Raw genomic sequence first — 55085 nt, forward strand, 5'->3', positions numbered from 1 at the left:
GTGACTCCAGTGGATGATGCTTTTAGTGATGCGGATGAAGTTCTAAGTGTTGCTGAAGACAGCACCTTAACCGGTACCGTGCTCAGTGGCACGAGCAGTGTCGATGGTCCGGTAACGGTAACGGGCTTTAATGTAGCGGGCGATACCACCAACTACAGCGCTGGCCAAACGGCTGCGATTGCGGGTGTGGGCAGCTTGCAGATTAATGGCGATGGCACGTTTAGTTTTATCCCAGTAGCTGATTATAATGGTCCTGTTCCGGTTGTTAGCTACACAATGACTGACGGCAGCAGTGGCGATAACTCGACTTTAACTATCAATGTGACCCCCGTGGCTGATATTGTCAATGACGCAGTGACCCTGAATGAAGACACTGTGGCTAATATTGATGTGAATGCCAACGATACTTTTGAAAACACAGAACATACCATCACCGCGGTTAATGGAACCGCAATTGAAGTGGGCGGAAGCGTTGCTGTAGCCAATGGTACCGTGCTCTTGAATGCTAACGGTACCTTAAGTTTTACTCCAGCCCTTAATTACAACGGCACTACCAATTTTACCTACACGGTGACTTCTGGTGGAGTTACGGAAACCGCTACAGTGAATCTGACAGTGAATCCGATCAATGACGCTCCAGCCAACAGCGTCCCGGGTGCGCAAACGACAAATGAAGATATGGCTCAGGTCTTTAGCAGCGCGAATGGCAATGCGATTAGTTTGATCGATATTGATAGTGCTTCTGTGACTACCGCAGTTTCAGTGCTTCACGGTACATTAACCGTATCCGCTGTGGTTGCGGCTGCGGCAGGAGTTACTGTTAGTAATAACGGCACGGCTAATGTAACTTTGGTGGGTGCTCCAAATAACGTTAATGCTGTATTAAACGGCTTAATTTATAATCCAATTGCTGATTACAATGGAGCTGATAGTTTAACCGTAGTCACCAGTGACGGGACTTTAAGCGATACAGACAGTATTGCTATTACAGTGACCCCGGTGGCTGATATTACCAATGACGCAGTGACCTTGAATGAAGACACTGTGGCTAATATTGATGTGAATGCCAACGACACCTTTGAAAACACAGGTCATACCATCACCGCGATTAATGGAACCGCAATCGCAGTTGGGGGAAGTGTTGCTGTAGTCAACGGTACCGTGCTCTTGAATGCTAATGGTACTTTGAGTTTTACTCCTGCCGCTAATTACAATGGCACTACCAGCTTTACCTACACGGTGACTTCTGGTGGGGTTACGGAAACCGCGACAGTCAACCTGACGGTGAATCCGGTCAATGACGCCCCGATTAACAGCGTACCGGGCGCTCAAACAACGACTGAAGACACTGCTCAGGTCTTTAGCAGCGCCAATGGCAATGCAATTAATTTGACTGATATTGACAGTGCTACGGTAACTACGACGGTTTCAGTGCTTTATGGCAACTTAACAGCCCTGGCAACGGCCGGAGTTACCATCACGAATAATGGTTCGGGCACTGTGACTTTGACTGGTTCTCCTGCTGACATTACCTCCGCATTGAATGGTTTAACTTACACGCCTGTTGCCGATTACAACGGAGTGGACAGCTTAACTGTAGTCACCACTGATGGCACTTTAAGCGACACGGACAGTATTGTCATTACGGTGACCCCGGTGGCTGATATTGCCAATGACGCAGTGACCCTGGATGAAGATACGGTGGCTAATATTGATGTTAATGCCAATGACACCTTTGAAAACACAGGTCATACCATCACTGCCATTAATGGAACTGCAATCGCAGTGGGTGGAAGTGTTGCAGTAGCTAATGGTTCAGTAATTTTGAATCCCAACGGCACCTTAAGCTTTACGCCAAATGCGGATTACAACGGCAGTACCAGCTTTACCTACACAGTGACTTCCGGTGGGGTTACAGAAACCGCTACAGTCAACCTGACGGTAAATCCGGTTAATGAGGCTCCAGTCAATAGTGTGGCCGGTGCGCAAACCATCAATGAAGATGCTACTCGAGTCTTTAGCAGTGCTAATGGCAATGCGATTAGTCTCATCGATATTGACAGTGCTACGGTGACTACCACGGTTTCAGTGCTTCATGGCAGCTTAACGGCCTTGGCAACGGCTGGAGTTACCATCACGAATAATGGCACGGGCACTGTGATTTTGACTGGTTCTCCTACTAACATTACCACCGCTTTGAATGGTCTAACTTATACGCCTGTTGCTGATTACAACGGAGCGGACAGCTTAACCATAGTCACTAATGACGGCACCTTAAGCGATACAGACAGTATTGCCATTACGGTGACCCCTGTAGTTGATATTGCAAATGATTCAGTAACGACTAATGAAGATACTGTGGTTACTATCAATGTCAATGCTAATGATACCTTTGAAAACCCAGGTCATACCATTACTGCAATTAATGGAACCGCAATCGCAGTGGGTGGAAGTGTTGCAGTAGCGAATGGAACAGTACTTTTGAATGCCAACGGTACTTTGAGTTTTACTCCAGCCGCCAATTACAACGGTACTACCAGCTTTACCTACACGGTTACTTCCGGTGGGGTTACCGAAACTGCTACTGCCAATGTTACGGTGAACCCGGTCAACGATGCTCCTTCTGGAACGAATACTACCGTAACTACTTTGGAGGATACTGCCAAAGTGTTCACTACTGACAATTTTGGATTTTCAGACTTGAATGATAGTCCAGCAAATACCCTGCAAGCAGTTAGAATCACTACCTTGCCATCTACCGGCTCATTGACTTTAAATGGTATTGCCGTAACAACAGGTCAACTCATCTCCGCAACGGATATTGCTGCTGGTCTTTTAGTGTTTACTCCAGCCATTGATCTTAATGGCCCAGTAACATTTACTTTTCAGGTTCAAGACAGTGGGGGCACAGCCAATGGTGGTGTTAATTTGGACCCAACTCCTAACATTATGACTGTCGACGTAACCGCTGTTGCCGATACGCCTGTAATTTATGCTCATTTAAGCCTGCCTACAGTGATAGCAGGTACAGAAATCATCGCAGGAAATTTTTCAAGCAATAATAATGAAAATAATTTTAGCAATTGGAGTAAAGTTGCTTTGTTCAGTAGTACTTTTGCTGAAATACAAGGAGGAAATAACAAAACATCCAGTGAAGCTGATTTGTTCAATAATATTGCTTGGGCCGGTGAGACAGGTAGTAATAGTACAGAGGTTAGTAATTTTAACAGTAGATGGAGCAAAACAGGTGGAGCTATTGTTTATAACACTAATGACCTTGCCGATGATGCCCAGGGAATTTTGTTATTAAATAGTAATCAGCTTACTTCTGCTGAACGAAATTTGACGAACTATGTTATTTCTCTTGATATGTTTGCTGATGCAGATTCGCCACGAGTAAATGGAATTGGTATTGTTTTTGGGTATCAAAATTCTTCTAATTATTTTTTGGTTCGTTGGGAAAACCCAAGTATTGAATATTCTCCAGGTGGAATTTTCTATAATCTACATCCAGGTCAATATCATGAATTTACTTTGGTTCAAATTGTAAATAATGTTCCTATCGATTTGGCAAGAACTACTTTTAATGCCGACGATTGGTTTCATGTAGACATTAATGTCAGTAACCTTGGTATCTCTGTTTCCGCAGTAGATACAAGCGATCCCAGCGTTGTCGCAAATTTTAATTATATTTTCGGCAGTGTCAGTGGTGCAGCTACTGCTGCGCCAGCCTTAAATACTATTGGACTGTATTCCTTTGATAATGATTCGGAGGTCAGATGGGATAATATTAATGTCAATCAGCCTTTACGATATGAATATACCTTGCAGACAGAGGCTTATCTCAAGGATGTTGATGGCAGCGAAACTCTGGGCAACATCACTTTGGCTGGTATACCATCAGGGGTTACTCTGTTCGATACAGTGACTAATACTTCAATTCCTGTTAACGCCGGTTCTGCAACGATTATTCCAGGAAATGACATCAGGCTGGTATCTACAACTGCGCTGACCGCAGCTCAGATCAATGCTATAAGTGCGAGCGTCAGTTCTGTTGAATCCAGTAACGGTAGTACTGCCTCACAAACTACTACAGTTCAACTCGATTTAAGTGGTGCTTATGCTCCAGAGACTTTTACTGGAACCAACGCTGCTGAATGGTTGGAAGGTGGTGACAGTAATGACGTCCTCGATGCGCGTGGCGGTAATGATGTGATCATAGGCGGATTAGGAAATGATACCATTACTACCGGAGCAGGCGCTGATCAGGTTGTTTTGCTTAAAGGTCAAGGTGGAGCCAGTGCAGCAGCAGCACCAATCGATACTATTACTGATTTTACTGTTAATGTAGATACGATTGTTATCAAGGGCACAAATATTATTGGAGTGGCTGTTTCTACTCCGGTATCCAATACCTATACTATTACCGTAAACTATTCAGGAGGCGCACCTACCGAATACTTTAAAGTGACATTGTCTAATGGCGCGACTTTGAATGATTCCGGAGATAATCAGCTGACAGGTGTTGTTGTTAGCGGTGGAACGGCGACTATTGATGGAACTATAGTGGGTGCCATCCTTTATCTTGATATTAATGGAAACAATCAGGAAGATGCGGGAGAGCGTCTGGGTATTACTGATCAATACGGTCATGTTGAATGGGTATTGGATTTGACCAAACTGGATGTAAATGGTGATGGCCAATACACTTTGGGTGAAGCTCGAGCTGTGCAAACAGGTGGTTTTGATATCGATACCGGTCTGAGTTATGCCATTAATCTGTTTGGACCTGTAGGATCATCCGTTATTTCACCTCTTACCAGTTTGTTGCAGGCTCAGTTGGAATCTGGTTTTGATTATAAAACAGCGAATGCACACATTGTAGCTCATTTGGGATTACCGGAAGGTACTGAATTAATCAGCCTTAATCCAATTACGGGTTCTAATGAAATTCTTGCTCAAAATGCCTCAGTGATGACAGCCGCTGTTCAGTTTGCAGAAATTGCAGCCATTCGTTATTCAACTGATGAAGGTCATGTTTCATTCTCTGTATTTGATGCAATCAGTAAGGCTCTTCTGGAACTTCCTGATGGTGTGGTTGCTGATTTCACTGATAAGGCCTTTTTACAAAATATTGCCTCGCATCTTGATTTAGGTGATTTTGTCAATCAGGATGTCATTGATTTCATGGCGGCCAGCCAAAGGGCATTACAAACCAGTATAGAGACACTGGCTCCTGGTGAAAATGCACTTGCCGCAATCAGTGAAGTACAGCATCTCACTCAAGGTAGTTATGCTCAAACTCTTGAATCCTATATGAACGGCTATTTACCTTCACATTTATTGAGTGACATCAGCGTCATCATTCTCGCGTTTAGTAGTTCAATCATCACCTATGAAGAGCTGAAAGACTTTAATAATCAATTTACTGATGTAGTTAATCAATGGATGAACAGCTCTACAGGAATTCCATTAGTTGACGCAGAGTATAAAGACACCAATCAATTCGTTCATGAAATAGATTCTGTTGTGAATCATTTTATCTCCGCTCATAATCTTTATGTAGCTAATCCTGTGGATTACCAACAGCCTGCCGCTGAGCAACACGTTAATTCATTAACTGAGCTGGGTTCAGGAGAAGAGGGTGTGATTGCTCATGAGGTTAATACCAATGAAATTACCAACGATTTGTCCTCATCAATGGGTGGTCTCGAACTTCATGGCAGCACTGGAAATGATTTCATTTATGGTGGCGATGGTAATGATTTGATCTTTGGCGGTGAGGGTGATGATCATCTGTATGGCGGTAAAGGTAATGATACCATCATTGGTGGCTCCGGAAATGACATCATTCAAGGAGGCATTGGTAATGATACGATGACAGGCGGAGGTGGAAACGATATCTTTGTTTTTGAAAAAGCTGATATTGGCAATGAGCCTGCCATTGATACGATTACGGACTTTAAATTAAGTAAGGAAGGGGATGCTTCCGGTGATAAAAGTACTTTGGACTTAACGGATTTGTTTAAAGACTCCACTCTAAGCTCCAACTCCTTGGATAGCCTGTTGCAAATTAGCACGGTCCATAATGAATCTACGAATCAAACGGATACAGTGATCAAAACTGATCCAACTGGAGGCGCTCATTTTAATGCATCACCTGAAACAATAGTATTAAGTGGTGTTGATGTGGTCTCTGTGTATGGAACGTCAGATTCTGCTGAGCTAGTTCAGCAAATGCTTGCTGCTAATGTATTGGTAATGGGACATTAATTCGTTTATGGCTCTGCAGGTTAATCAACGTGCAGAGTCTTTTTGTATTCACTGATTGGTAAATCCTCTCGCGTAGCTTTTCTACCTGCTATATACTTCCTGAACGAAAATCCTGCGGAGTTATTCAATGTCAGAACCCTACATCCTGGTTTTATATTATTCCCGAACAGGTTCTACTGCTCAATTAGCCCAATACATTGCCCGAGGTGTCGAGAGTGTCGCCGGGATTGAAGCCAGATTGCGTACTGTTCCCCCTGTTTCTAGTACCTGTGAAGCTACAGAGAAGCCGATCCCTGACCATGGAGCTCCCTATGCTACTTTGGATGATTTACAGCATTGTCATGGTTTGGCTTTGGGGAGTCCTACACGTTTTGGTAATATGGCTGCTCCTTTAAAATATTTTCTGGATGGAACATCTGCCTTATGGTTGGCTGGTGATTTGGTAGACAAACCCGCTTGTGTTTTTTCTTCTTCTGCCAGCATGCATGGAGGACAGGAGAGTACTCTGATATCCATGATGCTGCCTTTGTTGCATCATGGCATGTTCATTTTGGGGGTTCCCTATACTGAATCGGCACTGAACACTACAGTTACCGGTGGAACACCTTATGGGGTAACTCATGTTTCTGGTGTTGCCAATGATCATCCACTGAGTCAGGATGAAATTACTCTGGCGCGTCATTTGGGTGAGCGATTGGGGCGAGTTGCTTTAACGATTGGGAAGAAATAAATTGATTCATTGGCTCACTATTTTAATTAAGAATCAATGATGATCGCTAGTGAGTTGGGTCTAAATTTATTGTCCGTGAAGTAAACCACAGTATTAGGGTGAGGAGTGAACGACAGTATGAAGGTAATCAGTTTTAATGCTAATGGTATTCGTGCTTCTGCACGTAATGGCTTTTATGAGTGGCTTGCTGGGCAAGATGCAGATTTTGTATGTATTCAGGAAACAAAAGCTCAAGTTGATCAATTAGTACCCGAAGAACTCTATTATCCCAGAGATTATTTTTGTGATTATTTTGATGCCCAAAAGAAAGGGTATAGCGGTGTGGCCATCTATGCCAGGAAGAAACCAAATCACATCATTAAAGGCATGGGGTTTGATTATTGTGATAATGAAGGACGATACATCCAGTTTGACTACCCTAATTTAAGCGTCATTTCTCTTTATTTGCCTTCGGGGACAAGCGGGGACGGACGTCAGGAAGTTAAGTACGATTTTCTGAAGCAATTCGCCAATCATTTAATGAATTTAAAAAATGAGGGACGTGAATTGATTATTTGTGGGGATTATAATATTGCTCACAAGAAAATTGATTTAAAAAACTGGCGGGGAAATCAGAAAAACTCTGGATTTTTGCCTGAAGAACGTGCCTGGATGGATGAACTGTTTGGAACCATGGGATTTGTTGATGCCTTTCGAGTACATAATCAGGAAGAAGAGCAATATACCTGGTGGTCATACCGAAGCCGGGCTTGGGAAAAGAATGTAGGGTGGCGGATTGATTATCAGGTGATCACTCCTGGACTCACAGAGCATGTGATAGACAGCCGAATATTTCGGGAAGCCCGTTTATCGGATCATGCTCCTCTAATGATTGAATACAAGGGAGATTGGTGTGTTTAAACTGGCCAGTTGGAATGTGAATTCATTGAAAGTAAGGCTGGAGCAGGTTTTGGAGTGGCTTGAGTCAACCGGGACCGATGTTCTTGCCATGCAGGAAACTAAACTGGTTGATGAGAAGTTTCCAGCAGCAGCCTTTATGGAAAAGGGCTATCATGTCGTATTTTCAGGGCAGAAAACGTATAATGGCGTTGCTGTTGTTAGCCGTCAACCCATAACCGAAGTAGTGACTGATATACCTAATCTGGAGGATCCTCAGAGAAGAATTTTGGCCGTGACGATTAGCGGCATGAGATTAATTAATCTTTATGTTCCCAATGGCGCAGAACTGACCTCCGATAAATATCAATACAAACTGGACTGGTTGAAGAAAGTCACTTCTTTTATTCAACAACAATTGTTGGCCTATCCAAAATTGGCGGTAGTTGGAGATTTTAATATTGCACCAGAAGATCGAGATGTCCATGATCCCGCAGAATGGGAAGGATGTGTGTTGGTAAGTGCCCCGGAACGACAGGCTTTTGCAGAACTGTTAGAGTCTGGATTGCATGATAGTTTTAGAAATTTTGAGCAGGAAGAGGGTGTTTACAGCTGGTGGGACTATCGTGCGGCCGGATTCCGAAGAAATCGAGGATTGCGTATTGATCATGTGTTGTTGAGTCATGATTTGAATCAACTGTGCAGGCAATCCAAAATTGATAAAGAACCGAGAAAAGCAGAAAGACCTTCAGATCATGCTCCGGTATGGGTGGAACTGGAATTATAATAGTTGGCCGGGTGTATCAAATTGCACCCGAAACTCATACAGCAAAAGGTATGATGATACTCTCCTAAAACACCAATATTGCTTCAAAAAACTCCTTATATTGCAAAATAACAGCACTTTGTGCTATTGTTATTATTGTTTTTAATCCTGTTTTCTGTATTATGCAGATTAAGAGAAACAAGCATGAAGGTCTGAAATAGAGGCGCAATGGATGTAACCTGCTGGATTATCCATTTTAGCGACACGTTCAGAATAAATTGATTTATATATTCAATTCTGCTATTGTTTTGCGTCATTTGTGTAGAGTATGGTGCTTGGCCAAAGAGTCCAGGTGGCGATATTCATTTAGAACTATAAGAGAGTGGTATTATGAAAGCATCTGTTCATCCTGATTATCAAACAGTTAAAGTTACTTGCAGTTGCGGTGAAGTTTTTGAAACCCGTTCAACCTTATGTAAAGATTTGAGCATTGAAGTTTGTTCACAATGCCATCCTTTCTATACTGGCAAACAAAAATTAGTAGATACCGGTGGTCGTGTACAGAAATTCCGTGATCGCTATAATATGCGTTCTGCACAAGCTAAATCGTAAGAATAATAAATTAACTTGTTTGTTACAGTAGTTATATAAAAGGCACAATCACGATGTGCCTTTTTAATAAGTATCTGGGATTTGTTGACAATTCTTCTTTTTAAACCACACATATAATTCCTGGTTTGCTTCCTGGATTGTACCTTGAAGCCATATCTTGGAGTAATGGACTATCTGTCAACAATCCCTGCTAAAAATATGTATTTTTAGATTAAATTTTTATTTCGTGTGGTCTGATATAGAGAGTAAGCACTTTGGATAATGACGTATTAAAGCAGCGTGCGTTGGACTATCATGAATTTCCTGTTCCAGGAAAACTTGGTGTACACGTTACAAAACCAACTAATTCCCAGGATGATTTATCTCTGGCTTATACCCCTGGTGTTGCTGCACCGGTTTTAGCTATTGCAGAGACACCTGAGGATGCCTATCGTTATACAAATAAAGGCAATTTGATTGCTGTTATGACCAATGGTACTGCCGTACTTGGTTTGGGAGACGTCGGTTCTTTGGCCAGTAAACCTGTAATGGAAGGCAAGGCTGTATTGTTTAAACAGTTTGCCGGTTTGGATGTTTTTGATATTGAAATTGATGCAGATGACCCACAGGCATTTATAGCTACAGCCAAAAGCATAGCGCCCACTTTTGGTGGCATCAATCTGGAAGATATAAAAGCGCCGGAATGTTTTGAAATTGAACAAGCTTTAATCGAGCAGCTTAATATTCCTGTTTTTCATGATGATCAGCACGGCACTGCTATAGTTGTCGCTGCGGGTCTGCTTAATGCTCTTGAGTTACAGCGTAAAACATTATCGGACGCTAAAATAGTCTGTATTGGTGCCGGAGCCGCGGGGATTGCATCCATGCGGTTGTTGGTAGCACTTGGGGCTGACAAGAAAAATATGCTGCTTCTTGATACAAAAGGAGTGATTCATTCCGGCCGTGAGGATTTGAATGCATACAAATTTGCATTTGCCCGAACAACGGATTGTCGTACACTGGAAGATGCACTGACAGGTGCTGATGTATTTATTGGAGTGGCCAAACCTGATTTATTAAATGCAGATTTACTAAATTTAATGGCTCCAAACCCTGTGATTTTTGCTCTGTCTAATCCTGATCCGGAAATCAGGCCTGAGCATGCTCATGAGGTGCGAAATGATTTGATAATCGCTACGGGACGAAGTGACTATCCAAATCAGGTGAATAATGTGTTATGTTTTCCTTATATTTTCCGTGGTGCATTAGATGTGCGTGCAACATGTATTAATCAAGCAATGCAGATTGCGGCCGTTGAAGCAATTCGTCAACTGGTGCATGAAGCGGTTCCTCAGGTAGTTAAGGATAATTACCCCGGAGTTAGAAATTGGGAGTTTGGTCCTGACTACATCATTCCTAAGCCCATAGATCCTCGTTTAAAAGAGAGGGTCCCAGCTGCTGTTGCGAAGGCTGCAATCGCTAGTGGTGTGAGTCAAACAAATAATTTTGAGTAAATAGAGTAGCAGTTCACCTCTTTTATCGAGAGGTGTGTGCTCTTGCTTAACCCGAACGTTAAGGAGATAACTTTGCATTCAGAAAACCGCAATAATTACGCAATCATCGGATGGCTTATTTGTGGCTTAGGAGCTGTGTTTTACAGCTATGAATATTTATTACGCATAGCTCCCAGTGTTATGGAACACTCATTGCGTGGTCATTTTAATCTATCCGCCTCAGGATTTGGTCTTCTCTCTTCTGTATACTATTTTGCTTATGTGCCCATGCAATTACCTGTAGGGGTCATGTTGGATAGATATGGACCCAAACGTTTATTAACCTTTGCCTGTTTGATTTGTGTTATTGGTACCTTCCTGTTTACTGCTACTTCAATTTTTTGGGTTGCGGCACTGGGACGATTTTTAGTTGGATTTGGTTCCGCTTTTGCTTTTGTAGGCGTATTGAAACTGGCCACGATTTGGTTGCCAGAGAACAGGTTAGCAATGGTTTCGGGTATGACTTCAGCGCTTGGCCCCATTGGAGCGATGTTGGGCGATAACTTTCTCGAACTATTCATAGAACAGATGGGTTGGATCAAAACTCTGAATATTACCGCAATATTTGGTATTGTTCTGACACTGGTATTATGGTTTGGTATTCATGATAGAAAGGGCCATCACAGAAATAGTGGTACTGTTTCCAGCTTTAAAAAAGGCATGATTGATCTGGGTATCATTATCAGAAACAAGCAAATCTGGGTTAATGGAATGTATGGATGCCTGGTTTATCTCCCCACGACTGTTTTTGCCGAGCTTTGGGGTATACCTTATTTAAGACATGCACACGGCTTAACCTCTCAAGGTGCAGGCCTGGCCAACTCATTACTCTTTTTAGGCTTTATTATTGGTGCGCCATTAATGGGTTATATTTCGGACAAATTGTATCGTCGAAAATTTCCAATGCTTATTGGTGCTGGCGGAGCGGCAATTGTCATGATGATGATTCTGTACCTTCCTGGCTTAACTGAAGCAAACATCCAGTCTTTGATGTTTTTATTGGGTTTGTTATACAGTTCACAAGCTATCGTGTTTGCAGTTGGCAGGGAGTTAAGTCCCGGTGAAGCTGCAGGTACTGCAATGGCAGTTACGAACATGATTGTGATGTTAGGAGCGATGTTGCTGCAGCCTTTGGTGGGGCATCTATTGGACTTTAGTTTATCAACTCACGTTGGGGATGCTGCAATTACAGGAGTAGCAGTAGACAATTTACAGAAGATGTATACAGTGGATGACTATCAGTTTGCATTGTCTATTATACCTTTAGGCATTCTTATTGCGGCCATATTGACCTTCTTCTTAAAAGAAACACACGCTCATGCTCACAAATAGAATGATGAACAAAAAACAAATGATGTTTGGTATCCTGGTCTGCTTTGTCGGAGCTGTATTTTACTGTTATGAGTTTATACTTCGAATTATTCCAGGAGCCTTACAGTCCGAATTAAGCGCTGCTTTGGGACATATTTCTGCAACCACATTTGGCCAGATATCGGCATTATATTACTTTGCCTATTCACCAATGCAGATGCCAGTAGGTATGTTGATGGACAGATTTGGTCCCAGGAGATTGTTAACCTTTGCCTGTCTGTGTTGTACCCTGGGTTCCTGGATGTTCACGCTGACTTCCTCCATGTTTCTTGTTGGATGTGGACGCTTTTTAGTAGGATTTGGCTCCTCATTTGCCTTTGTGGGTGTTTTATCCTTGACCTTACATTGGTTACCAAGACGTTATTTTTCTTTAGTAGCCGGTTTGATTACAACCCTGGGCATGTTGGGGTTGGTTTACGGTGAGGTAAAAATTACTGAATGGTCTATGAGTATTGGTTGGGAACAAGTTCTAATACTAATAGCTGTTATTGGTTCAGCCCTCAGTCTGTTAATGTTCTTTGTTGTTCGAGATGGTCCTGAAGGGTTCCAACCCAATAAATATCCTTTACCTGAGTTTTTTCATAATGTACTGAAAGTACTCATGTCACCTGAGGTTTGGTTGATTGGATTTGTTGGAGCATGCCTCTATACCTCATTATCCGTTTTCGGTGAGTTGTGGGGTAAAACCTATTTGGAACAAGCTCATCATTTAACTAAAGTTGAGGCTGCCAAGACTGTATCCGCAGTATTTCTTGGATGGGCTGTAGGAGCACCTATTGCCGGCTATTTATCCGACAGTACTGGCAGACGGGTTTTACCCTTAGTTATTGGCGCAATTTTATCGCTGATTTGTATTAGTTTGGTATTGTACTGCCCTGGATTATCCTATCTTAGCTTAAATATTCTGTTGTTTTTATATGGTGTGTTCAGCGCTACAGAAATTATTGTCTTTATTATGGCAAAAGAATGCAGTGGAGCTAAATTATCCGGTACAGTATTTGCAGCAACCAACATGATCGTGACTTTAGGTGGTGTTGTATTTCAACCTTTAGTCGGCAAATTATTGGATACCTTTGGCGATAGTGGCATAGTAGGTGGTGAGCATATCTATACCGTCGAAGATTATCAGGTTGCTTTGTCCATACTGCCTATTTCTTTGTTGCTAGTGACTATTCTTGCTTTTTTTATTAAAGATCATTCTGTTAATTCGTAAATTGAACATCATATTGAATCCCGCATTTGGTTATCCATAAGGCAGTAAAGGCTTCCCAAATGCAGGCTCAGCACTCTTTAATCCAGGACTCAATCCTTTGATCATGAGTCATAACTATTGGTTAATCTATTTATACAATGTAGTCTACTTCTGTGTTTTGGGGACACTGGCTAACCATTCTGGAAGATGGTACGCGATTTACTTAAGGCCCGGTCAGGGGTATATCACCCTGACCTGTATGAAAAAGAGAACATGTCGTTCACACGTCCGCCTCGCTGTAGTCATCTGCCCAATACATTATGAGATGTTAGCAGACTATGGCCTTACACGGGCTGAATAGCTTTCTTCTTTCTTGGCACGGATCTCAAACTCTCGGATTGATGAGTCTAGTTGCGTTACAAACTCATCACGAATTGCCTTATTTTCTTTTTGGTGATCAAACCGTGTTGGTTCTTTGTTAATGGTGCTTAATGTACCATCACATGCGTCAATGAACACACGCATCAAAGAGGAGTGCATCTCGCTATTGACATGAAAATGTTTACTAGTCTTTGGAAGCCTGGCGTAAAGAAGAGATTGATAGATTTCTTTCATCTTCAAGATGTCTTCGGCAGTCAATATGAAGATACCTAATTTCTGAACTTCCGTCATCCAGTATAAGGAAATTTCAGCACATTTAAGCACCATTCTTGAGTTTTGGCGCTGCTCGTCAAGAGAGAGCCACGCTGGATCCCATGCATTACTAAATACTAAAGCGGATGCCACTACGTGGCTGACATAACCCTCATATCCGTGTCTACGTATCAAGGCGCGTCTTTGTAAATGGGGACTGGAATGTCTTTCTTTGGGAGTCAGATGCGTGTGCAACCACGTTGACCACATCTCATACGATGACGCTTTGATGCCAAGGTTAATCTCAAGATAACGCATATAAAAATCTCTATAGGACTTTAGATCACATGGATCCGATAGAATACCTGGAATCGATGAATCATCTATATCACTTGAATGTCCAGATGAGTCATCATTATCGAGTAAATGCACAGAGCCATCACTAGCTTGAACTAACAAAGGTTCTCTTTTGAATAAGAGGGGTGAAGCATCTGATGGTGTGCGAGGCCGTTGGGAGTAAGATAAACGAAGGGAAGCCGTAGTATTATTTGTTATTGAACCAGAACGAGTTGGCGTATGCTTGCTACTCTCACTTTGCACATTAGGCAACAGATCGCTATCTGGAGCATCTGGAGTTTTTGATGACGATGGCGCGTTAAACTGGAGCTCGTTTAAAGTGCCAACGATAAAACCCATGATCAATAATCCGCCAGCAAGGTAAAACAACGCGTTCCCTCTATAACAAGGCTTAAGCCAAAATACCTGTTGAACGGAATCGCAAAAATGCTTTCCTCTTCTGCGTTTGGCTTCATCCCCAATACTTCGTCGGTAGCTATCTACAGCCGCTGGATGGTATTTACTTTGGGTGACCGGTAGGTGTGTTCTGCCATTATTCTTTTTGTGGCCGGACATAGAGAATCTCCTTATCTGATTTTTTTTAATTTTGAAACGGTCATTTCGCAGGCAAGATTAGAATTTTTTTAATACCTCCATGAAATCTAAAAAAACTGAATTATGGTATACGAACCGATAAATTAGGCACCAATGTTCCAGTTTGCCGCTTTATATCATGAAGTCTTCATAAAAGGAACAGTTTCGGCATATCATAAGCAATGTGTTGTTTTTATGTATGCGCCAGGGCCTGTCGACAATTACCTTTCTCGGCTGCAAATCATCTCAATTGCCGCAGCGAGAAGATCCCTATTTCACCAGGTTGTTTGTTTCGCATAACCAGGCAATATGTGAATGCAACAAAGATTTATATCCAGGTACACTAAACCGCGAGAAATGACTACCTGGAATAGGGATAAGCGCACGGCTGTCCCATTAAAAATATGACGTCTTTCCGAGCGTAGCGAGGAATCTCCTGCAAGGTTGCACGATCCCATTAAAATGCGGCCATTAAAATCATATCAAGAGTTGATTCTCACGAGCCAGCCTTTTTCTGCAGGCGCCTAATACTCATATCCTTAAATTTCTTTTTGGTATTTTGTAACACGTTCAAAATAATATGCCGAACCGTCGCCATATTTTCAGGAGCATGATCTTTGCGTACGTCTGATGACATCATTAAATTCCTTGTAAAAAAAAAGAGTTTAAAAGGTAATGATAATTAATGCATTAATTCAGATTGTGCCAATTTGCAGGAGATTCCTCGCTACGCTCGGAAAGACGTCACATTTTTAATGGGACTGTCGTGGGGATAAGCGTATTTTTTTTCGCTATGCAGTAGTCATCCTTACAGCTTTTCCTGTCAATAACGAAGGGTTTCGATGGTGGAATAACGCTGTTCAATCACAGCCAAAAGGCGTTCATTTTCCTGTTGTAATTGCTCTATTGTCAGGGATGAAACAGCAGCCATTTTTATAATTCGTACTACGTTCTGGATAACGTTTTTTTACTTAAAAACAGCAATCAGCTCCTTAACGGGTTGGCGCAGGCTGGACTGACAATTAATCCATCTAGAGACTGAAAAACTGTTAATCTCAGCTTCCCGGTACTGTTTGCGAGTGAATGCAGTATCATGGTTGGATATAATTACTGGAATGCCTCTGGATGCTGTTGCTCGGGCTAATTCAGCCAGCTCAATCTGATCCTCATTAGAAAATTTGGTTTGGGTATAAGGCAGCGGTTTGGTGTGTTCGCTTATTGGGACATAGGGTGGATCACAATAGATGACATCCCCTTTTTCCGCAAGTTCAAAGGTTTTTCTAAAATCATTATGAATAAACTGAGCCTGTATGCTTTTTTTATGAAACAGAAGCATTTCCTTAAGTGGAAAATAAGGCTTTGAGTAGAGTCCAAAGGGGACATTATAAATGCCTTTGGAATTGTAACGGCAAAGACCGTTGTATCCATGACGATTTAGATAGAGAAACATCGCTGATTTTTTTTGAGAATGATTGAGTTTATTGAACTCTTCTCGAAGCTCATAATATTTTTCTTTACAGTTCATCTCAGGTTGAAAATACCTGCTGCAATAGTTAATAAATAATTCACCCTTTTTTTGCAGGGTAGTAAATAGTTGAATAAGATCCGAATTGCCCTCGGCCAAAAGATAAGAGGGGTAATTTGTATTCATAAAAATAACGCCAGAACCAGAAAATGGCTCAATCAAACGTTTGCCGGATGGAAGAGAGTTGATGACTTGATCAAGACAATTGTATTTGCTTCCAGCCCATTTTAGAAAGGGTCTTATTTTTGTCATGGAGTATATTCGTATATATTTGCTTGAAGTATCGCTTATTTTGAAGTTAAAAAACAGCCAAAAGTCTCATTTATATTCAGCACATTGACCATTCATTTTCGCAGCGAAAGGGTCCTTGAGAATGAATGGTTAAGCAATTTTGGCGTAGAATAGAATCTGCCCGCGAGATCAATACATAATGGCGATAATAAGTAATCCTAGAGCAATAAAACCAATGAGGCTTAAAGCTGAATTACCTCCAGGAACCATATGTCCTTCACTAGGAGCCAAGATGCATGTTTGGCGCCCTTTCCAGGCCATTATTGCAGGCAACAGGAGTAATAATATGACGCAGCAGATACCCGCGTAGTTTAACGCATGCAGGTATATTCCCGGGTTTATTAATACAACGGCTAGAGGCGGTAGAAAAGTAAGCGCGAGAGTATATTTGCCTTGAGTTCCAGATTTTTTAAGTTTCAAGCCATCCGCCAGGAAATCGAACAACCCTAAAGAGACTCCAAGGAATGCGGTAATCATGCAGATGGATGTAAAGAAGCCAAAAAAGCCACTGATCCATTGATTATGAATGGATTGATTGAGGGCTTCAGTCAGGCCGCTGGTGGCATGGTCGGAGTTCATCAAGGCGATCAAGCCATTATCGCCTTCACGTGCTACCACTCCCATTATGACAGCATCCCAGACTATGTAGCACAACAAGGGAATTAAAGAACCGAATAAAATGACTTTTCTTAGAGTACGGATGTCATCTTCAAAATAATCACGCAAACTGGGCACTATGGATGCAAAACCAAAAGATGCTACCAGGATCATCAACATTCCGGTAAATGCACGCGCAGAACCACCACTTAAACCCTCTGTGGAGACGTGGGGGCTGATAATGGCTACCAGTAAAACATAAACGCCCAGTTTTCCAAACATTAACCCACGATTGACGTAATCAACTGAACGTATTCCGTTATATACAACAAGGCTAAACAAGGCTGTGAAAATAATGGAAGTCAGCCAATTCGGCAAATCAATGTTTATTTTATGCAACAGACTGTTGAATACATCGCTGCCACCAGAGATGTATGCTGCAAGCAGAGTGTATAAAAGAAACAAATAGGTTATCCAGGCGATGATTTGTCCTGGCAAACCCAGGGTTGATTTGGCCATGGAAATCATATTGCTACCGACAGGAAGACGCATATTCACTTCGAGTACTAATAGCGCTCCGGAAGTCATAACCAGCCAACAGAACAAGAGGAAGAAAATGGAGTTTCCAAAGCCTACTTCAGCTGTTGATACAGGCAAAGCCAGCATTCCGCCGCCAATGGATGTACCGACAATAAGTAAAACACCGCCTATTAATTTTGAATTGAGCACTTAATTATTATCCAAATCAGTACAAATATAGAACACAATGATACTTTATTCTTCAGAGGAAGTCAATCAGTTTTATGGGGAAATATGACTGTTTTTAAACCAGAAATCCCCATAGTTCATGGATCAATAAAGCGATTGATACAAGAATAACTGCCCATTGAGTTAGTGATCCGCCAGGTACAATAAATGCCGGGTTAAAATGCTTCCTGCCAAAATAACACATGAGTGCTGGCAAAAGAAGTAGCAAAATAATGCAAAAAATACCCGCATAACTCAGAGCATGAATATAGGCGCCAGGATAAAAGATGACAATGAGTAATGGAGGTATAAACGTTAAAAGAAACAAGCCAACTCCATGCGTTCCAGTGTCACGCCATTTCAAACCATCGGCAAGAAAACTGTACAGACAGAGTGATACTCCGAGAAAAGCAGTGAGCATGCAAATGGATGTGAAAAAATTAAAAAAAGCGCTAATGGTTGAGTTATTTACTTTGTCTGATAGAAGGCCGGCCAGTGCACTTGTTGTATGGGGATTTTGCATTAAACTTTCAAGTCCCTGACTGCCCTCAGAGGGCAGGGTTCCCATAATGACGGCATCCCAGGCTATGTAGCATATTAATGGGATTAAGGAACCGATGAATATCACTTTCTTCAATTTTGTGATGTCATCATTAAAATACTCTCTCAAATTCGGGACAATAATAGCAAAGCCAAAAGAGGTGATTAATATCATGATTGAGCCGCCAATATAGCTCAGTTCCCCTTGTTTAAAATGGTGCACATCGATGTGGGGAGCTATAAGAACAATCAGCACAAAATAAACGGCTAGCTTGCCAAACATGAGTGCTCGATTAGCAAAATCCACATAATGGATGCCGCCATAAACGACTAAACCAAAAAACAAGGTAAACAATGTACTGGCTTGCCATTCGTTGAGATGAAGCCCAATTTTAAAGAGTATGCTGTTGAGTACATCCGCTCCTCCTGAAATATAGGCGGAGAGCAGGGTATAAAGTAAAAAAAGATAACTTATCCAGGCCGCTAGTAAACCATAGTTTCCTAGTGTGGCTGCTGCCATGGAAACCATGTGTTTTCCTCTGGGTAAATACAAATTTGCTTCCAGGATAAAAAAGGCTCCCAAAGTCATAAAAGCCCAGCAGATAAATAAAACGATAGATGATTGCCAAAACCCGGTAGAAGCATTGGCAACGGGCAGGGCAAGCATGCCTCCGCCTATGGAAGTACCGACGATGAGCAGGATGCCGCCTATAAATCTGGAACGCATTAATCAGCCTTATTTTGTATACATTATTGGAGTTTGGGCTTGTGCAAGTCCATCAAACCATTGAATTTCAATCCGTCTGTTTTGTGCGCTTCCATGTATCAGTTTATTATCTGATACGGCATTTTTGTCTCCATAACCTTCCGCTTTGAGTCGGCTGGCAGATATATTATTTGCCCACAAGAAAGTGAGCATGGTTTCTGCCTGCGCCTGAGAAAGCATTTTTTTATGGTAACGTGATCCGACATTATCTGTAAATCCGGCTACGTAAATCCGGCTTTTCGGATAGAATTTTAATAATCTGATGATGTTATTTAAACCGGGATAGCACAGTTCATTGAGTCGTGGACTCCCGAACATAAAATATTTATCGGTAGGCACAATCAGCAATCTGGTATCACCGTACTGGATGAATTCAATATCCTGTTTTTTTAAATCCTTGATAATTTTAGGTTTGGAATCTTTATAAAGACCTGAGGCCGCACCAATTGCTCCACCAATACCTGCTCCGAGAAGGGTTCCTGATACAGTTCCACTGGCAATAGCGCCAATAGCCGCACCACCTGCTGCTCCTTGGGCAGTTTTGCGAGGAGCTCGAGGATCTGGCCTAAAATTATTATACGGCGGATGAAAGCAACTACTTAATAAGCAAATCATTAATCCAATGCTGAGGACTCGTGTTTTGGTTGCGTTGAGTGACATTTCCACTCCTTAGATCAGTAATTTAATCATTATTAAGCATCTGGTCCAATTTCGCAATGCAACTAGCAGGTAAACATGCAACATAATTACTTCGGTGAGGTTAAAAACCTGGTGTGTTCCTGATTCTCGCGTTCTATTCAGCTTTATTAATTACTGTTCTGATTAAGAAATTAAATAAAATTCCTCCAATAATTTATTGATATTAATGGGTTTTTGGAAGAAGCCGATGTATTTATCAGGTCTTACTAAAATAAGCGACGGCTTTTTGAGACCAAAATGCTGATGAACGCGTTGCTGCTCATCAATCCAGAAAGTAACTGAATCATTGGATTGTACTGATTTTTTGGTACTTACCCAATGAACTTTTAATGAATGAGGATATTTATGTGCCAGATTTATAGCGGTTTGCATCAATTGGGTTATTTTTCTTTTCTTTAGACCTTCGAATAGAAACACATGGTGCAGAACTCCCTGAGTAATTGCTGTACTGCTCATGGTTTGTTGGGTTTCATTATGAATCAGTTGAAAAGCAGGCAAATAATCACCGGCAGAGAGACGCCTGGCGCTGCCAGATTGATGCACTATCGGGCTTTGAGCATAGGATATTGCAAGCTCTGCTATATTCTTCGTCATGTACTTCATAATTGGATTGATAGAACTCATAACACGAATGAACACATTACGGAGCTTCATCAGGACAGGATTGGTGATTAACATCAATCTGGTCATTTTGTCGGTCGTTTTAATGACTTCACGGCCCACAGGGAAACGTTCTTCATGATAACTGTCTAATAGTTCGGGTTTTGCTTTTCCTTTATTTACCAGAGCAAGTTTCCATGCCAGATTATAAATGTCTTGTATCCCCGTGTTCAAACCCTGTCCACCCATCGGACTATGAATATGAGCAGCGTCTCCAGCAAAGAAAATCCTGTCGTATCGATATTCTTGAATTTGACGATGGTGGATATTGAATTGGCTAATCCAGACAGGATTTGAAAGAGTAGCTGGATCAGACGAGCGCAGTCTGAATTCGTGAATTATATCACCCAGGGTTGGTTCGTTCGTGCTCTCTTGTGGTGCAGTCAGAACAAGACGATAGCGTTTGTTACCCATCGGAAAGCAGGCTAAAGGCCCCCGATCACTGATGTATATCGTCATATGAGTTTCAGGGATACTCCAGTCTATTAATAAATCAGCCAACCACCAGGCCTGTTTGTACTCAGAGCCTTTAAATTCAGCATCAACTTGTTTTCTGACGGTACTGTGAGCCCCATCACAGGCAATGAGCCATGTTGCATTGAGTAACTCAAACTTATTATTGGGCTTCTTAATGGTGGCTGTGATCTCTTCAGGAGTCTGAATCAGGTGAGTTAATTCGGTTTCCCATTCGACGTTAATCCCTTGTTGCTCAAGATGTTGATATAAAATGGCTTCTGTCTGATTTTGCGGGAGATCGATCAGGTAGTGTCTGTTGGCTTCAATTGCTGCAAATGAAGCAGATACCAGATCTGCTCCTTTGGATTTAAACACCACACCTTCAATGGGAAGTCCTTGCTTAAGCACCTCGTCCAAAAGGCCACAGTCCTCCAATACATCAAGAGTTCGAATATGCAGACCCAGTGCTTTGGAGTGAACACTCAGTGTATTTTTTTTATCGATTATACGATAGGTTAATCCATGTCGTGTGAGTTCATTGGCGCAAAATAACCCGACAGGTCCTGCACCAACAATAAGAACATCAATGTTATCCTGAGACACGATTTTTATTCCTTCTTTAATTCATTGCTAAAATGGGTGTACTGTCCAATGATTGAGATCCTTTATTTGCCTTGGGAGGACTAAAAAATGAGATCAGATTCTTTTCACGCTCAGACTCATTATTTACGTGATCCAGGGTTTTGAACTCTTCAAAGCAATCGAATCCCTCGTGGATTGAACTCGCCGTTAACAGGGCGGAACCAAGAGATAACAGGAGTCCACTGATGGGATCACAAACAAGTAAGGGGATACCTACAGAGATGCAGGAAATATAGAATAAAGCGGATGCTGCTGCCCAAAACATTAATTCACAAACTGTGATTAAATTATGGATAATAATTCCTATTTGTTTTATTTCAGTCCACTTATCAATTGTGTTCAGTGCTTGGTCTGCTGATAATTCTCCTTGACTGACCTGAGAGAGGAGAAGTATTAAATTTTGATAGTCTTCAAGGACGTTGATTTTGGTTGATTTGTCTTTTGCCCCATGATAGTGATGAGCATAGAATGATTTAACCTGGCGTAATTGTTCTTCGATGGTTCGTGTCAATTCAAGATTTGTAAAAATGTTGTCGAATGCTTGATTGCACTGTTCCATACAAGCATTAAGATCTAAAGTATTTTTGGTATAAGGCATAATTCACGCTATCAATATTAAGTGTTTTTTATCGCAATCGAGTAACGCCTCAATTATTCAAGGATGCCCTATCCTGAGGTTATTATGACATCCAGAGGGTATCGAGTAGTTACCGTATCGGCAGTATATAGTTACCAAGACTTACGAAACAAGATAATCTTGAAGGCTTTGACTCACTCCGTCATCAAGAGTTGTTAACTTGTAAGTAGAGCCTATTGTTGCAAGTAATCGCTTGTTGTCCAGACGTTTTGAACTCTCTATAAATTCCCGCTTCATTGGACTGGCTTTATCCCAAATCTGTTCCCATGATTCATAGGATGCTTCTTCTATTCCAAGGTTTTTCGCAACCAATTGTTGTAAACTGCCCATAGTCCTGGGATCGCCATCCGCTATGTTGTAAAGAGCATGAGGGACTTTGCTCTGGCCGAAGAAAGCAGCAATTTGTGCTAAATCCTTTACAAAAATATGGTTAGTATAAGGGGCTCTGTCTAACGCCATGATGGCTGTTTTGGTTTTGGCAGCATCAATGGGTAACCGATTCGGGCCGTATATTCCTGCAATTCGCATTAATACCACCTCTATATTGTGATGGGTGCAAAAGGATAACCATTGCTGCTCTGCATCAAGGCGACGTTGTTGACGGGAATTATGGATGAAGCAGGGCGACTCTTCAGTAACCCATGCACCGTGATGATTACCGTATACACCACTGGATCCAAAATAGAGTACCTTCCTTGCTTTCAATACACTCTGGCCAAGAAATTGCCTTAAAAAAACATCCTGAGTTCCGTCAGCTGGCGGTGGGATCAGGTAATAGACAACGGTATCCGGTTCAGTCCAGTTAAAAGGTTGATTTAAGTCTGTTTTTATATGATTTAAGCCCGGAAGCGCCATCTCCTCGTTTAAATGCCGGGAAAGGGCGGTAACCTTTTGTTGTTTTTTTAGTAGCTCTTGAGCTAAATAAAATCCGCAATAACCGTATCCAATAATGAGATGATGCATGTGGGGATTCCTGTTTGATTGGTTGGTTAATATATCTTCGTTAGTATTCATTAGAGTTATCAGTCACTTTGAATCGGCAGAGATTTTGGAAATCACATTGTTCACAGAGTGCCTTGGTTGCCGGCTGAGGCAGGCAGAGCCCTTTTTGAAATTCTTCAGCCAAAGCTGTTAATTGCTGGTGCCACTCGTTACGGCGATTTTCCCATGACTCCTCTGCTTTTAAAGTGCTGATACCCTTAATATCCAGTTTGTTCTCACTTAATCCGCTGCAGATTATTTTACCTGTTTTTAATTGCATTAATAATAGAGTATTAATTTCTTCATCAAGAAGGGTATAGAGTAATAGTTGAGGTTCTGTTGGTCTAGTTTCATTCCAGGGTTTACTGGCAGGCAGACTGCTTTTATAATCGATGACCCATTTCGAATCCTCAACTCGATCCAGGCGATCCACTCGTACATTAAAATCCAGTCCTGCGAGGTTCAATGTGTAGGATTCTTCCAATGCAGCGATTTCAAATTCAGGTCTGCGTTTTTCCCATTCCAGTATGGAGTGTACCAATCGTTTCAGGCGAATGAACTCTACATCTTTTATGAGTTCCGGTAGTGCTTGGGTATGAAATAGTCTCACCTTGGATAGGGCTGATTCAATGGCTTGTTCGATGTATTGCTCCAGAGTTCTGGAGTTTAACTGGAGTAAATTTTTTTGATTTTCCAGATGACGCCAGAGTACTTCCATGACTTTATGTACGATAATTCCCTTCTCCTTGGCATCCAATCCATCTGAAGCAGGTTGAGACGGTTTTGCTTTCAGACGATGTTCTGCAAAAGCTTTAAAAGGACATTTTGCCTGGTAGGAAAGTAATGCAGTACCCCCGGATATTTGTTCCGTTGCTAAAATGGGAACCATGTAGATTTCATCATGAGGGATTAATTCATTGTGATGCATTGGGTCGACGGGTATTGAACAGAGGGTATAAGAGGGAAAATCAATAATCAAGGAACAGGGTAAATTAGGTGTATCGTCCTGAAATCGAGCATAACTGAATACCGTTTCAGCACTTCCTTGTCTCAATCGATGCAAGGTTTGTTTTGCAAAGGCCAATTCACGGGCTGGAAGGCTATGTGGCATCAGGAGTCTACGTTGCATGTCCTGAGGAATAAAGGCTGACAATCGTGGTTTTTGTGGTAAACATTGGTCTGTTAAACCCATGACCCATAAGCTGTCAAATTCGCATCCCGATGCTTCCAACAAGCCTGATATTTGAATTGGCGCCTGGTTTTTTTGAGCCTGGAAAATGGTATTGTCGGCAAGATGCATCAAGGCATCAAGCGCTTCATTGTGACTCAGGGTAGCACTGATTAAATGCAGTTGCCTGAATTCATCGAACAGTGATGCAAAACGATGATAACACTGATAATTTTCCGAGTTTAATCCATAATCACCAGGAAACCCGAGTACGTTTAATCGGTTCTGAAACAGGTCTATCCATTGTTGGGGGGATGCTTTTTCAGGATAAGGATTCATTGATTTTAATCGTTTTGCTAATTGCGGTGCCAGATGAGTAACTTCCTTGATAAAAGACTGTAGTTGAATCGATTGATTTTGCAATAAAGGATTGTCTTGCAGAATTTGAGAGCGGTTTAAAAATTCTTGCTGGGCAGCGCCAAGATAAGGGGATTGCAGCAATAGAGCGGCCTGGAAATGATTGAGAAGATCAGGTTTCAAATTTAACCAGACCAAGGCATGAGCCACAAGAGGAAATTCACTCAAAGGCTGACCCAGAGAAATATTAACGCACTGAGGATCAAAATGTTGCTGAATGATCCTTTTTAAGGGGCGTGATTCTTGCTGTAAATTGGGAACGACGACTCCAATTTTTTGTTCGCCACTTTCTATTTTTAATTTCAACCAGGCTATAAGTTGCTGATATTCTTCTTTAATGTCCTTGGCTGCAAAAACTCGAGGCGCTTCTGTGTGTTGCTTCAAATCATAACGGTATTGAGTTATTTTGTTGTTGTCCAGATGGTTTTGCAAAGCCAATTGTTGCGGATTAAAATCATCAAAGCAGACCCAAATCACCGGTTGTGAGAATAGGGATTCTTCTGTTTGCAGAATGTAAGGAATAATTTGATGTTCATTAACCGCATGTAACTGGCGCAGCTGTTTATTAACATGCAACCACCATTGTTGAAATGTGCGGGTCTGCGGTGTGTAGTGAAACTCAGGGTTATGAGGATCAACTTGCCATTGTTGGCATTGTTCCCAGGCTTGCATAACAGCGCTTAGCAATCCTTCGCTATAAGTTATTTCTGGTTCTGATTTAATTATTTTACGCCATAAATGTTGGCACTGAGCATCATTTAATAATAGGGGATGCGGCAGATCGGGACGTTGCATGATGAGCTGGTTGAAGGCTTTCAACAATGCGGTTTTGTATGGGTAACATTTGGGTTTGACTGTAGTTTTCGCAGCACAGTAGCTGAAGTAGTCTTGCAGTAAAGCCCCGCTTAAACGATTGTTGGGAGTTATAACTGTTGCACCTTGAGCTAATAAATCAAGCAGTCTGTTTTTATTATTTAAATCCTGCATTGGTTAAAACCTATTGATTATAACGTACTAGTTCAAGTGAGTATCTGCTCAAAAATTTCATAAAAAAACACCGCATACTAGGCTCTGTTGACAATTCAAGTTTCTACGTCCCGCGACCTGTTCGCGGGATCCAATTCACTCTTTATAGGCGCAATATATTCTTGTTTTGCGCACGATCTATCGATTCCGCGAACAAGTCGCGGAAAGTAGGCTTGAAAATAAACAAATGTCAACAGCCCCTAAGAAAAATATGGTGTATTCTGGATATATTGGGTCGCTGCACTTTGGTTCGTTATCAGTTTAACGAAGCGTCTAATGCACCCTGCGGGGATGTGCAACCTTTGATTTTACCAATGTTGGATTGGTCACCCGTTTGCGCCGTTCTTGAGTATGCAGGATATCGTATACTAATTGGCCTCGTAAATACATAGCTGCAAAACCTGCAATAATTGACAGAATAAATCCGAACAAAATATAACTATAAGCCAGGATAACTAAATAGAAATACACCAGATCACGAAATTTGGCTATAGAAAACAATTTAGCATATTCTTCTGTCATAAATAACAAAAGACCTAAATCGAATATAGGCAATGAGGCAATGACCATAGTAAATCCAAGCCAAAATGTTTTAGACTTATAGGGTTTTTTGCAGTGGACAATACTTTCACCAAAGATTGCTCCAGTACAGACTGCAACAAATAGTCCTAAAATCACCGCTTTAAAAACGGGAATAATTTGATCTACCCCAATAGAATCCAGAAGTGCGTTAATGATAATTGTACCGGGTACAGACAATAAGCCGAAGTAGATTGCTGCCAGCAATCGCGGATGGGACATGGCGAGGGCGGGATCCTGTGTTTTCATAGTTCACCTGAATAGTGTTATATTCCATGTGTACTATTTTAGTACATTATTCGATTGTTTGGTGAAATTGTAGTGACATTTATCAATCTATTTTTTTAATTGTTTTAATCCGAGTTGGTGCATTTTGGCAATATTTTGTTCTGGAATCAGAGAGGTGTCGCCATAGGCTGAAATGGCCTTTTCCAGCAAGTCCTCTCGAAGGAGATGAACCATGGGATAGGGGGAGCGATTGGTGTAATTGGTTACATCGTCAGGATCAGTATCTGCAAAAAAATAATCAGGATGAAAGCTGGCGACTTGATAAATCCCTTCATAATCTTGAAGTATGATGAGCTGCTCGGCCAGATCGATAAAATCCAGATAATTAAAAAAATTTTTGAACGATTCAGGATAGACAATTAATGTGGTTTCAATGTCTGGTTTTTCATCTAATAAACGAATTTCCGAGATTAACTCCTCGAGTGCTTGTGCCTTTTTGATGGCAGGCGAGACATGAATTCTTAATCCTTTTTTATTAACAGTCCTTTTGGCGAAGGGGCAAATATTATGCTCTATGATAAAAGTACGTACCCAATTTAAGGTCTGCTCAGCTATTAAATCGTGATTATTCTGCATTGTGGCTTAATAAGACATAGTTGTGCTGGATAGTGTACAGATCCGGGCCCAAATTGCAATTTTGTCCAGGCTCTGTTGACCATAATGGTCAACAGAGCCTAAACAGGGTAAACGACCAATTAATTCCCAGTTAGGACCATTAACTACTGCTCAGCATGAGCTATTGGGCACTTAGGCTAAAACTCATGGTTTGAGTTCGAGCATCATTTTGTTTTAGTTTCGCAAAAAATGTAAGCGCATTGGATTCATGATCCCGTAAATACCAAAATGATTCAATGATGCAAAATGTGTTCTTATCTTTAAAATCGCCTGCACCAAGCTGCCCGTTAATATTTCGTCCACACCCAGCCAATATCGGTTGATTGGTTTTAGTTCGGCCTATTATTATGGTGTGTCTTTCCCCTGCCAATACTTCATCAACTGCCGCTATTTCCTCAGGTAGATCGATCACAGTAAATACGGATTGATTGGTGTTATTTCCCGTACCCAGTTGTCCAAATTCATTATAACCGCATAAAGCTACCATGGGTTGATTATCCTGGTTTTTGCCGCAAATGATGGTATGGTAACCGCCTGCCCCGATGAGGTTGACTGTCTGCATTCCTTCAGGTAATGAAACAGGGGTAAATTGATTGGCATTGGGTTGTTCTCCCAGACCTAGCTGTCCCAGGTGATTTGTTCCACACGTTAACACTATAGATTTGTTGTTTTCATCCAGGCCTAAAATTACGCTGTGACGAATTCCTGCTTTAATGTCTGCAATTTTTTTTATGCCTTCTGGCAATTGGACCAGGGTGAATTGATGACGATTCAGTTCATCCGAGGTACCCAGTTGGCCATGAGCATTTGCACCACAAGCTGCGATTAATAATTGTCCGTTTTTGTCTTGCCCACTAATCAGGTTATGGTAGCCACCAGCACAGATTTTATCGATGCAGAGCATTTCTTCTGGCACACTGATCTGGGTGAAATAATTTCTGCGAATCGTGTCACCGGTACCTAATTGCCCATATTCATTATAACCGCATACTGAAACAATTATATGATGTTCTTTATCATGCCCATAGATTATGGAGTGAAGACATCCGGTGACCAATTGTTTTAATTGTGTCATGTGTTCTGGTAATTTGATTGGAGTAAATTGGTGGGTATTAAATGGACTACTTGAATCGATCTGGCTTTGAATATTGTCTCCATAAGCAATGACCATAGGGTGATTGCTTTTGTCATAACCACAAATCACAGTAAGGAAATGACTTGCCCGCACACTGTGAACATTGACCATTTCCTTGGGTAATGTGAGAGGAATGAATCGTTTTTGGTTTTTGCTACCGGGTGACCCTAGTTGATGGTACTCATTGTTTCCTGTTCCAAGCAGTACCGATTTTCCTTGCACAAGGGTTAGCAGGAAGGTTGCATCGCCACCGCAAAATGCTTGCAAGGAACTTAATTTTCTTTTGTTTAATTGAACGTGGCAGTCACTATCTTTGAGTAGTGCCGCAGTGAGTTTGTTCAGGAGTAAGACATTATAACAATCTTGAGTTGAGGTGCATTTTAATGCAATTTCCAGCCAGATGTCTTTGGGGAGAGGGACTGATTGAATCATTTTAGAGGAACTTTGTTCGTTTAACTCTTTACTAAACATGATGACGTACTCCTTCTTAAGTCCTATCCAAGTTTGCCTTCAAGATGTCCGAAAAGTGTAGAGATGTCAATCAATTGTTTTCTATTCAGGTTAAGGTGGCTATGTTATGATCAAATTTTAAGGTGTCATTTGAATGGAATTTGAAACGAGTCCTAATACGCCTTGATTGAAAAATACACAGTACTTGACCAAAAGTATCAAAATGAACCCAATACTGTATATACTTAAATAATAAGCACCAATGGAATTCTGTTATGCAGAAAATATGCAGGTTAATTTACAAAATAATAGGATGGAGAATTGTTGGGGAATTACCCAAGGATAAAAAATACATCATCATCGTTGCTCCTCATACCAGTAACTGGGATTTTGTAATCTGTCTGTGCGCTCGTTTTATTGTTGGAGTTCGAGTTAATTTTTTGGCTAAAAGCCAATTGTTCATTTTTCCTTTTGGCCTTGTTTTTAAAGCCATTGGCGGCTCGCCTGTTGATCGCTCCAGAAAAGGAAATCAAGTAGATAAAGTTGTGGAGTTGTTTCGTACCAGTGATGAATTGCGGTTAGGATTAGCTCCGGAAGGAACACGCAGTTCGGTCACTCGATGGAAAGAAGGTTTTTATCATATTGCTTGTCAAGCGCAAATACCGATAGTAATGATAGGTCCAGATTATGCTACTCGGGAAATCAGGATACACGAACCCTTTTGGCCGACAGGAGATATTAATAATGATTTCCCTAAAATTATTGAGTTCTTCAGGACGATAAAAGGATATAGACCTAAAGAGATACCGGATTATCAACCAAAAATCAAGTGACTATTCCTGCTTCAAATGTGCTGTAGAACAAAAAGAATGTTTTGATGCGATTATCCATCGCAAGAATTAAACGAACAAATGGACCCCCCGCTTTCGCGGAGGGTGACAGGGGGAAGGTAGGGTGACGCAGGGTGATGAGGAATGGTGGTGAGTGGCGGTGAGTGACAGAGGGGCTGCTGTGTTTGTTTGTGTAGATAGCCCGTATCAGAGAGGATTAATACGGGCGATGAAGAAGGAATTGTATTTAAAGATGCTTTCGTAATATGTCCAGTTCACTCTGCATTTTTTCAATTTTTTCGAGCAGTTCAAGTGCTAATGTGACTCCGGGTAAATTAATTTCCAAATCTCGGTGCAGTCGGAATGCAGATTCAATGCGTCGTAGGGCTTTTTCATCTATTGCAATGCGTTTAGGATCCGTTGGTTGATTCGGGAAGAAACCATATTCAATCATCTCAGTGAGCAACTCTTCAGGAATATGGTATTTATGACATACTTCGATAAAGGTATACGTGGTCGTTTCTTCAATAAGCATGCCGGTTAAAAGATTATTTCTACTCATGCTATGCTCCCATTTTCTCACGTGGATTGAAAGGCATTACTTCCGCCATTTTTTTATAAACCTCTTTTGCTGCTTCTGAAGTTGCTGGGGGAGTAATTATTTTTAACAGAACGTATTGATTGCCAGGGGTTGCTCCGGGTAATCCACGGTTTTTAATTCTGAGTTTTTGCCCGCCTTGGGAGCCAGGGGGAATTTTTAAGTCAATTTTTCCACTGAGTGTGGGCACTATTACCGTAGTGCCTAATGCTGCTTCCCAAGGGGTTATGGGTAAAGTGAGATAAATGTCATTTTCCATTACATCAAATAGCGAATGCTTCATTACCTCTATCGTTAAAAACAAATCACCTCTGGGACCACCATTGATTCCTGAGCCACCTTGTCCAGCCAGACGTATTTGCTGACCGGATTTTATCCCAGCAGGAATTTTGACATTTAAAGTCTGTAATTTGGTTTCAGATCCTTGATCTACTGGAACCTGCACACTTTTTACTACACCATTAAAGGCTTCTTCCAGGCTAATGGTCATTTTTCCTTGATAATTTTGACCCGTCATGGGCTGATGCTGATATCGGGAGTGACCAAATAAAGATTCAAAGAAATCACTGTCAAACTGAACATCTTCATATTGATGCGATCTTCCTGCACCAGCATGACCTGTAGATTGATAGGCTCTTTGGTTGAATTCACGATTTTTAATGTATTGATCGTATTCAGCTCGTTTAACAGGATCCCTTAGGATTTCATAAGCCTCACCCATTTCTTTAAATTTTTCTTCGGCATCTGGTTCTTTACTGATGTCAGGGTGGTATTTACGAGCTAATTTTCGGTACGCTGTTTTGATGTCTTTATCAGAGGCATCAGAGCTTACACCCATAATTTTGTAATAGTCTTTATCCATATTAATGTTCTCTTTACTTACATTGTACGCAACAGTTCTAATGCATGCATTGCCATCATTTTTTCTTCATTTGCTGGAATAATCAGGACAGAAAAAGGTCGCAGAACCTTGAGTCGAGCAAGTATGTTCGTTCTAATTATCTCTGAATTTTCACCTATTCCACCAGTGAATACAATACCATCAACACCACCAAGGGAAATTGCCATCATTCCCATAAATTGGGCGGCTTTAAGACAAAAATAATCCAGAGCAAATTGGGCTTTTTCATTGTGGCTCTCTTGCAGTTCCTTGACGTTATTGGTTAATCCCGATAATCCAAGCAGCCCCGAATCATTATAAAGTATCTGGTCCACTTCAGAAGGGGATAGGCCTAACTCCCTGATCATGTAGGTAATCGCGCCAGGATCCAGGCTGCCACATCGTGTACCCATAGGCAGTCCATCCAGCGCAGTTAATCCCATCGTGGTGTCAATACTGATGCCATGATGCATGGCGCATAAGCTGGCACCATTACCCAAATGGGCCGTTATAATCCTGCCATGAGACAAACCAGGATGTTTTTCTTTTAAAGTATGAGCTATCCATTCATAAGATAGTCCATGAAATCCATATCGCCTTATCCCTTGTTCCTGCAGGGACTCGGGGAGAGCATATACTGAAAACAGAGGGCTGTGTCCCGCATGAAAGGCCGTATCAAAACATGCGAACTGGGGTAATTGAGGGTGCATGCGCTGAATGATTTCTATAGCAGCCAGATTGTGCGGTTGATGCAGTGGTGCCAGAGGGTTTAGTTTTTTTAACTGGCTCAAAACAGCTTCTGTAACCAATACACTTTTAGGAAATTGAACACCACCATGCACTACCCGGTGAGCAACAGCACGGACACTCCAGCTATTTTGGTGATTTATCCAGTCGAGTATTTTCTGAATGGATTGCACGTGGTTAAAATCGATAGTGAGTGATTGATCTGTTTTTTGTTCGGATCGAGTTTCATTGTAAGCGGAAAATTTAGGCTCTGTACCTAAGTCGGATATTTTACCATGAGCAAGTGAAATCAGTTCTGGCGTATTGGTAAAGACCTGAAATTTCACGCTGGAAGATCCTGAGTTAAGGATCAATAAAACAGAATCGGTCATTTTATTTTTCCTGCTTTTCTGGCGGCGGAAATTTTAACCGCTACCGCGCAAGATAATAGCCGAGTTCTCAATGAGTCAGCCCTGCTTGCTAAAATGATTGGGACGCGCGCTCCCAAAACAATACCTGCAGCATCGGCATGTCCCAGAAAAGACAGTTGTTTCGCAAGAATGTTTCCAGATTCAATTTCGGGTACTAGCAAAATATCGGCATCTCCTGCTACAGGAGATACGATCTCTTTTTCAATAGCAGCCTGTTTGCTAATCGCATTATCAAAAGCCAGAGGCCCATCTAAAATACCGTCATAAATTTGTCCTCGATCAGCCATTTTACAGAGAATAGCCGCATCGACAGTTGCTTGCATTTTGGGGTTCACGGTTTCAACGGCAGCAAGTATGGCAACTTTGGGCTTGTGTTCATCACCATACAAGATCCGCCAGAGGTTGATGGCATTTTGACAAATATCCGCTTTGTCTGTGGCATTAGGAGCGATATTAATAGCGGCGTCGGTAATTAGAATGGGTTTGTGATAAGTAGGCACGTCCATGACATAAACGTGGCTGATTCGATATTTGGTTCGCAATCCGGATGTGACAGGAACTATAGCCGACATTAATTCATCCGTATGCAGTGCTCCTTTCATAATGGCATCTACTTTACAAGACGACGCCAGCTCTACAGCTTTAACTGCTGCTGCATTACTGTGTTCAGTATCAATAATCTCCCATTGGGACAAGTCAATTTGCGCTTCTTTTGCCGCAGTTTTTATTTTTTTAACAGGACCGATTAGAACTGGGGTGAGCAATCCTGCTTTGACGGAATCATTGACGGCTTCCAGTACATTGGCTGTCACAGGGTGTACAACAGCGGTTTTAATCGGGGGTAAATCACGGCAGGAAACAATGATGGCATTAAAATGATCGTGGTTCAGGATTTCGACATGAGGTAAAGAGATGCGCGGCACTCTCAATTTTTTAACAGGGGCAATCACTTTGGCAAGACCCTCAACGATAAGTTCTCCTTTTTGGTTGAAGCCTACACAGTCAAAATTGACAATTTTGGTCTTATCATTCTTGTCTCGTACTGTAATAGTCAGGGTTAATTCATCACCAATACATACGGGCTGTTTGAATTTGATATCCTGCTCCAGATAAGTTGTTCCCGGTCCCGGCAAGACCGTTCCCAATAATGTGGAAATCAGTGCTCCAGACCACATACCATGAGCCACTACGCCATGAACAAGGTCACTTTGACTGTCACTAGGATTACGGTAAGCAGGGTTCACATCTCCGGACATGGCTGCAAACAAATTTATGTCGTTTTGTGTTAAAGTTCTCACTAATGTCGCTTTTCGACCTATAGTGAGTTCATCAAAGGTGACATTATCAAGAAATTCGTTATCCATTTTATCCTCTATTATTTCTGTAAGACATATTCTCCGGGAGCATCGGGGAGTTTTTTATCGAGTTTTGGAGGCTTGATTAATTGGGTCGATGAATGTTCCGCTAACCATTTATGCCATGCCGTCCACCATGAACCAGTTTCAGTTTCTGCTTCCTCTAACCAGGTTGCCGGATCAAGATAGGTTGAGTCTTTTTTTCTCTCGCGAATTCGATAGGAGCGGCCTTCATGTCCAGGTTCACTGACAATACCAGCATTGTGGCCGCCGTTGGTTAATACAAACGTAATGTCGCTATTAATTAACAGATGGGTTTTATAAACAGATTTCCAGGGTGCCACATGATCTTTTTCTGTGCTGACCACAAATGCGGGTAAATGTATGTTTTCTGCAACGATGTGTTTTCCTTCCATGGTAAATCGTCCTTCAGCAAAATCATTGTTAAGAAATAACTGCTCCAGATATTCACTGTGCATTTTATATGGCATTCGGGTAGCATCTGCGTTCCAGGCAAGGAGAGCTATCATGCCTCTTTGAGTACCGTGCATATAATCCTGAACCATTTTAGACCAAATCAAATCATAGGACCGCAACATCTGAAACGTTCCGGACATTTGTTTTGTATCCAGATAACCCTGATCCCACATCATGCTCTTTAAAAAGGATACTTCGCTTTTGGTAATAAAAAGTAGCAATTCGCCTGCTTCAGTAAAATCCCCCTGTGCTGCGAGGAGAGTGAGACTTTTAAGACGGGCATCATGGTTTTTTGCCATGGCTGCGGCAGTTATCATCGCCAGGGTTCCGCCCAGACAATACCCCATTAAATGAATCTTTATATTAGGTCTGGCTTTTGAAACTGCATCAATTGCTGCCATCGCGCCCAGGCGATAGTAGTCTGCCAGTCCGAGATTTCTATCTTCTTGGGTCGGATTTCGCCATGAAACAATAAAAACGGTATGACCTTGTTTGGTCAGCCAGCTTACCAAAGAATTATCAGGCAACAGATCAAGGATGTAATATTTCATTATCCAGGCAGGTAAAATAAGAACTGGTTCTTTATACACTTTCTCGGTCTGAGCCTCATACTGAATTAACTCAATCAGATGATTTTTAAACACCACCTTTCCTTTCGTTACAGCAACCTGTTTGCCAGGAATGAAATGTTCCACTCCTGCTGGAGGAGAGCCCGTCAATTTTTCAGTAAAGTCCTGGATGGCCAGCTCGGTTCCACGAATTAAATTTTTCCCCTGACTCCGAATGGTTTCCACTAACAAATCAGGATTGGTTAATACAAAGTTGGATGGTGATACGGCATCGAGAATTTGTCTCAGGCGAAACGATACAGTGCGTTTCACGTGGGCTGGCAAGCCAGGCACATTGGTGGTGGATTGTAAACACCATTCTTCAAGTTGAAGAAAGAGTTCTGCCCATAAGCGCCAGGGATAATAACTCCAGTTTTGTGTATGAAATCGAACGTCTTTCCCATTTTCCGGTTTGTCCTGGGTGAGAAGATTATTGATCATTTCCTGGGCGTTCAGGAGGGGAAACATTGTGAGCTGAGTCATGGTACCTGGTGATTGCATCAACTGGGCAATCCATGAATAATGAGCCGTGAGCAAAGCTGCGGGACTGATACCTGCAGTGAGTTTACCCAATTTGGCTTGATAGAGTTTATCAATGATTCTAAAAACAGAATCCTGCCTGGTGGAACCTCCATTGTTCTCCGGGTGACGATTGGGAGCTGTCGATGTGTTTTTCTTCTCTTTTTTCATACACTACATCCTGTAGGCCTGATTAATTAAAAGTAGTATAGCAGTATTCCAGTACAACTACCTTACTGTAGAATTCTTGACATATGTGGTACTATTCCTGCAAATGAGTCCCGAAGTAAACCCATGAGTTACTGTGTTCTAACCAAAATAAGAGACTTTTATGCCATGGATTAAACCTGATAAGCTTCAAACCAGAGCGGAAGAAATCGGAAATGCGACTACTCATGCCATGGGTGCATTACTGAGTCTTGCAGCTATAACTTTGCTCATCGTTTTCTCTGCTACCCAGCATGACGGATTCAAATTGTTGTCAGGGATTGTTTTTGGTTGCACCCTTTTTTTAATGTACGTTAGTTCGACGATATATCACAGCTTAACAAATCCCAGGTTAAAGCATTTGTTCCGTATTGCGGATCACGCATCTATTTATTTACTCATTGCCGGTAGTTATACCCCGTTTATGTTGGTTACCTTGAGAGGCCCCTGGGGTTGGACCATGTTTACTGTAATTTGGTCTCTGGCTCTTGCAGGGGTAGTTTTCAAGCTTTTTCTGGTGCATAAATTTGAACTATTATCGACAATCATTTATCTGTTAATGGGATGGATGAGTCTGATTGTGATTAAGCCAATATACCAATTATTGCCTGCTGGTGGACTGGCATGTATTGTTGCCGGTGGATTATGCTACACTGTTGGCGTTATTTTTTATGCATGGGAACGATTAAAGTACAGTCATGTGCTTTGGCATCTGTTCGTTTTGGCCGGAAGTATTTTTCATTTCTTTGCAGTGTTGTGTTATGTGGTTATAGAATAAGTTTGACTTGAGTGCTTATCGTATTGTAAATCATGATATTCAGGATGGACGGTACTTACTCTCTATTGGAGAATTTAATGCAAAAATATACAGTTTATAGCGTTTTAGCAGGTTTGTTTCTTTTATTGACTGGTTGTATGAATAATACAGGCAGTAGCACTATGTTCAGTCCTTATCAGCCGAGTATGACTTTGGCACAATCAGTACAGGATGCTTTAATGCGCAATCCCGATCCGCAGATTGCACAGGTTCATGTAGCGACCAATCAGAACACCGTTATTTTGAGCGGTTATGTGAAGAAAATTCGCCAAAGCGATACTGCAGAGCAAATAGCACGCCAAGTACCCGGAGTGCAGACTGTAGAAAATAACATTATTGTTCGCCAGTAATATGCTTACTTCGCCCTGCGCTGTCTCTTGAGTAGAGTACTGGCTAAGCGCAGTGGATCCCGCGGTCAATGCCGCGGGAATTCGATTAACATTTGAGTAAAAGTCATGACTCGAATTTCCGCGGCTTTGACCGCGGAATCCATAATTTCGCTCTGCGCTGTCTCTTGTGTAGAGTATTGACTAAGTAAGGTCGGGCCTCGGCCCGACCTACACCAACTAAGCTTTTGTTTCTTCTTTGTTTTTTGTGCCACAGCAACTGCATTTACAACAACTGAATTTATTGTATAACCAGGCAATAAGAAAACCGGTGATAAATGCATTGATAAAGCCACAGATACCTCCGATAATGCTGCCTTTTATGGAAGGCTCATAGCCTAAATACAACGAAGCTACAGCTTCAACAAAGGGTTTACCGTAACTGTAATAATAAGCAGATATTCCCAGGAATAACATGGATAATCCCCAAAGAACTCCCAAAGACAAACCTAGTCCAACCGGGCTTAGCTTGCATCCGTTCATGACAATCTCCTTATACAATTGATTTAGAATAGTCCAGGGTATTTTGAGTGTTCATCAATCCAGTGATGAAACGCTACGAATTCTTATATTGACATATAAATTCATTTTCCGGTACTCTAATTTCTGCTTTAGAAGCAGGTGATTACAACTATTCTCGATTCCTCCCGAGTTGTGACGACAATCCTGCTTTCAGGTCGAGGGATACTTTAATTTCCATTTATTAAGGTGTCTCTATGTCTGATTTGAATCCCCAACTGAATAAACCTCTTAGCGCTATAGAACTATCCGATTTTCCAGGTGGTGTTGCCGCCTGGGGTGCTTTGCCTGCTGTATTTGACAGTCATGATCAGGCTTTTGATCGTGGCGTCCATATTCATGCTCGATTCAATGAATCAGGAAAAAAAATCATAGATAAATCATTTTCTGAAATTGAAGTGAGGTGGCAGGGAAAAAGCGTGCTTCTGACTGAAGACAGTGCTGTGAGCTATACCATGAGCTCTATTTTTGATTTTGTCATAGTCAGCAGGTATTGTGATCATTGTGGCGCCGAGTTATTGGATAAAGGGTTGTCCGCCGTACGTCCATCATTTGATCATTATTGCGATCAATGTGGTGAGGTAACCGTAACGAATGAACGTTGTGTTGTTAATCCCATCATTCTGTTTAAAGAGTGGTTGGGTGATGTTCAGGTACAACGACCGTCAATACGTCCGGCAAGAACAATTAAATTGGATTACGATCGTTTTCCAGGTGGTTTTCAGATTTGGGGATCCAATCCATCCATTATCTGGACCGCGAAACGCCCAGAAGAAAGTGCGATCCATGTACATGCTTACAACGGTGAAAACAAGCGCGTAGTGGATAATACATACAGTGAAGTGTGGATTGACGACGTGCTTTTGGACATTGAAATGGTGCGTGTATTACAGATTCAAAGGGCAATTCCAGAGCTTCATCATCATTTATTCAGTATCAATTGTCCTGAGTGTAACCATCCTCATTTTGATAAGGGACTACATTCTGTAATTCCTCACCAACGCCACCAATGCGACGCTTGCCAGCATGTTTTTACTACACCTAAGCACATTAGTAATCCGTGTATTGCCAGTCTGGATAAATTAACAACATTTAATCATGGAGTTTTCGAACATGAATCAATCAGCTATGCCAACGATTTATAAAGCAGGTGCGTTAATCTTTGATTCCTATGACCGCGTTTTGGCTGTTCATAAACGTGGAAAACCAGCTCGCGAACTCATAGTTCCAGGTGGTAAAATTGAACAAGATGAAACGGATGAACAGGCATTAAGGCGAGAATTGTATGAAGAGCTGAATGTGGAGGTACTGTCTATTCATCCTTATGGAATTTTTCAGGCTAAAGCAATTTATGAGGATGCAGTATTAGTGATGCGTGCTTATATTGTGAGCATAAAAGGTATTCCGGTTCCTGGAAATGAAATAGATAGGCTGGTCTGGCTGGATGCCCATTATGGCGAAAGCGGATTTGAATGTGCTTCCATATTGGGGCAACAGATTTTGCCCCGATTATATGCGGAAGGATTACTGGGAAACTGGAAGGAGGTTATCGGCGTTCTGATTGATTAATTCGTTATGCAAGGCGCGTCCTAGGAGTCTACAATTAACTCATACGAATTAATTGTGATGAAATGATGAATTTTGTTATTGCTGGCTTCCTGGGTGTATTTATGGCGTTGAATTGTTATGCAGATTCCACGAATTCTGCACTTCCAGAACATGTAGTTAAAGTAACGAAGGAAAATAATGCCAAATGCGTGGAGTACCTCACTTATAAGGGCGAATCGTATTGCAGTCTCGTCCCACTGCCAGGCAATGCAGTTGCCCCCGTAATATTGACTTATGACCAGCAGAATATTCATTTTGATGACAGAGCATGGAAACCCGCCTGGGGGCAAAAAACCAATGCAGGATGGACGGTGGAATATATTCCTGTGGGAGATAATATTAATCAGTGGAAGGAGTTAGTGACCTCACAGTTTATATCAGGCTTGGAAGGAGTAACTCCCGCTCAATTTAAAAAAACATTTGTAGATAATTTGAAGAAAACCGGGGTTACGTACTCCATCAATACTATTGCAGAACAGCCCGATCAATTGATTTTTGAATTTAAAGTGACCGTACCAGTTAACTTGCAACAGGATGAAATTCAAAAGATTACCCGAGGTAAGGGTGGCATTTATGTCCTTCATTATGCAATTAAAAAGTCCAATATGAGCAAAGCCAATCGACTGAAGTGGATTGAGAATTTAAAGAAAAGTTCTATTAAAGATTAAGATGAATAGTCAAAAAGCCCCTGGCTTTATTGGAGCGTTAATGAAATACAATTGATTGTATTGCCAGTACCACCGACTGGAGAGGAAAGCAGAGGGGGGAACTGTAATCGTACTTTAGGTTCCTCTTTGAATAAAAAGTATAAAAAACTGTTCGTACTCATCCTGTCTGCATTATAATTAACTCATTAAATAAAAAGGGATTATTATGAAATTGACCTTTATGGGTGCCACAGGTACGGTGACGGGTTCTAAATATCTAATCGAACTGAATAATAAAAAAATTCTGGTGGATTGCGGATTGTTTCAAGGGTTAAAAGAATTGAGATTACGCAATTGGTCTCCTTTCCCAATATCGCCCAAATTAATTGATGCAGTTGTTTTAACCCATGCCCATATTGATCACAGCGGCTATATTCCCTTATTGGTCAAGCAGGGGTTTAAGGGGCGTATTTACGCAACCAAGGCTACAAAAGAGCTGTGCTCCATACTGCTGCCTGACAGTGGTTTTTTACAAGAGGAGGATGCGCGAAGAGCCAATAAATACGGATACAGTAAACATCATCCCGCAGTACCTCTGTACACTCAGGAAGATGCCTATCATTCTTTAAAGCATTTTGATGAAGTGGACTACGATACGCTTTATCCCATGCCAGGTGAGGCAGAAATAAGCTGGCATCGAGCGGGTCATATACTGGGTTCAGCATTTGTACAGGTTCAACACAATCAGAGGAAAGTCGTGTTCAGTGGGGATATTGGGAGATTAAACGATCCGATAATGCGACCTTCAGAACTCCTCAAGAGCGCGGATTATCTTATTATAGAATCGACCTACGGTGACAGACTGCATGATAAATCTGATCCACTCAAAGTGATTGCTGATATCATTAATACCACATACAATCGAGGGGGTACTGTACTCATACCTGCTTTTGCAGTTGGGCGTTCGCAAACCATCCTCTACTATATTTATCTTTTAAAACAGAAAAATTTGATTCCTGATATTCCAGTCTACCTGGATAGTCCTATGGCTATTGATGCAACAGAACTGCTGTTGAAAAACAGCGGTGAACACAAGCTCAGCCCTGAATTATGTAGAGCGGTGTGTCATGTGGCGAGTTACGTCCAGACTTCTGAAGAATCCATGGCTATTGACCGTAATCATGAGCCTAAAATCATCATTTCTGCCAGCGGTATGATGACTGGCGGCAGGGTGCTTCATCATTTGAAAGTCTATGTAACCAATCCTTTAAACACCATTTTGATGACGGGATTTCAGGCTTCAGGTACACGAGGTGATAGAATGTTACAGCATGAACCTACTGTCAAAATTCATGGTGACCAATATCCGGTGAAAGCTCAAATGAAAGTATTAACTAATGCTTCAGCACATGCGGATTATGAGGAGATTTTAGCCTGGTTAAGTCATTTTGAAAAAGCACCCCAAAAAGTGTTTATTACTCACGGAGAGCCATCGGCTTCTCAGGCCTTGAAAGAACATATTGAAAAAACATTTAAATGGACTTGTGAACTGCCAACTTATTTGCAAAAGGTGGAACTCAGCTAACTTTAGGGACAATGAATGCGTCGCAAGATTGCCTGGTCAAGAATTAAAGACTCTGCTTCTGCTGAGTGGAGTCTTGATAATAAGGACGTATCAAGACGCCGAAATCGATACGGACTCAATGATATTGCCGGCATAAAAGTAAACGTCTGGTATGAATTAATCATTAATACCATGACTGATCCCATGATTTGGTTTTTATTGATTACCAGTGTCTTGTTTGCCTCTTTGAATAATTATCATGAAGCAACTATTCTGGGGCTAGCCATTATTCCATTGGTTGGGATGGATGCCTTTTTACATTGGCGCACGCAATCCTCGACTCAGAGCCTGATTGGACATTTGGCTACATCAGTAAGAGTGATTCGTTCTGGAAAAGAACTTTGTATTCCTTCAATTGAATTAGTACCTGGTGATTTGGTGATGATTCAAGCGGGGGAAATTATTCCGGCGGATGGATTAATTCTTACTGCTGAGAATATCCAGATAGAGGAGTCTTCATTAACCGGTGAATCAGTTCCTGTGGTGAAACGTATAGGAACATCTTTGCAATTAACACATAAAGACAGTCCGGTTGACTCCAGTTACTGGGGATTTGCCGGGACTAAAATTCTAACAGGGCATGGTCTTTTAAGAGTTGTTTTTACTGGTAAGGAAACGCTTTATGGGCAGATAGTTCATTCTGCTTTAGCAACAACCAAAGAAAAAACGCCCTTACAGGCAGCACTCGGAAAGCTGGTATTACAATTGATAGGCATTGCAGGATTTTTGTGCTTATTATTAGCCGCAGTTCGTATTACTCAAGGTTTTGGACTTATTGATGCAATTCTTAGCGCTGCAACATTGGCCGTTGCTGCATTGCCAGATGAGTTCCCTTTAGTACTTACTTTTTATCTTGGGGTGGGCGTATACCGTTTGGCGCGAAAAAAAGCGTTAGTCCGACGTGCAGTATCTGTTGAGAACTTGGGTCGTATCACGGTAATTTGTTCCGATAAAACTGGAACCATTACTGAAGGGCACTTTAAAGTTGCTCAGTATTTCCCAGCTGCAAGTTTAGACGCTCAATCATTATTGTATTTAGCTGCCATTGCTTCTCGAAAGGACAGTTATGATCTTCTTGATATAGCCATCATGAATGAAGCAGACAAGGCTCAGCTTAATATTGAACCCAGATTGAGGACATTTCCATTTACTGAAGACAGAAAACGAGAAACTTCTGTAATAGCAAAAGACTCTAAATGGTTGATTGTGACTAAAGGTGCGCCTGAAACCATTATGGCAATATCTGCTCTAAGTCCTCAGGAAAAAGAACATTGGATGGCGAAAATAAAAGAATTGGCGGCACTACGGTTTAAAGTTATAGCCTGTGCCAAAATAGAAATGGCAGAGGATAGTGATTCAAATGAGCCAGGACATGATTATGAATGGATGGGATTGCTTGCCTTTTCAGATCCGGTACGGCAGGGAGTTGTTGAGGCAATTGCGGAATGTCAGGCGTCACACATACATGTATTAATGATAACCGGGGATCATCCTGCCACAGCGCAAGCTATTGCCCGACAAATAGGTTTAGGTGCTGGTAATCCTAAGGTGATTCTTGCTGAAGAATTGAATGATTATATCGGACCGACAGCTAATAAAAATTTACTCGATATTGATGTGATTGCCAGAGCGATTCCAATTCAAAAATATGATGTGGTCAAGGCATTGCAGTGCAAAGGCGAATTGGTTGCGGTAACAGGAGATGGTGTCAATGATGTGCCAGCGCTTAAAGCTGGAAATATAGGGATTGCTATGGGGGAGAGGGGTTCACAAAGTGCTCGTGAAGTATCTGACATAGTGTTGCTGGATGATAATTTTGACAGCATCGTGAATGCTATCTCTGAAGGGCGACAATTATTTAAAAATATCAGGCAAGCATTTAATTATTTAGTGATGGTTCATTTTCCATTTGTACTCTCAGCGGCCTTGATTCCTTTGATGGGCTATCCTTTGCCTTTTTATCCCATTCATATTGTTTTTCTGGAGCTGATTATCCATCCAACCGCTTTATTGATCTTTCAGGATCTGCCTGAAGATAATGGCCTTGGACTTAAAGAACGCAATACGAATTATAATTTTTTTAGTCCTGGTGATTGGAAAAAAATAATGCTCACCGGAATGGTGACCACGATGATGGTTACAATAAGTTTTATCTTCACGTTGAAGCAGGGCTATGCTGATAATTATGCCAGAGCTTTAATTTTGGCGATGCTCAGTGCAATCAGTATCGGAATAACCATTGCGTTAAATGGTTTGAATCTTCGAGGAAAAAGAATAATTATTTATATGATTGCTTTATGTACTTTATTATTTATTCAATTGCCTGTTTTTGCGGATGTGCTCGATTTTGTTCCTTTGCATCTTTTAAGTTGGCTTTTAGTTTTATTAGCGGGGTTTATCACCTGGATTATGGTTCGGGTGGGTTGATGTGGTAGTGAGGAGTTGTTGGTATTATTGCTCCCTCTATACGTTTGCATTCTCGTGTTCTTGATATTTATCTAAAAATAATTCTGAAGAGCAATGGAGTCGGTACCTTGACAATTTTGAAGATCACTCTCTAGAATGTTGTGGACAAAATAATTTATTTTGTCTGCCTCAAAATAAATTTAACTCATTATATAAAGGGAACTTTGATGAACAAATTACAATTAACTGGTGCTGCTTTGGCAGTGGGTGCTGCTTCTATGTTTGCTTTAGCTCCTGCATTTGCCGTCGAAACTACTACAGCACCTATGGTTCAATGCCAGGGTGGTAACGCGTGTAAAGGTCAAAGCGCTTGCAAAACTGCTGACAATGCATGTAAAGGTCAAAATTCATGCAAAGGAAAAGGCGTTGTTGAAATGACTAAAGAAGATTGTGAAAAAGCTGGCGGCACTGTAGCTCAATAAGCTGGGTTCCGTAAAAGGATTTACTCCAGGCATGCCACGCATGCCTGGTTTTATTTATTGTTCAGGGAATATATGGAATTATCAGAACTTATCAACATTCCCAAAATGCCTTATCTCGGATTTGGCTTAGGGTTACGTCCCAATTATTATGAAGAAATCTTAACTTGCAAACCTGATTTGGACTGGTTCGAGATCTTAAGTGAAAATTATTTGGTACCCGGTGGGAAACCTTTATATTACCTTGATAAAATACGTCAAGACTATCCTATAGTGATGCATGGTGTGTCACTGTCTTTGGGAAGCAGTGATGCATTGGATATGGACTACCTGAAGCAGTTGAGCAATCTGGCGGATCGCGTTGAACCCGTCTGGATCTCGGATCATTTGTGTTGGACAGGGGTTGATGGCCTTAATGTACATGATTTGCTTCCGGTGCCTTACACTCATGAAGCAATAAACCATATCGTTTCTCGAATTCAGCAAATACAAGATTTCCTGGGACGGGCAATATTAATAGAAAACGTTTCCAGTTATCTTACTTTCAGGCAATCTGAAATGACCGAATGGGCATTTTTATCTGAAATAGTAAAAAAATCAGGTTGTTATATTTTATTGGACGTAAACAACATTTATGTCAGTTCAGTTAATCATCAATTTAACGCTTTGGACTATATTCATTCCATGCCCGCAGATCGTGTCGCCCAAATTCATTTAGCGGGTCATTCCAATCATGGAGATTACATTATTGATACTCATGATGCTCCGGTTATTCAACCTGTATGGGATTTGTATGCTAATACGATTCAACAATTGGGTCCTGTGTCTACCATGATTGAACGGGATGATAATATGCCTCCTTTTGAAGAACTCTTAAATGAGCTGGAGCATGCCAGGCGCATTGTGAAACAGGTCTTAACGGAGGAGGTTCCGGCATGACAGAACTTCTGGACCTACAGAGTCAATTTCAAAAATTCCTGTTAACAGGTCATTCTAATATTAAAAATTCTATCGAACAAACAGGACAGGTATTAATAGATACTCGACTGGGTATTTATCGTGATGCTTATAAATCAAGATTGATTGAGAGTTTGACAACAAGCTATCCCGCATTACATGCTTACTTAGGTACCGAAGAATTTAATAAACTCTGCGGCAGTTATATTGATGCTCATCCTTCAAGCTATCGTTCCATCAGATGGTATGGTGATGCTTTAGCCGAATTTGTACACCATTACTACGATAAGCCCTATGCTTATTTGGCTGAGCTTGCGGAATTTGAATGGAAAATGACTTTGGCTTTTGATGCGGCGGATGATCCGGTTCTGACGGTTCAGAAAATGGGTAATGTTCCTGCTGAATCCTGGGCAGGGTTGCAGTTTACTCTTCATTCATCAGTTCAGCGCTTGAACCATTTTTGGAATGCAATCCCTGTTTGGTACACGTTGATTCATGATCAGGCTTTACCAGAAATAAATAAGACCATTAAAGCGACCTCCTGGGTGGTTTGGCGAACTTCGGAGTACCTGATTCAATACTACAGTATGTCTGAAGAAGAAGCCTGGGCTTTAGATGCTGTAATTCAGGGTTTGTCCTTCGGTGAGCTCTGTGAAGGATTGTGTCAGTGGATTGCGGTTGAAGAGGTGGGGATTAAGGCTGCGTCATTTTTAAAAAGCTGGATTCAAAACGGAATCCTGTCCCGTCTATTAATTTCTGGTTAGTTCCTTTTTGACAGGTTACACTCGAATATTATTCTCCTGCAAATTAAAAGCAATTTAAAACATAAGGATATGTCATGCTGAAGTCGAGAGAAGTTCGCACCATTGAGGATGCAAAACGTATTGTTGAAGAAAGACAGCTCACTCATGTCAAAGTAGGGATATTTGATATGGATGGAGTCATGCTTGGCAAGTATATGAGTCGTGAAAAGTTTTTTTCTGCTCTGGAACATGGTTTTGCTTTTTGTAATGTCATACTTGGTTGGGACTCGAAAGATAAACTATATGATAATGTACACTACACGGGATGGCATACGGGTTATCCTGATGCACAGGCTCGTATTATCCCTTCCTCTTGCCGTGATTTAGTCTTTGAAGACAATCAGTTGTTGTTTATTGCTGAATTTGACCAACAAGCAGAATCTATTTGTCCTCGCGCCGTGTTAAGACGAGTTATTCAAAAAGCTGAAGACATGGGCTTTGATGCTTATGCAGCCCTTGAATATGAGTTTTTTGTTTTTGATGAGACGCCAGATAGCGTGCGTGCCAAAGGATATCGAAATTTAAAGCCAATTACGCCGGATAATTTTGGCTATTCAATAATCCGCAATACGGTTCATGCCGAGTTCTATCATCAAATACTTGATATGGCACAACGAATGGATTTTTCAATAGAGGGATTGCATACAGAAACAGGTCCCGGAGTTCTCGAAGCGGCTATAGCCGTAGATTTGGCTGAAGCTGCCGGAGATAAAGCGGCACTGTTTAAAACATTTATGAAAATTCTTGCCCAGCGCAATAATAAAATGGCAACGTTTATGGCCAAGTGGTCTCCAAATTATCCCGGGCAGAGTGGTCATATTCACTTGTCTCTAAGGTATCGAGAGGGAGGGCAATCTGCATTTTATGCTAAGGACGCTACTCATAATATGAGTAAAATTCAACGGCATTTTTTAGCCGGGCAACAAAAATTAATGCCCGAACTATTGGCTATGTTTTCTCCCACTGTTAACAGTTATTCGCGATTAATTCCAGGCTACTGGGCACCTACCGATGCAACCTGGGGAGTAGAGAACAGAACTACAGCTTTACGCGTTATTCCTGGAAGCGATAAATCCCAGCGTATTGAATATCGATTAGGTTCTGCGGATGCTAACCCTTACCTGGCTTTGGCTGCGGCGATTGGTTCAGGGTTGTACGGCATCGAGCAGGAATGGGAACCAGAACCTGAAATAAAGGGGAACTCTTATGAGCAGACTCATAATCCCGAACTGGCTTTGCCCCGGACGTTATGGGATGCTGCCCAAAAATTGCGATATTCCAATGCCGCTAACCAATTATTTGGAAAAGAATTTGTTGCTCATTTTGCGGCAACAAGGGAATGGGAAGAGCGGGAGTTCAGGAAGCATATAACCGATTGGGAATTAGACCGCTATTTTGAAATTATTTAGGGGGCTGTTTACATTTCATTATATTCAAGCCGACGTTCCGCGACTTGTTCGCGGAACGTCGAAACTTGAATTGTCAACAGACCCTGATTTATTAAATTGATAATTGGACGAACAATGACTGAAATTTTGAGAACTTATTCACCCATAGATAATTCACTCTATGTAGAACGACCCTATGCCAATCACCAAGAAATTGAGCAAGCGTTAATCCAAGCCCATTCAGCACAAAAATTATGGAGTCTTTCATCCTTGGCTGAACGTGAAGAATATTGCACTGCTGCTGTAGATTTTCTGGTAGCTGAGAAAGAGGCAATAGCTGAGGAGCTGTGCTGGCAAATGGGGCGGCCGATTCGTTATGCGCAAGGAGAAATTAACGGATTGGAGGAGCGATCTCGTTATATGATCGCTGCTGCGAAATCCGCTCTTGCCCCCATTGAGCTACCTGAAAAACCAGGTTTTATTCGATACATTAAACGAGAACCATTAGGTGTGGTTTTTGTTATTGCTCCATGGAATTATCCTTTTCTTACTGCAGTCAATGCCATTATACCCGCTATTATGGCGGGTAATGTGGTGCTCTTGAAGCATTCAGCTCAAACCCCATTAGTAGCAGAGCGTTTTGATGATGCGTTTAAAAAAGCTCGTCTGCCGCAAGGAGTATTTCAATACCTGCATCTGACTCATCGTGATACAGAACACGTTATTCAATCAGAACGGATTAATTCAATTGCGTTTACTGGCTCTGTCGCCGGCGGAGAAATGGTAGAGCGAGCCGTAGCTGGACGTTTTATTAATGTAGGGCTTGAGCTGGGAGGAAAAGATCCGGCATACATTCGTGCCGATGCGAATTTGGATCATGCAGTGGAAACTGCAATAGATGGAGCCTTTTTTAATTCAGGTCAGTCCTGTTGCGGTATTGAACGTATTTATGTTCATCAGGATGTATTTGAAGAGTTCGTTACTAAAGCCGTACATCTGACCAAGCAATATCAATTAGGGCGTTCGGACGATCCTCAAACTACATTAGGTCCCTTGGTTCGTGCTGAAGCGGCCGATTTTGTCCGTTCTCAAATTCAAGAAGCAATAGAGCAGGGCGCTGTAGCTCACATCAACAGTGCTGATTTTAAAATGGATAAACCTGGAACTCCTTATCTCGCTCCACAGATTTTGACTCAGGTAAATCACAGCATGCGCATTATGACTGAGGAGACTTTTGGACCAGCAGTGGGAATCATGTCAGTGGCAAGTGATGAGGAGGCAATTCGTTTAATGAATGACAGCTCCTTTGGTTTAACCGCAGCGGTATTCACCACTGACATCAACAAAGGAGTTGAGATAGGTGAGCAAATACATACCGGAACTTTTTTTATTAATCGATGTGACTATCTCGATCCGGCTTTAGCCTGGACTGGCGTTAAGAATTCCGGTAGAGGATGCACCTTGTCTTCCATAGGTTATGAGCACCTGACCCGACCTAAATCCTTTCATATAAAAACCAGTATTTAAACGCAAAAGGAACCTATTTTTATGAACAAACAATCATTAACCGCTAACTGGAATTACCCAACCCGGGTTCGGGTTGGACCAGGACGAATTCAGGAGCTGGCCGGTGCGTGTGAGGAGTTAGGTATGAAGGCGCCCTTGCTGGTTACTGATCCAGGTTTGGCTGCTACATTAATGGTAGCCGACATAGTGCATAGGTGTCGGGCTGCTGATTTGAATGTCGGTGTTTTTAGTCAGATTAAAGCAAATCCGACTGGCGAACAGGTGATGGCTGGGGTGAACGCCTATCAGATAGGTCAACATGATGGGGTTATCGCTCTGGGCGGCGGTTCAGCTCTAGATGCGGCAAAGGCAATCGCGTTAATGGTTGGTCAAAACAGACCGCTGTGGGATTTTGAAGACGTAGGGGACAATTGGAAGCGTGTTAACGTTTCAACCATGGCTCCTGTTGTTGCCATACCGACGACTGCGGGCACTGGCTCAGAGGTTGGGCGAGCATCGGTAATAACGGATACAGAACAACAAATTAAAAAAATTATTTTTCATCCTGCTATGTTGCCAGCTCTTGTTATCATGGATCCTGAGTTAACTACGGGTTTGCCCGCTTCTTTGACTGCTGCTACAGGGATGGATGCCTTATCACATTGTCTTGAAGCCTATTGTGCAACATATTATCACCCTATGGCAGAAGGGATTGCCATGGAAGGTATTCGTTTAATCAAAGAAAATCTAATCAAGGCATATCAGAATGGCAGTGATTTGGAGGCTCGAACGAATATGCTTGTTGCTTCTGCTATGGGAGCGACCGCATTTCAGCGTGGTTTGGGAGCCATGCACGCACTGGCTCATCCTTTAGGCGCGGTATATGACGCGCATCATGGACGACTTAATGCGATCTTGATGCCTTATGTTCTCATAGCCAATCGGCCGGCTATTGAAAGCAAAATAATTCGTTTGACTCAATATTTGTCTTTGGCTAATGGGTTCGATGGTTTTATGGATTGGATTTTTCAAATGAGACTTGAATTGAGAATTGAACCTGTTTTATCTCAGATAGGTATTGATGATACTCAATTTGATCGCATCGCGCGCATGGCCACAGAAGATGCTGCAGCCGGTTCCAATCCTATTGTGTTCGATCAAGAGCGTTATAGAGCCATTCTGGAGGAGGCTTGGGGAACAGTATGAAAATAGGCATATTAAAATGCGATAAAGTAAGTGATGAATTTGTTGCGCGACATGGACAATATCCGGAGATGTTTGCCAATTTGTTACGTCCTGTAGATCCCCATATTGAATTCACTGTATTTGATGCAGAGCATGAACTGCTGCCACCTGATATTCATGCTGCTGATGCCTATCTTATCACTGGGAGCCGTCATGGTGTGAATGATGGCTATCCCTGGATAGACCAGCTGGAAGAGTTTATTCGTACCTTGCATGCTGCAAAAAAGAAAGTCATTGGTATCTGTTTCGGGCACCAATTGATTGCCAAAGCTTTAGGGGGGAAGGTCATTAAATCTCCCAAAGGCTGGGGAGTTGGTATGTCTCAAAATCAGGTTGTGCATCAAAAAGATTGGATGAAACCATTTAAACCGGAATTTAATATTCTGGTTAGCCATCAGGATCAGGTAGTTGAGCTACCTAAGAACGCTCTGGTTCTGGCTGGAAGTGATTTTTGCCCTAATTACATGATGCAAATTGAAGAGCATTTTTTTTCTATTCAAGGCCATCCAGAATTTACTAAAGAATATTCGCGTGATTTGATGATTTCTCGGGAGGATTCTGTTGATGAACTAAAATTGGCCCAAGGCATGAAATCATTGGAATTACATGAAGACGATTCGCTGATAGCGCAATGGATAGTCAATTTTTTAAGCGCCGGATGAGGAAGGGTACTGCGCCAACTCATTGACTATTTAGCAGTCTTAAAGGATAATATATGATCATGTAATTGGGTTTTAGAGCATCTCTTGGGGGAAGCATGGGTAAAATAATTGAGGCTACTGGAGATGGTGCCTGTTTATTTAATGCACTGGCCATTGGACTGGGTATTGAAATAAAAAGCGGTCGATTGGACAGCAAAAAGGATACCCCGGGTTATCAGCAATTACTGATAGAGTTTGCTCAACATCATCCTCAATTTAATCCTCAAACCTGGGATACTTTAAAACAATGGTTGAACCATTATAATAATTCCAGGGATTGGGAGCTTATTTTAGCCCCAGCTTTATTTAAACTCAATCAGCGCTATCAGGCAAATCTGGAACAAGAGGTAGTAAATGAACTGACCAACTTTGTTCGAGATAATAAACAGCTCATTGTTGGTCAAGTTGCAGCTTATGCTTTGGATTACAGCAAATGTCCTAAAATTGATAACTTGAATTTTAAGGACAAGCAGAAACTGATCGCAGATCTCGTTCCTCTAATTCGTGATTGGGATCACACCCAGGATTTTAGCAGCATCAAAAGCATGATAAGGCACCAGGCAGGTACGCAATTGGATTTCGTGATGCAATTGATTCAGGCTGACCCCAATGCTTTTCAAAGAGGTTACGGTTGTCATGATTTAAAAGAGATGGCTGATGCTTTATCATTAAGCTTGATTGAAAATGAATTGGAACATCCTTCTGATGAAACGACCCCAATCAGCCTCCAAAACAGAGAGCAGCATTGGAATGTAGTGTGCAATGACTCTGACTTTGACCCGCAGGTTCAATTTGGCCCACAGAAATTAGATATGACGTCCTTGCAAGCATTTCAGGGAGCAAAACCAGTAGAGGCTCCTGCCAATCTTCAAGCGATACCAGATTCTCAAGATAATAGCGAAGCAGTTCATTTTAGTCCCAAAGAAGTGGATAATCCTGGTTCCGGGGATTGTGCATTTTATGCATTTGCTATTGGATTAATTAATATTATTCAGGAAGAAAACAGCTATAAAAACACTCGCATGTTTGAACGCTTGGTTGCGTTTGATGAGTCTTTACTCGATCAATTCGATGCAATCATCCTTTTTGACTTTGATACACCCAATAAAGGATTATTGACTCAATTACAAATGACATTAAGATTGTTAGATTATCATTATCGTCTCAATGAGTTAAGAGAAGCATGCGCAAACCCAGAACAGGATTATGCCCAATTAGTGGCAAACAGTAATTTTATAAATTTCGCTGCACTCTATTATAGAAATTCTCAGGACATTGATCCCCGTTATAATGAATTTGCCAATTCAGCTGCAGTTAAAGGAGCTATAGCCGCGATTGATCGTTCAAAGGTCAGAGAGAATTATGAACACCTCACGTTAATCCCCTTATTTTTAAGCCTGATGTACGGTACTCATGTTAAACCCGATGCGATAACAAAAGAAACGCCGCCCAGTGCTGATTCTCCAATTATTCTTTCCATGAGTCATATCACCCGAGAGGCGTATTGGGGAACCCATTTGGATATGGATTATTTAGCCAGAGCGTTTGAGGTTAATCTGCATATTTACAGAAATGCTCAACCCATTCAAGAGTTTCATGATGTACCAGAACGTCATACCATTACGTTAATAAATCAGAGAAACGCTCATTGGCTGACTGAGTTTATGTTTGCACGGATTACGAATACTGTGAATGCTGTCAGTGTGCCCTCAGAATTGACATCCGATAACCAATCACCACTCCCCGGCTCCAATCCAACAATAGGGACGCAAAATTCAGTTCCACCTGCTAAACAGAACGAGCTGCCACCTTCTCCCGCACTTGAGGAAAGTGATGACAACAAACTGGTTCGTTTAAAGCAGTGTGTTGCAAACGCTACCATTGCTTATACTGATTACAGTGAAAGAAATTGCTATTTTTCATTCTTTCATCGTCATGGAAGCAGCGGTCGGGCAAGAGCGTGTCAGTTTAATACAGAGTTTGCCAAAGTAGGTACTTATACTGATGCGAAGCGATTGTTAGTTCATTTTTTGAAAGACAATAAGAATGGTAATACTTATGCTCATTCCTATAGAACAATGTTGCTCAACGAGCTGCAGATGGATGGACCCAAGCCCTCTTTGGAGCGAACTGCCAAACAGTATAAATCCATGCTTCAAGGGTTTATTACTTCTTTAAATCTTCCTAATCCTGCTGTTACGAATAGAAAATAAAGAAGATTTGTTTTTTTTGTGTTTATTCAGGCTGTATCACTGAAGTTTGTTTGAGTTTAAGATACCCGATGAGCACGCGGTCTGATTGTTTAAGCCCGGTTTTACCGGGCTGAATTTCATTATTTTTTAACGGGTTGTATGGCTTTTTTACCCATAAACGTAATGATTGGCGGTAAGACAGAGATTAAAATGATGCCATAAATGACCAATGTAAAATTTTCTTTAACAATAGGAAGCGAGCCTAAAAAGAAGCCTAGACCTAGCAGACTACCAATCCAAAGTAGAGCACTTACCAGGTTGTAAAGTGAAAAATGAAGTACTTCCATAGTGCCAATACCCGCAATGAACGGCGCAAAAGTTCGGATTATTGGTAAAAAACGAGCGAAAATGAGGGTTTTCCCACCATGTTTTTCATAAAATACATGGGTTTCCTGCAAATGTTTTTTGTTGAGTAACCAGGATTTTTTAGACGTAAAGATATGGGGGCCTAGCACTCTGCCGATTAAAAAATTCACTTGATTACCCAGCACTGATGCGATGAACAGAACGAAGAATAACAGGCTAAGGCTTAAGGGATTGCCTGGTTGAGCCGCGATACTTCCTGCTGCAAACAAAAGAGAGTCTCCGGGCAGTATCGGGGTGACCACTAATCCTGTTTCACAGAATACCACCGCAAATAAGGCCAGATAGGTCCAAAATCCATAGTTTGAAACAAAGGTATTCAAGTACAGGTCAATATGAAGGATGTAATGAATCAGGTCGTGTAAATAGTTCATTGTCTCTCTGGGGGTCTGGTTAATATAAAGTATGGGCCTTGTTTTGGCTTAACTTTGATTTAATCAATACAGCACTATTCTCTATTATCACCGAACTTGGAATTTAAACCAATCAATTCAAATAAAATTAAATTTCCTGGCGAAATATGGATTAAGATAATACAATTAATTTAAATTAAAGACATTTGCGCTGGAGTAAAAGAGGATTATTTATGAAAACCTGGACTGGTTCAGTATCTGTGATTGTCTTATGCTTGATCATTAATAATGCGTATGCTGATTTCACTACGAATAATGCGTTAATAGTGAATTTTACCGAGCTGGTCAAAGCTGTTGAAAGCGGTAATGATGTGAAAGCAATCATACATCTGGACAGATGCCAGATTACAGATCCAACAACTCAAAGCCAATTGGCGCAAAATCTTATTGGAGCCTCAACCCGTTTTAATTTCACCCAATACCTGCATTATAATGTTCGCGTCAATGGGCAATTAAAAGATACGGTTACAACAACAATGACCAGTTCCGTCGAATTGCCTGTGCCTGGTGTTTTTTGGTCGGTGTTTGGTCGTTTGAGTGTGTTTGACGATGATACTGCTACACTTTATGTTGATTATTTTGATCCGCTCCATCACCAATCCCATTTGGTTGTAGAATGGCGCTGCGATATTAGTAATGGCAAAGATACCAATGGCCTGGTGTTAATTAATGGTTTTTAATCGGGACCGGGTCGCCTTATTACAAAAAAATCTGTCTTGCCCGCATAGGCGGGCAACCATTCATCTAAAATAACCGATGTCAAAGAGCCAGTGGGGATTATTTTTTTCCATGTTTAAACTCTTTTTCAGCACACTGATATACTCCATATTACCTCCTTGAGTTATCTCAACTTACTGCAGTGCCAAATGTCAAATAGTTGCCCGCCCGCACACTGAGTGATCCCCTGATATTTTTTGAACAACTAGAATTTACCATTTTCTAGCCAACTCCTGCTCCATCAGGGTTGGCAAGTTTTCATAGTCAATATTGAGCTCTTGTAGCTTATCAAATTCAATCATCAACTGCCCCAGATAGAAATAAGAGAATACTTTTTTATCTCTGACGGTGTTTGCCTGAAAAACGCGTTGGTAATTTTGGCTATGGGCGATGACCCCGATAATCCAAAACATCAGTTGAACAATAGCAGCCAAAAGCATCTTAACTCCCCAACGATAAATGCTTTTTGTGTGCGCATAACGTGCTGAT

Annotated in this window: 45 protein-coding genes and 1 pseudogene; 25 read left to right on the forward strand and 21 right to left on the reverse strand. The window is 41.5% G+C overall.

Annotation, left to right across the window (positions count from 1 at the left end; genetic code table 11):
* The first annotated feature begins 9 nt into the window (after positions 1–9).
* The 8 genes from G543_RS19425 to G543_RS0107145 all read left to right on the forward strand — a co-directional run bounded on the left by G543_RS19425 (position 10) and on the right by G543_RS0107145 (position 13373).
* The gene (locus tag G543_RS19425) at positions 10–6273 is read left to right on the forward strand and encodes a tandem-95 repeat protein (protein ID WP_282705519.1); all 6264 of its coding nucleotides are present in this window, start codon (positions 10–12) and stop codon (positions 6271–6273) included.
* 127 nt (positions 6274–6400) lie between these two features.
* Positions 6401–7003, forward strand: a complete 603-nt coding sequence (wrbA, locus tag G543_RS0107115; protein WP_028383909.1) for an NAD(P)H:quinone oxidoreductase — start codon at positions 6401–6403, stop codon at positions 7001–7003.
* Positions 7004–7120: 117 nt separating this feature from the next.
* Positions 7121–7903 (forward strand): exodeoxyribonuclease III, encoded by a 783-nt coding sequence (locus G543_RS0107120; protein ID WP_028383910.1) that lies wholly within the window; start codon positions 7121–7123, stop codon positions 7901–7903.
* Positions 7896–8666: an exodeoxyribonuclease III gene (gene xth, locus G543_RS0107125; RefSeq protein WP_028383911.1), complete on the forward strand. Its 771-nt coding sequence runs from the start codon at positions 7896–7898 to the stop codon at positions 8664–8666. Before G543_RS0107120 ends, xth begins: the two co-directional genes overlap by 8 nt.
* A gap of 369 nt (positions 8667–9035) precedes the next feature.
* On the forward strand, positions 9036–9257 hold the full coding sequence (gene rpmE / locus G543_RS0107130; protein WP_028383912.1) for a 50S ribosomal protein L31: 222 nt from the start codon (positions 9036–9038) through the stop codon (positions 9255–9257).
* A gap of 254 nt (positions 9258–9511) precedes the next feature.
* Positions 9512–10750, forward strand: a complete 1239-nt coding sequence (locus G543_RS0107135; protein WP_028383913.1) for a malic enzyme-like NAD(P)-binding protein — start codon at positions 9512–9514, stop codon at positions 10748–10750.
* 72 nt (positions 10751–10822) lie between these two features.
* Complete coding sequence (locus G543_RS0107140; RefSeq protein WP_028383914.1) at positions 10823–12121, forward strand: MFS transporter; 1299 nt, start codon at positions 10823–10825, stop codon at positions 12119–12121.
* On the forward strand, positions 12108–13373 hold the full coding sequence (locus tag G543_RS0107145) for an MFS transporter (protein WP_028383915.1): 1266 nt from the start codon (positions 12108–12110) through the stop codon (positions 13371–13373). The genes G543_RS0107140 and G543_RS0107145 overlap by 14 nt, the downstream gene beginning before the upstream one ends.
* Positions 13374–13688: 315 nt before the next feature.
* Here G543_RS0107145 and G543_RS0107150 read toward each other — a convergent pair whose 3' ends face one another.
* The 13 genes from G543_RS0107150 to G543_RS18370 all read right to left on the reverse strand — a co-directional run bounded on the left by G543_RS0107150 (position 13689) and on the right by G543_RS18370 (position 29155).
* Positions 13689–14897: a hypothetical protein gene (locus G543_RS0107150; protein WP_028383916.1), complete on the reverse strand. Its 1209-nt coding sequence runs from the start codon at positions 14895–14897 to the stop codon at positions 13689–13691.
* A gap of 514 nt (positions 14898–15411) precedes the next feature.
* Entirely contained in the window at positions 15412–15555 is a 144-nt protein-coding gene (locus G543_RS18965; RefSeq protein ID WP_155824918.1) for a hypothetical protein, read from the reverse strand.
* 327 nt (positions 15556–15882) lie between these two features.
* The gene (locus G543_RS0107165) at positions 15883–16692 is read right to left on the reverse strand and encodes a Dam family site-specific DNA-(adenine-N6)-methyltransferase (RefSeq protein WP_028383917.1); all 810 of its coding nucleotides are present in this window, start codon (positions 16690–16692) and stop codon (positions 15883–15885) included.
* 168 nt (positions 16693–16860) lie between these two features.
* The gene (locus tag G543_RS0107170) at positions 16861–18057 is read right to left on the reverse strand and encodes an amino acid permease (RefSeq protein WP_028383918.1); all 1197 of its coding nucleotides are present in this window, start codon (positions 18055–18057) and stop codon (positions 16861–16863) included.
* Between the two features lie 94 nt (positions 18058–18151).
* Complete coding sequence (locus tag G543_RS0107175; RefSeq protein ID WP_028383919.1) at positions 18152–19342, reverse strand: amino acid permease; 1191 nt, start codon at positions 19340–19342, stop codon at positions 18152–18154.
* Between the two features lie 9 nt (positions 19343–19351).
* The gene (gene cmpA / locus G543_RS0107180; RefSeq protein WP_028383920.1) at positions 19352–20041 is read right to left on the reverse strand and encodes a C-OmpA-like family protein CmpA; all 690 of its coding nucleotides are present in this window, start codon (positions 20039–20041) and stop codon (positions 19352–19354) included.
* A 162-nt stretch (positions 20042–20203) separates the two neighbouring features.
* A complete protein-coding gene (locus G543_RS0107185) occupies positions 20204–21799 on the reverse strand; it encodes an FAD-dependent monooxygenase (RefSeq protein ID WP_035921687.1) in 1596 nt (531 codons plus the stop codon).
* Between the two features lie 16 nt (positions 21800–21815).
* The gene (locus tag G543_RS0107190; protein ID WP_028383922.1) at positions 21816–22436 is read right to left on the reverse strand and encodes a DUF5638 domain-containing protein; all 621 of its coding nucleotides are present in this window, start codon (positions 22434–22436) and stop codon (positions 21816–21818) included.
* Positions 22437–22577: 141 nt separating this feature from the next.
* Positions 22578–23489, reverse strand: coding sequence for an SDR family oxidoreductase (locus G543_RS0107195; protein WP_238584776.1), 912 nt, complete (start codon positions 23487–23489; stop codon positions 22578–22580).
* On the reverse strand, positions 23479–26028 hold the full coding sequence (locus G543_RS0107200) for a PD-(D/E)XK nuclease family protein (RefSeq protein ID WP_028383924.1): 2550 nt from the start codon (positions 26026–26028) through the stop codon (positions 23479–23481). The genes G543_RS0107195 and G543_RS0107200 overlap by 11 nt, the downstream gene beginning before the upstream one ends.
* 312 nt (positions 26029–26340) lie before the next feature.
* Positions 26341–26895 (reverse strand): hypothetical protein, encoded by a 555-nt coding sequence (locus G543_RS0107205; protein ID WP_028383925.1) that lies wholly within the window; start codon positions 26893–26895, stop codon positions 26341–26343.
* A gap of 87 nt (positions 26896–26982) precedes the next feature.
* Positions 26983–27510 (reverse strand): DUF1415 domain-containing protein, encoded by a 528-nt coding sequence (locus G543_RS0107210; protein WP_028383926.1) that lies wholly within the window; start codon positions 27508–27510, stop codon positions 26983–26985.
* A gap of 160 nt (positions 27511–27670) precedes the next feature.
* Entirely contained in the window at positions 27671–29155 is a 1485-nt protein-coding gene (locus G543_RS18370; RefSeq protein ID WP_028383927.1) for an RCC1 domain-containing protein, read from the reverse strand.
* Between the two features lie 254 nt (positions 29156–29409).
* Between G543_RS18370 and G543_RS0107220 the strand changes: the two genes are divergently transcribed.
* Entirely contained in the window at positions 29410–29967 is a 558-nt protein-coding gene (locus G543_RS0107220) for a lysophospholipid acyltransferase family protein (RefSeq protein ID WP_028383928.1), read from the forward strand.
* A gap of 244 nt (positions 29968–30211) precedes the next feature.
* Here G543_RS0107220 and G543_RS0107225 read toward each other — a convergent pair whose 3' ends face one another.
* The 5 genes from G543_RS0107225 to G543_RS0107245 are packed head-to-tail and all read right to left on the reverse strand — an operon-like array spanning position 30212 to position 35729.
* On the reverse strand, positions 30212–30526 hold the full coding sequence (locus tag G543_RS0107225) for a chaperone modulator CbpM (protein WP_028383929.1): 315 nt from the start codon (positions 30524–30526) through the stop codon (positions 30212–30214).
* Position 30527: 1 nt separating this feature from the next.
* Entirely contained in the window at positions 30528–31424 is an 897-nt protein-coding gene (locus tag G543_RS0107230) for a DnaJ C-terminal domain-containing protein (RefSeq protein ID WP_028383930.1), read from the reverse strand.
* Positions 31425–31441: 17 nt separating this feature from the next.
* Entirely contained in the window at positions 31442–32560 is a 1119-nt protein-coding gene (locus G543_RS0107235) for an acetate/propionate family kinase (RefSeq protein ID WP_028383931.1), read from the reverse strand.
* Positions 32557–33963, reverse strand: a complete 1407-nt coding sequence (locus G543_RS0107240) for a bifunctional enoyl-CoA hydratase/phosphate acetyltransferase (protein ID WP_028383932.1) — start codon at positions 33961–33963, stop codon at positions 32557–32559. The genes G543_RS0107235 and G543_RS0107240 overlap by 4 nt, the downstream gene beginning before the upstream one ends.
* An 11-nt stretch (positions 33964–33974) precedes the next feature.
* Entirely contained in the window at positions 33975–35729 is a 1755-nt protein-coding gene (locus G543_RS0107245; RefSeq protein ID WP_028383933.1) for a PHA/PHB synthase family protein, read from the reverse strand.
* Positions 35730–35889: 160 nt separating this feature from the next.
* Here G543_RS0107245 and trhA point away from each other — a divergent pair, with 160 nt between their 5' ends.
* Positions 35890–36543, forward strand: coding sequence for a PAQR family membrane homeostasis protein TrhA (trhA, locus tag G543_RS0107250; RefSeq protein ID WP_028383934.1), 654 nt, complete (start codon positions 35890–35892; stop codon positions 36541–36543).
* Positions 36544–36620: 77 nt separating this feature from the next.
* A complete protein-coding gene (locus G543_RS0107255) occupies positions 36621–36932 on the forward strand; it encodes a BON domain-containing protein (RefSeq protein ID WP_028383935.1) in 312 nt (103 codons plus the stop codon).
* A 216-nt stretch (positions 36933–37148) separates the two neighbouring features.
* Here the strand turns inward: G543_RS0107255 and G543_RS0107260 are convergent, their stop codons facing one another.
* On the reverse strand, positions 37149–37451 hold the full coding sequence (locus G543_RS0107260; protein WP_028383936.1) for a bacteriophage holin: 303 nt from the start codon (positions 37449–37451) through the stop codon (positions 37149–37151).
* A gap of 233 nt (positions 37452–37684) precedes the next feature.
* On the opposite strand from G543_RS0107260, the gene G543_RS17375 reads away from it, so the two are divergent.
* From G543_RS17375 to G543_RS17390, 13 genes are all read left to right on the forward strand, one after another.
* Positions 37685–38632, forward strand: coding sequence for a hypothetical protein (locus tag G543_RS17375; protein ID WP_051190632.1), 948 nt, complete (start codon positions 37685–37687; stop codon positions 38630–38632).
* Positions 38601–39056, forward strand: a complete 456-nt coding sequence (locus G543_RS17380; protein ID WP_065236048.1) for an NUDIX hydrolase — start codon at positions 38601–38603, stop codon at positions 39054–39056. The genes G543_RS17375 and G543_RS17380 overlap by 32 nt, the downstream gene beginning before the upstream one ends.
* A gap of 62 nt (positions 39057–39118) precedes the next feature.
* Positions 39119–39763, forward strand: a complete 645-nt coding sequence (locus G543_RS0107275; protein ID WP_238584777.1) for a hypothetical protein — start codon at positions 39119–39121, stop codon at positions 39761–39763.
* A 205-nt stretch (positions 39764–39968) separates the two neighbouring features.
* Positions 39969–41327: an MBL fold metallo-hydrolase RNA specificity domain-containing protein gene (locus G543_RS0107280; RefSeq protein ID WP_028383938.1), complete on the forward strand. Its 1359-nt coding sequence runs from the start codon at positions 39969–39971 to the stop codon at positions 41325–41327.
* A gap of 15 nt (positions 41328–41342) precedes the next feature.
* The gene (locus G543_RS17385) at positions 41343–43793 is read left to right on the forward strand and encodes a cation-translocating P-type ATPase (protein WP_035921692.1); all 2451 of its coding nucleotides are present in this window, start codon (positions 41343–41345) and stop codon (positions 43791–43793) included.
* A gap of 206 nt (positions 43794–43999) precedes the next feature.
* Complete coding sequence (gene bufA2 / locus G543_RS0107290) at positions 44000–44254, forward strand: BufA2 family periplasmic bufferin-type metallophore (protein ID WP_028383939.1); 255 nt, start codon at positions 44000–44002, stop codon at positions 44252–44254.
* 72 nt (positions 44255–44326) lie between these two features.
* The gene (bufB, locus tag G543_RS0107295) at positions 44327–45190 is read left to right on the forward strand and encodes an MNIO family bufferin maturase (RefSeq protein ID WP_028383940.1); all 864 of its coding nucleotides are present in this window, start codon (positions 44327–44329) and stop codon (positions 45188–45190) included.
* Positions 45187–45972 carry an HvfC/BufC N-terminal domain-containing protein gene (locus G543_RS0107300; protein ID WP_028383941.1) on the forward strand — a complete coding sequence of 262 codons (786 nt, stop codon included), beginning with the start codon at positions 45187–45189 and terminating at the stop codon, positions 45970–45972. The genes bufB and G543_RS0107300 overlap by 4 nt, the downstream gene beginning before the upstream one ends.
* Positions 45973–46046: 74 nt before the next feature.
* Entirely contained in the window at positions 46047–47420 is a 1374-nt protein-coding gene (locus G543_RS0107305; protein ID WP_028383942.1) for a glutamine synthetase family protein, read from the forward strand.
* A 114-nt stretch (positions 47421–47534) separates the two neighbouring features.
* Positions 47535–48926 carry an aldehyde dehydrogenase family protein gene (locus G543_RS0107310; protein ID WP_028383943.1) on the forward strand — a complete coding sequence of 464 codons (1392 nt, stop codon included), beginning with the start codon at positions 47535–47537 and terminating at the stop codon, positions 48924–48926.
* Positions 48927–48947: 21 nt separating this feature from the next.
* A complete protein-coding gene (locus G543_RS0107315) occupies positions 48948–50111 on the forward strand; it encodes an iron-containing alcohol dehydrogenase (RefSeq protein ID WP_028383944.1) in 1164 nt (387 codons plus the stop codon).
* On the forward strand, positions 50108–50812 hold the full coding sequence (locus tag G543_RS0107320) for a glutamine amidotransferase-related protein (RefSeq protein ID WP_028383945.1): 705 nt from the start codon (positions 50108–50110) through the stop codon (positions 50810–50812). The genes G543_RS0107315 and G543_RS0107320 overlap by 4 nt, the downstream gene beginning before the upstream one ends.
* 95 nt (positions 50813–50907) lie before the next feature.
* Complete coding sequence (locus G543_RS17390) at positions 50908–53064, forward strand: OTU domain-containing protein (protein WP_051190633.1); 2157 nt, start codon at positions 50908–50910, stop codon at positions 53062–53064.
* A 119-nt stretch (positions 53065–53183) separates the two neighbouring features.
* Here G543_RS17390 and G543_RS0107330 read toward each other — a convergent pair whose 3' ends face one another.
* Positions 53184–53840 carry a DedA family protein gene (locus G543_RS0107330; protein WP_028383946.1) on the reverse strand — a complete coding sequence of 219 codons (657 nt, stop codon included), beginning with the start codon at positions 53838–53840 and terminating at the stop codon, positions 53184–53186.
* Positions 53841–54052: 212 nt separating this feature from the next.
* Between G543_RS0107330 and G543_RS0107335 the strand changes: the two genes are divergently transcribed.
* Entirely contained in the window at positions 54053–54559 is a 507-nt protein-coding gene (locus G543_RS0107335; RefSeq protein ID WP_028383947.1) for a hypothetical protein, read from the forward strand.
* A gap of 249 nt (positions 54560–54808) precedes the next feature.
* Here G543_RS0107335 and G543_RS0107345 read toward each other — a convergent pair.
* Positions 54809–55085 (reverse strand): annotated as a pseudogene (locus G543_RS0107345) (hypothetical protein); the annotation flags it as partial.

The organism is Legionella moravica DSM 19234 (assembly GCF_000423305.1).
Classification (GTDB): Bacteria; Pseudomonadota; Gammaproteobacteria; order Legionellales; family Legionellaceae; genus Legionella; species Legionella moravica.

Excerpts from the sequence above, each read along its gene's own strand:
- wrbA (WP_028383909.1), top strand. The coding sequence starts at position 6,401 with ATGTCAGAACCCTACATCCTGGTTTTATATTATTCCCGAACAGGTTCT.
- G543_RS0107120 (WP_028383910.1), top strand. The coding sequence starts at position 7,121 with ATGAAGGTAATCAGTTTTAATGCTAATGGTATTCGTGCTTCTGCACGT.
- rpmE (WP_028383912.1), top strand. The coding sequence starts at position 9,036 with ATGAAAGCATCTGTTCATCCTGATTATCAAACAGTTAAAGTTACTTGC.
- G543_RS0107145 (WP_028383915.1), top strand. The coding sequence starts at position 12,108 with ATGCTCACAAATAGAATGATGAACAAAAAACAAATGATGTTTGGTATC.
- G543_RS0107150 (WP_028383916.1), bottom strand. The coding sequence starts at position 14,897 with ATGTCCGGCCACAAAAAGAATAATGGCAGAACACACCTACCGGTCACC.
- G543_RS18965 (WP_155824918.1), bottom strand. The coding sequence starts at position 15,555 with ATGATGTCATCAGACGTACGCAAAGATCATGCTCCTGAAAATATGGCG.
- G543_RS0107165 (WP_028383917.1), bottom strand. The coding sequence starts at position 16,692 with ATGACAAAAATAAGACCCTTTCTAAAATGGGCTGGAAGCAAATACAAT.
- G543_RS0107175 (WP_028383919.1), bottom strand. The coding sequence starts at position 19,342 with ATGCGTTCCAGATTTATAGGCGGCATCCTGCTCATCGTCGGTACTTCC.
- cmpA (WP_028383920.1), bottom strand. The coding sequence starts at position 20,041 with ATGTCACTCAACGCAACCAAAACACGAGTCCTCAGCATTGGATTAATG.
- G543_RS0107190 (WP_028383922.1), bottom strand. The coding sequence starts at position 22,436 with ATGCCTTATACCAAAAATACTTTAGATCTTAATGCTTGTATGGAACAG.
- G543_RS0107195 (WP_238584776.1), bottom strand. The coding sequence starts at position 23,489 with ATGAATACTAACGAAGATATATTAACCAACCAATCAAACAGGAATCCC.
- G543_RS0107200 (WP_028383924.1), bottom strand. The coding sequence starts at position 26,028 with ATGCAGGATTTAAATAATAAAAACAGACTGCTTGATTTATTAGCTCAA.
- G543_RS0107205 (WP_028383925.1), bottom strand. The coding sequence starts at position 26,895 with ATGAAAACACAGGATCCCGCCCTCGCCATGTCCCATCCGCGATTGCTG.
- G543_RS0107210 (WP_028383926.1), bottom strand. The coding sequence starts at position 27,510 with ATGCAGAATAATCACGATTTAATAGCTGAGCAGACCTTAAATTGGGTA.
- G543_RS18370 (WP_028383927.1), bottom strand. The coding sequence starts at position 29,155 with ATGTTTAGTAAAGAGTTAAACGAACAAAGTTCCTCTAAAATGATTCAA.
- G543_RS0107220 (WP_028383928.1), top strand. The coding sequence starts at position 29,410 with ATGCAGAAAATATGCAGGTTAATTTACAAAATAATAGGATGGAGAATT.
- G543_RS0107225 (WP_028383929.1), bottom strand. The coding sequence starts at position 30,526 with ATGAGTAGAAATAATCTTTTAACCGGCATGCTTATTGAAGAAACGACC.
- G543_RS0107230 (WP_028383930.1), bottom strand. The coding sequence starts at position 31,424 with ATGGATAAAGACTATTACAAAATTATGGGTGTAAGCTCTGATGCCTCT.
- G543_RS0107235 (WP_028383931.1), bottom strand. The coding sequence starts at position 32,560 with ATGACCGATTCTGTTTTATTGATCCTTAACTCAGGATCTTCCAGCGTG.
- G543_RS0107240 (WP_028383932.1), bottom strand. The coding sequence starts at position 33,963 with ATGGATAACGAATTTCTTGATAATGTCACCTTTGATGAACTCACTATA.
- G543_RS0107245 (WP_028383933.1), bottom strand. The coding sequence starts at position 35,729 with ATGAAAAAAGAGAAGAAAAACACATCGACAGCTCCCAATCGTCACCCG.
- trhA (WP_028383934.1), top strand. The coding sequence starts at position 35,890 with ATGCCATGGATTAAACCTGATAAGCTTCAAACCAGAGCGGAAGAAATC.
- G543_RS0107255 (WP_028383935.1), top strand. The coding sequence starts at position 36,621 with ATGCAAAAATATACAGTTTATAGCGTTTTAGCAGGTTTGTTTCTTTTA.
- G543_RS0107260 (WP_028383936.1), bottom strand. The coding sequence starts at position 37,451 with ATGAACGGATGCAAGCTAAGCCCGGTTGGACTAGGTTTGTCTTTGGGA.
- G543_RS17375 (WP_051190632.1), top strand. The coding sequence starts at position 37,685 with ATGTCTGATTTGAATCCCCAACTGAATAAACCTCTTAGCGCTATAGAA.
- G543_RS17380 (WP_065236048.1), top strand. The coding sequence starts at position 38,601 with ATGAATCAATCAGCTATGCCAACGATTTATAAAGCAGGTGCGTTAATC.
- G543_RS0107275 (WP_238584777.1), top strand. The coding sequence starts at position 39,119 with ATGATGAATTTTGTTATTGCTGGCTTCCTGGGTGTATTTATGGCGTTG.
- G543_RS0107280 (WP_028383938.1), top strand. The coding sequence starts at position 39,969 with ATGAAATTGACCTTTATGGGTGCCACAGGTACGGTGACGGGTTCTAAA.
- G543_RS17385 (WP_035921692.1), top strand. The coding sequence starts at position 41,343 with ATGCGTCGCAAGATTGCCTGGTCAAGAATTAAAGACTCTGCTTCTGCT.
- bufA2 (WP_028383939.1), top strand. The coding sequence starts at position 44,000 with ATGAACAAATTACAATTAACTGGTGCTGCTTTGGCAGTGGGTGCTGCT.
- bufB (WP_028383940.1), top strand. The coding sequence starts at position 44,327 with ATGGAATTATCAGAACTTATCAACATTCCCAAAATGCCTTATCTCGGA.
- G543_RS0107300 (WP_028383941.1), top strand. The coding sequence starts at position 45,187 with ATGACAGAACTTCTGGACCTACAGAGTCAATTTCAAAAATTCCTGTTA.
- G543_RS0107305 (WP_028383942.1), top strand. The coding sequence starts at position 46,047 with ATGCTGAAGTCGAGAGAAGTTCGCACCATTGAGGATGCAAAACGTATT.
- G543_RS0107310 (WP_028383943.1), top strand. The coding sequence starts at position 47,535 with ATGACTGAAATTTTGAGAACTTATTCACCCATAGATAATTCACTCTAT.
- G543_RS0107315 (WP_028383944.1), top strand. The coding sequence starts at position 48,948 with ATGAACAAACAATCATTAACCGCTAACTGGAATTACCCAACCCGGGTT.
- G543_RS0107320 (WP_028383945.1), top strand. The coding sequence starts at position 50,108 with ATGAAAATAGGCATATTAAAATGCGATAAAGTAAGTGATGAATTTGTT.
- G543_RS17390 (WP_051190633.1), top strand. The coding sequence starts at position 50,908 with ATGGGTAAAATAATTGAGGCTACTGGAGATGGTGCCTGTTTATTTAAT.
- G543_RS0107330 (WP_028383946.1), bottom strand. The coding sequence starts at position 53,840 with ATGAACTATTTACACGACCTGATTCATTACATCCTTCATATTGACCTG.
- G543_RS0107335 (WP_028383947.1), top strand. The coding sequence starts at position 54,053 with ATGAAAACCTGGACTGGTTCAGTATCTGTGATTGTCTTATGCTTGATC.